This is a genomic window from Streptomyces sp. NPDC101194 (genome assembly GCF_044767885.1).
Classification (GTDB): Bacteria; Actinomycetota; Actinomycetes; order Streptomycetales; family Streptomycetaceae; genus Streptomyces.
Genome location: NZ_JBIWOS010000001.1, coordinates 1,155,613 through 1,211,679 on the forward strand (window position 1 = coordinate 1,155,613; position 56,067 = coordinate 1,211,679).

General features: G+C 71.8%; 56 protein-coding genes and 1 pseudogene (2 of these 57 cut by a window edge). 38 read left to right on the forward strand and 19 right to left on the reverse strand.

The annotated features are described in order from the left end of the window. The 4 genes from ACIRP2_RS05045 to ACIRP2_RS05060 form a co-directional block, all read left to right on the forward strand. On the forward strand, positions 1-518 hold the final stretch of the coding sequence (locus ACIRP2_RS05045; RefSeq protein ID WP_404246623.1) for an NYN domain-containing protein. The gene continues 766 nt to the left of window position 1, outside the view; only the last 518 of its 1,284 coding nucleotides appear in the window; the start codon falls outside the window, past its left edge; the stop codon is at positions 516-518. 156 nt (positions 519-674) lie between these two features. Beyond that, the gene (locus ACIRP2_RS05050) at positions 675-1,649 is read left to right on the forward strand and encodes an ABC transporter ATP-binding protein (protein WP_404247181.1); all 975 of its coding nucleotides are present in this window, start codon (positions 675-677) and stop codon (positions 1,647-1,649) included. Positions 1,650-1,725: 76 nt separating this feature from the next. Next, complete coding sequence (locus tag ACIRP2_RS05055) at positions 1,726-2,580, forward strand: ABC transporter permease (RefSeq protein WP_404246625.1); 855 nt, start codon at positions 1,726-1,728, stop codon at positions 2,578-2,580. A gap of 34 nt (positions 2,581-2,614) precedes the next feature. Beyond that, positions 2,615-3,349 carry an ABC transporter permease gene (locus ACIRP2_RS05060; protein WP_404246627.1) on the forward strand — a complete coding sequence of 245 codons (735 nt, stop codon included), beginning with the start codon at positions 2,615-2,617 and terminating at the stop codon, positions 3,347-3,349. A gap of 15 nt (positions 3,350-3,364) precedes the next feature. On the opposite strand, the gene ACIRP2_RS05065 is transcribed toward ACIRP2_RS05060, so the two are convergent. After that, positions 3,365-4,299, reverse strand: a protein-coding gene (locus tag ACIRP2_RS05065; RefSeq protein ID WP_404246629.1) for an IS5 family transposase whose coding sequence is annotated in 2 segments (ribosomal slippage) — positions 3,365-3,961 and positions 3,964-4,299 — 933 coding nt in all. Because the reading frame shifts where the segments join, the coding sequence is not laid out codon by codon here. Between the two features lie 70 nt (positions 4,300-4,369). Between ACIRP2_RS05065 and ACIRP2_RS05070 the strand changes: the two genes are divergently transcribed. Further along, positions 4,370-5,110, forward strand: coding sequence for a hypothetical protein (locus ACIRP2_RS05070; protein ID WP_404246631.1), 741 nt, complete (start codon positions 4,370-4,372; stop codon positions 5,108-5,110). A gap of 202 nt (positions 5,111-5,312) precedes the next feature. Here the strand turns inward: ACIRP2_RS05070 and ACIRP2_RS05075 are convergent, their stop codons facing one another. From ACIRP2_RS05075 to ACIRP2_RS05095, 5 genes are all read right to left on the reverse strand, one after another. Next, positions 5,313-5,657, reverse strand: a complete 345-nt coding sequence (locus ACIRP2_RS05075; protein WP_404246633.1) for a hypothetical protein — start codon at positions 5,655-5,657, stop codon at positions 5,313-5,315. A 125-nt stretch (positions 5,658-5,782) separates the two neighbouring features. Then, a complete protein-coding gene (gene ybaK / locus ACIRP2_RS05080; RefSeq protein ID WP_404246635.1) occupies positions 5,783-6,286 on the reverse strand; it encodes a Cys-tRNA(Pro) deacylase in 504 nt (167 codons plus the stop codon). A 28-nt stretch (positions 6,287-6,314) separates the two neighbouring features. Next, a complete protein-coding gene (locus tag ACIRP2_RS05085; protein ID WP_404246637.1) occupies positions 6,315-7,058 on the reverse strand; it encodes an LON peptidase substrate-binding domain-containing protein in 744 nt (247 codons plus the stop codon). A gap of 5 nt (positions 7,059-7,063) precedes the next feature. Beyond that, positions 7,064-8,101 (reverse strand): hypothetical protein, encoded by a 1,038-nt coding sequence (locus ACIRP2_RS05090; RefSeq protein WP_404246639.1) that lies wholly within the window; start codon positions 8,099-8,101, stop codon positions 7,064-7,066. A 277-nt stretch (positions 8,102-8,378) separates the two neighbouring features. Continuing rightward, positions 8,379-9,980 carry an oxidoreductase gene (locus ACIRP2_RS05095; protein ID WP_404246641.1) on the reverse strand — a complete coding sequence of 534 codons (1,602 nt, stop codon included), beginning with the start codon at positions 9,978-9,980 and terminating at the stop codon, positions 8,379-8,381. Between the two features lie 150 nt (positions 9,981-10,130). On the opposite strand from ACIRP2_RS05095, the gene hisD reads away from it, so the two are divergent. From hisD to ACIRP2_RS05145, 10 genes are all read left to right on the forward strand, one after another. Further along, positions 10,131-11,453 carry a histidinol dehydrogenase gene (gene hisD, locus ACIRP2_RS05100; RefSeq protein ID WP_404246643.1) on the forward strand — a complete coding sequence of 441 codons (1,323 nt, stop codon included), beginning with the start codon at positions 10,131-10,133 and terminating at the stop codon, positions 11,451-11,453. Continuing rightward, positions 11,450-12,583 carry a histidinol-phosphate transaminase gene (locus tag ACIRP2_RS05105; RefSeq protein ID WP_404246645.1) on the forward strand — a complete coding sequence of 378 codons (1,134 nt, stop codon included), beginning with the start codon at positions 11,450-11,452 and terminating at the stop codon, positions 12,581-12,583. The genes hisD and ACIRP2_RS05105 overlap by 4 nt, the downstream gene beginning before the upstream one ends. Beyond that, positions 12,580-13,182, forward strand: a complete 603-nt coding sequence (gene hisB / locus ACIRP2_RS05110; protein WP_404246647.1) for an imidazoleglycerol-phosphate dehydratase HisB — start codon at positions 12,580-12,582, stop codon at positions 13,180-13,182. The genes ACIRP2_RS05105 and hisB overlap by 4 nt, the downstream gene beginning before the upstream one ends. Beyond that, entirely contained in the window at positions 13,179-13,346 is a 168-nt protein-coding gene (locus ACIRP2_RS05115) for a hypothetical protein (protein ID WP_404246649.1), read from the forward strand. Before hisB ends, ACIRP2_RS05115 begins: the two co-directional genes overlap by 4 nt. A 10-nt stretch (positions 13,347-13,356) precedes the next feature. Then, positions 13,357-13,998, forward strand: a complete 642-nt coding sequence (hisH, locus tag ACIRP2_RS05120; RefSeq protein ID WP_404246651.1) for an imidazole glycerol phosphate synthase subunit HisH — start codon at positions 13,357-13,359, stop codon at positions 13,996-13,998. Then, the gene (gene priA, locus ACIRP2_RS05125; RefSeq protein WP_404246653.1) at positions 13,998-14,723 is read left to right on the forward strand and encodes a bifunctional 1-(5-phosphoribosyl)-5-((5-phosphoribosylamino)methylideneamino)imidazole-4-carboxamide isomerase/phosphoribosylanthranilate isomerase PriA; all 726 of its coding nucleotides are present in this window, start codon (positions 13,998-14,000) and stop codon (positions 14,721-14,723) included. Before hisH ends, priA begins: the two co-directional genes overlap by 1 nt. Continuing rightward, complete coding sequence (locus tag ACIRP2_RS05130; RefSeq protein ID WP_376218532.1) at positions 14,720-15,118, forward strand: RidA family protein; 399 nt, start codon at positions 14,720-14,722, stop codon at positions 15,116-15,118. Before priA ends, ACIRP2_RS05130 begins: the two co-directional genes overlap by 4 nt. Then, positions 15,115-15,870, forward strand: a complete 756-nt coding sequence (gene hisF, locus ACIRP2_RS05135; protein WP_404246656.1) for an imidazole glycerol phosphate synthase subunit HisF — start codon at positions 15,115-15,117, stop codon at positions 15,868-15,870. Before ACIRP2_RS05130 ends, hisF begins: the two co-directional genes overlap by 4 nt. 174 nt (positions 15,871-16,044) lie before the next feature. Continuing rightward, positions 16,045-16,632: an ArsR/SmtB family transcription factor gene (locus ACIRP2_RS05140; RefSeq protein ID WP_404246658.1), complete on the forward strand. Its 588-nt coding sequence runs from the start codon at positions 16,045-16,047 to the stop codon at positions 16,630-16,632. Between the two features lie 26 nt (positions 16,633-16,658). Beyond that, positions 16,659-17,903: an MFS transporter gene (locus ACIRP2_RS05145; RefSeq protein ID WP_404246660.1), complete on the forward strand. Its 1,245-nt coding sequence runs from the start codon at positions 16,659-16,661 to the stop codon at positions 17,901-17,903. A 16-nt stretch (positions 17,904-17,919) separates the two neighbouring features. On the opposite strand, the gene ACIRP2_RS05150 is transcribed toward ACIRP2_RS05145, so the two are convergent. Beyond that, positions 17,920-18,552: a TIGR03085 family metal-binding protein gene (locus ACIRP2_RS05150; RefSeq protein ID WP_351086859.1), complete on the reverse strand. Its 633-nt coding sequence runs from the start codon at positions 18,550-18,552 to the stop codon at positions 17,920-17,922. An 84-nt stretch (positions 18,553-18,636) separates the two neighbouring features. On the opposite strand from ACIRP2_RS05150, the gene hisI reads away from it, so the two are divergent. From hisI to lgt, 11 genes are all read left to right on the forward strand, one after another. After that, positions 18,637-19,020 carry a phosphoribosyl-AMP cyclohydrolase gene (hisI, locus tag ACIRP2_RS05155; protein WP_342286399.1) on the forward strand — a complete coding sequence of 128 codons (384 nt, stop codon included), beginning with the start codon at positions 18,637-18,639 and terminating at the stop codon, positions 19,018-19,020. An 11-nt stretch (positions 19,021-19,031) separates the two neighbouring features. Continuing rightward, complete coding sequence (locus ACIRP2_RS05160) at positions 19,032-20,531, forward strand: anthranilate synthase component I (protein WP_404246661.1); 1,500 nt, start codon at positions 19,032-19,034, stop codon at positions 20,529-20,531. Between the two features lie 17 nt (positions 20,532-20,548). Continuing rightward, on the forward strand, positions 20,549-21,205 hold the full coding sequence (locus ACIRP2_RS05165) for a TIGR02234 family membrane protein (protein WP_404246663.1): 657 nt from the start codon (positions 20,549-20,551) through the stop codon (positions 21,203-21,205). Positions 21,206-21,333: 128 nt separating this feature from the next. Beyond that, the gene (locus ACIRP2_RS05170) at positions 21,334-21,582 is read left to right on the forward strand and encodes an HGxxPAAW family protein (RefSeq protein ID WP_361442140.1); all 249 of its coding nucleotides are present in this window, start codon (positions 21,334-21,336) and stop codon (positions 21,580-21,582) included. Positions 21,583-21,669: 87 nt separating this feature from the next. Further along, positions 21,670-22,206 carry a DUF2752 domain-containing protein gene (locus ACIRP2_RS05175; protein ID WP_404246665.1) on the forward strand — a complete coding sequence of 179 codons (537 nt, stop codon included), beginning with the start codon at positions 21,670-21,672 and terminating at the stop codon, positions 22,204-22,206. Positions 22,207-22,321: 115 nt separating this feature from the next. Further along, complete coding sequence (trpC, locus tag ACIRP2_RS05180; protein ID WP_376286126.1) at positions 22,322-23,131, forward strand: indole-3-glycerol phosphate synthase TrpC; 810 nt, start codon at positions 22,322-22,324, stop codon at positions 23,129-23,131. Between the two features lie 8 nt (positions 23,132-23,139). Beyond that, positions 23,140-23,358, forward strand: a complete 219-nt coding sequence (gene trpM / locus ACIRP2_RS05185) for a tryptophan biosynthesis modulator TrpM (protein WP_391739966.1) — start codon at positions 23,140-23,142, stop codon at positions 23,356-23,358. Positions 23,359-23,494: 136 nt separating this feature from the next. Continuing rightward, a complete protein-coding gene (gene trpB, locus ACIRP2_RS05190; RefSeq protein ID WP_404246668.1) occupies positions 23,495-24,775 on the forward strand; it encodes a tryptophan synthase subunit beta in 1,281 nt (426 codons plus the stop codon). Beyond that, positions 24,772-25,584 (forward strand): tryptophan synthase subunit alpha, encoded by an 813-nt coding sequence (gene trpA / locus ACIRP2_RS05195; protein ID WP_351086873.1) that lies wholly within the window; start codon positions 24,772-24,774, stop codon positions 25,582-25,584. Before trpB ends, trpA begins: the two co-directional genes overlap by 4 nt. A gap of 74 nt (positions 25,585-25,658) precedes the next feature. Beyond that, on the forward strand, positions 25,659-26,480 hold the full coding sequence (locus tag ACIRP2_RS05200) for a DsbA family protein (RefSeq protein ID WP_404246670.1): 822 nt from the start codon (positions 25,659-25,661) through the stop codon (positions 26,478-26,480). Positions 26,481-26,580: 100 nt separating this feature from the next. Further along, complete coding sequence (gene lgt / locus ACIRP2_RS05205) at positions 26,581-27,633, forward strand: prolipoprotein diacylglyceryl transferase (RefSeq protein WP_404246672.1); 1,053 nt, start codon at positions 26,581-26,583, stop codon at positions 27,631-27,633. A gap of 101 nt (positions 27,634-27,734) precedes the next feature. Here the strand turns inward: lgt and ACIRP2_RS05210 are convergent, their stop codons facing one another. The 7 genes and pseudogenes from ACIRP2_RS05210 to ACIRP2_RS05240 form a co-directional block, all read right to left on the reverse strand. Continuing rightward, positions 27,735-28,547, reverse strand: a complete 813-nt coding sequence (locus ACIRP2_RS05210; RefSeq protein ID WP_404246674.1) for an HpcH/HpaI aldolase/citrate lyase family protein — start codon at positions 28,545-28,547, stop codon at positions 27,735-27,737. Then, entirely contained in the window at positions 28,544-29,743 is a 1,200-nt protein-coding gene (locus tag ACIRP2_RS05215) for a CaiB/BaiF CoA transferase family protein (RefSeq protein WP_404246676.1), read from the reverse strand. The genes ACIRP2_RS05210 and ACIRP2_RS05215 overlap by 4 nt, the downstream gene beginning before the upstream one ends. Further along, positions 29,740-30,624 carry a ribokinase gene (rbsK, locus tag ACIRP2_RS05220; RefSeq protein ID WP_404246678.1) on the reverse strand — a complete coding sequence of 295 codons (885 nt, stop codon included), beginning with the start codon at positions 30,622-30,624 and terminating at the stop codon, positions 29,740-29,742. Before rbsK ends, ACIRP2_RS05215 begins: the two co-directional genes overlap by 4 nt. Further along, positions 30,621-31,994 carry an ADP-ribosylglycohydrolase family protein gene (locus tag ACIRP2_RS05225; RefSeq protein WP_404246680.1) on the reverse strand — a complete coding sequence of 458 codons (1,374 nt, stop codon included), beginning with the start codon at positions 31,992-31,994 and terminating at the stop codon, positions 30,621-30,623. The genes rbsK and ACIRP2_RS05225 overlap by 4 nt, the downstream gene beginning before the upstream one ends. Further along, positions 31,991-33,178: an ADP-ribosylglycohydrolase family protein gene (locus tag ACIRP2_RS05230; protein WP_404246682.1), complete on the reverse strand. Its 1,188-nt coding sequence runs from the start codon at positions 33,176-33,178 to the stop codon at positions 31,991-31,993. The genes ACIRP2_RS05225 and ACIRP2_RS05230 overlap by 4 nt, the downstream gene beginning before the upstream one ends. Next, positions 33,120-34,298 (reverse strand): ADP-ribosylglycohydrolase family protein, encoded by a 1,179-nt coding sequence (locus ACIRP2_RS05235; protein WP_404247183.1) that lies wholly within the window; start codon positions 34,296-34,298, stop codon positions 33,120-33,122. The genes ACIRP2_RS05230 and ACIRP2_RS05235 overlap by 59 nt, the downstream gene beginning before the upstream one ends. Before the next feature lie 275 nt (positions 34,299-34,573). Next, a pseudogene (locus tag ACIRP2_RS05240) lies at positions 34,574-35,660 on the reverse strand (ADP-ribosylglycohydrolase family protein); the annotation flags it as partial. A 262-nt stretch (positions 35,661-35,922) separates the two neighbouring features. On the opposite strand from ACIRP2_RS05240, the gene ACIRP2_RS05245 reads away from it, so the two are divergent. The 3 genes from ACIRP2_RS05245 to ACIRP2_RS05255 all read left to right on the forward strand — a co-directional run bounded on the left by ACIRP2_RS05245 (position 35,923) and on the right by ACIRP2_RS05255 (position 43,148). Beyond that, the gene (locus ACIRP2_RS05245) at positions 35,923-36,657 is read left to right on the forward strand and encodes a VIT1/CCC1 transporter family protein (RefSeq protein WP_404246684.1); all 735 of its coding nucleotides are present in this window, start codon (positions 35,923-35,925) and stop codon (positions 36,655-36,657) included. Between the two features lie 442 nt (positions 36,658-37,099). Then, on the forward strand, positions 37,100-41,695 hold the full coding sequence (gltB, locus tag ACIRP2_RS05250) for a glutamate synthase large subunit (protein ID WP_404246686.1): 4,596 nt from the start codon (positions 37,100-37,102) through the stop codon (positions 41,693-41,695). Continuing rightward, complete coding sequence (locus ACIRP2_RS05255) at positions 41,688-43,148, forward strand: glutamate synthase subunit beta (protein WP_404246688.1); 1,461 nt, start codon at positions 41,688-41,690, stop codon at positions 43,146-43,148. Before gltB ends, ACIRP2_RS05255 begins: the two co-directional genes overlap by 8 nt. A 118-nt stretch (positions 43,149-43,266) precedes the next feature. Here the strand turns inward: ACIRP2_RS05255 and ACIRP2_RS05260 are convergent, their stop codons facing one another. Next, on the reverse strand, positions 43,267-44,190 hold the full coding sequence (locus tag ACIRP2_RS05260; RefSeq protein ID WP_404246690.1) for a rhomboid family intramembrane serine protease: 924 nt from the start codon (positions 44,188-44,190) through the stop codon (positions 43,267-43,269). Between the two features lie 137 nt (positions 44,191-44,327). Between ACIRP2_RS05260 and ACIRP2_RS05265 the strand changes: the two genes are divergently transcribed. From ACIRP2_RS05265 to ACIRP2_RS05275, 3 genes are read left to right on the forward strand one after another with little or no spacing between them, the layout of a single operon-like run. After that, positions 44,328-45,071: a vWA domain-containing protein gene (locus tag ACIRP2_RS05265; protein WP_404246692.1), complete on the forward strand. Its 744-nt coding sequence runs from the start codon at positions 44,328-44,330 to the stop codon at positions 45,069-45,071. After that, the gene (locus ACIRP2_RS05270) at positions 45,068-45,631 is read left to right on the forward strand and encodes a HutD family protein (RefSeq protein WP_404246694.1); all 564 of its coding nucleotides are present in this window, start codon (positions 45,068-45,070) and stop codon (positions 45,629-45,631) included. Before ACIRP2_RS05265 ends, ACIRP2_RS05270 begins: the two co-directional genes overlap by 4 nt. A 60-nt stretch (positions 45,632-45,691) precedes the next feature. Beyond that, on the forward strand, positions 45,692-46,192 hold the full coding sequence (locus tag ACIRP2_RS05275; protein ID WP_404246696.1) for a pyridoxamine 5'-phosphate oxidase family protein: 501 nt from the start codon (positions 45,692-45,694) through the stop codon (positions 46,190-46,192). A 12-nt stretch (positions 46,193-46,204) separates the two neighbouring features. Here ACIRP2_RS05275 and ACIRP2_RS05280 read toward each other — a convergent pair whose 3' ends face one another. From ACIRP2_RS05280 to ACIRP2_RS05290, 3 genes are read right to left on the reverse strand one after another with little or no spacing between them, the layout of a single operon-like run. After that, positions 46,205-47,209 carry an acyl-CoA dehydrogenase family protein gene (locus tag ACIRP2_RS05280; protein ID WP_404246698.1) on the reverse strand — a complete coding sequence of 335 codons (1,005 nt, stop codon included), beginning with the start codon at positions 47,207-47,209 and terminating at the stop codon, positions 46,205-46,207. Further along, complete coding sequence (locus ACIRP2_RS05285; protein ID WP_404247185.1) at positions 47,209-48,354, reverse strand: acyl-CoA dehydrogenase family protein; 1,146 nt, start codon at positions 48,352-48,354, stop codon at positions 47,209-47,211. Before ACIRP2_RS05285 ends, ACIRP2_RS05280 begins: the two co-directional genes overlap by 1 nt. After that, positions 48,354-49,226 (reverse strand): enoyl-CoA hydratase, encoded by an 873-nt coding sequence (locus tag ACIRP2_RS05290; RefSeq protein WP_404246700.1) that lies wholly within the window; start codon positions 49,224-49,226, stop codon positions 48,354-48,356. The genes ACIRP2_RS05285 and ACIRP2_RS05290 overlap by 1 nt, the downstream gene beginning before the upstream one ends. Positions 49,227-49,320: 94 nt before the next feature. Between ACIRP2_RS05290 and ACIRP2_RS05295 the strand changes: the two genes are divergently transcribed. From ACIRP2_RS05295 to ACIRP2_RS05320, 6 genes are all read left to right on the forward strand, one after another. After that, positions 49,321-50,103, forward strand: coding sequence for an SDR family oxidoreductase (locus ACIRP2_RS05295; RefSeq protein WP_404246702.1), 783 nt, complete (start codon positions 49,321-49,323; stop codon positions 50,101-50,103). Positions 50,104-50,157: 54 nt separating this feature from the next. Beyond that, on the forward strand, positions 50,158-50,769 hold the full coding sequence (locus ACIRP2_RS05300; RefSeq protein ID WP_376221964.1) for a TetR/AcrR family transcriptional regulator: 612 nt from the start codon (positions 50,158-50,160) through the stop codon (positions 50,767-50,769). A 22-nt stretch (positions 50,770-50,791) separates the two neighbouring features. Next, positions 50,792-51,949 carry an acetyl-CoA C-acetyltransferase gene (locus tag ACIRP2_RS05305; protein WP_404246704.1) on the forward strand — a complete coding sequence of 386 codons (1,158 nt, stop codon included), beginning with the start codon at positions 50,792-50,794 and terminating at the stop codon, positions 51,947-51,949. Positions 51,950-52,294: 345 nt separating this feature from the next. Continuing rightward, positions 52,295-52,498: a cold-shock protein gene (locus ACIRP2_RS05310; RefSeq protein WP_003969786.1), complete on the forward strand. Its 204-nt coding sequence runs from the start codon at positions 52,295-52,297 to the stop codon at positions 52,496-52,498. 188 nt (positions 52,499-52,686) lie between these two features. Beyond that, positions 52,687-54,363, forward strand: coding sequence for a DEAD/DEAH box helicase (locus tag ACIRP2_RS05315; protein ID WP_404246706.1), 1,677 nt, complete (start codon positions 52,687-52,689; stop codon positions 54,361-54,363). 248 nt (positions 54,364-54,611) lie between these two features. Beyond that, positions 54,612-55,865 (forward strand): NADH:flavin oxidoreductase, encoded by a 1,254-nt coding sequence (locus ACIRP2_RS05320; protein WP_404246708.1) that lies wholly within the window; start codon positions 54,612-54,614, stop codon positions 55,863-55,865. 52 nt (positions 55,866-55,917) lie between these two features. Here ACIRP2_RS05320 and ACIRP2_RS05325 read toward each other — a convergent pair whose 3' ends face one another. Further along, positions 55,918-56,067 carry the end of a hypothetical protein gene (locus ACIRP2_RS05325; protein ID WP_404246710.1) on the reverse strand. It continues 765 nt past the right edge of the window, so the window shows 150 of its 915 coding nt (coding positions 766-915); the start codon falls outside the window, past its right edge; it ends in the stop codon at positions 55,918-55,920.

Consider the following 56,067-nt stretch of genomic DNA (forward strand, 5'->3'; position numbering starts at 1 on the left):
CCAAGGACCTGGCAGGCACCCTGCGCGGCCCCGGTACCCAGCCGGCCCACCAGTCCCCGCAGCCCTCGCCCGCCAACGCGACCCTGCGCTGGTCCTCCGACAAGGGCTGGATGGAGCGCGGCGGACCTCTGGGCGAACCCGCCGAAACCGCGTCCCTCCCGACGCTGGCCCAGCTCACCAGCGCCGAGCAGCGCTGGGCTGACCGTGAGGAGGACATCACCACCGTCGGCGGCGACCCCTTCGAGGTGGGTCAGGTCTTCGCCCGCCGCTGGATGGAGCGGCTGCCGGAGAACACCCATCTGCAGAAGCTGTCGACCATGTATCCGCGCATCCCGCACCGCATCGACGGCGAACTGCTGCGGTACGCGGCACGGTTCGGCCTGCTCGCCCACAAGGACGACCAGATCGACGAGCACGACCGCTATGCGATCCGCGCCGGGTTCTGGCGGGAGATCGATGTACGGGCCGCGGCGGAGCACGCCCCGCCGGCGGAGCGGACGAGCCTGTCCGGCGACTGACGGGGCGGCGGGCCCGCCGACCTGGCATCCCCGTCCGGTGAATGCGGCGCCGATGCCCGACCGGCACGGCCCCGAGCGCGATCCGGGGCGTCCGACCCCGTACTCTCATACCTCGTGAGTACGGGCACAGCACAGGCGCAGACGGCGACCGGGACCGTGTGCGTGGTGCGTGATCTGGTCAAGACCTATCCCGCCGCCCGCAGCCGGCGCGGGGCACCCGCCACACCCGAGGTGCGCGCCACCGACGGGATCAGCCTGGAAGTGCGGCGCGGCGAGATCTTCGGACTCCTCGGACCCAACGGCGCGGGGAAATCCACCCTGGTACGACAGCTCACCGGGCTGATGCGGCCCGACTCCGGCAGCGTCGACGTGCTGGGCCACGATCTCGTCCGCCACCCCGAGCGGGCCTCCCGGCTGATCGGGTACCTCGGGCAGGAGTCCACCGCACTCGACGAACTGACCGTGGCGCTCGCCGCCGAGACCACCGGGCGACTGCGCGGCCTCGCGGTACGGGAGGCCCGCGCCGAACGCGACGCCGTGCTCGACGAACTCGGCCTCACCGAGATCGCGGGGCGCCCCCTGAAGAAGCTCTCCGGCGGGCAGCGGCGGCTGGCCTGCTTCGCCGCCGTGCTGGTCGGCGAGCGGCCGGTGCTGGTGCTGGACGAGCCGACGACCGGGATGGACCCCGTCGCGCGGCGCGCCGTGTGGGCCGCCGTGGACCGCCGCCGGGCCGAGTGCGGCACCACGGTGCTGCTCGTCACCCACAACGTCATCGAGGCCGAGACGGTTCTCGACCGGGTCGCCGTGATCGAACGCGGCAAGGTCATCGCCTGCGACACGCCGACCGGACTCAAGGAACGGGTCGCCGGCGAGGTCCGGGTCGAGCTGGTGTGGCGCGAACGCGCGCCCCTGGAGGTGCCGGAGGTGGCCGCGCTGCGCGGTTCGGCCCAGGAGTCCGGGCGGCGCTGGGTGCTGCGGCTCGGCCCCGACGAGGCACGGGCCGCGGTCGCCGCGGTGACCGGTGGCGCGGCCTTCGCCGCACTCGACGACTTCACGCTGGCGACACCCAGTCTGGAGGACGTCTATCTCGCCCTCGGCGGGGACATGACCATGGGGCTGGTGAAGTCATGAGCGGGATGTGCGGGACCCGCGGGGCGGCCGGGTGCGGGTGCGTGGCCGGGCAGGGAACGAAGAGGAGCAGCGCCAGGTGACGAGCATCGTTCCCGCGCAGGCGGTGACCGGATCCGTCCGGACCGCCGAGGACGGCCGTGCCGTCGGTGACGGTCCCGGACACGACCGGGCGGCCCCCGCGCCGCTCGCGCCGCAGGCCCGGCTGTTCCCCTCGCTCGCGGCCGTCTACCGCGCCCAGCTGTCCAGGGCCAGGGTCGCCCGCATCCCACTGCTCTTCGTGGCGACCTTCCAGTCCGTGGGGATCATGGTGCTGATGCGCGGGGTCGTCGACGGCGGCTCCGAGGCGCGGGCCGTCGTCGCCGGATCCAGCGTCCTCGTGGTGGCCTTCGTCGCGCTCAACCTGCTCGCCCAGTACTTCGGGCAGCTCCGGGCGGGCGGCGGGCTCGACCACTACGCCACGCTGCCCGTGCCGCCCGCCGCGGTGGTGCTCGGTGCGGCCGGGGCGTACGCCTCCTTCACCGTGCCCGGAACGATCGTCACGGCGGTGGCGGGGAGCATGCTGTTCGGACTGCCGCTGACGCATCTGTGGGTGCTCGTCGCCGTCATTCCGCTCTCCGGGGCGGCGCTCTCCGGGCTCGGTGCGGCGTTGGGGCTGCTCGCGCCCCGGCAGGAGCTGGCGACGCTGCTCGGGCAGCTGGGCATGTCGGCGGCGCTGCTGCTCGGTGTCCTGCCGGCCGACCGGCTGCCCGCGCCGATCGACTGGGCCCGTGATCTGCTGCCCTCGACCTACGGTGTCGAGGCGCTCTCCCGTTCCTTCGACGTCCACCCGGACTGGGCGGTCGTCGTACTGGACCTCGCCGTCTGCGCCGCCGTCGGTGTCCTGTCGCTGGCCGCGGCCACCTGGGCGTACCGCAGGGCAGCGGTCCGGTGAGGCGCGGCACGGGTACGCCTGGCACGATGGCACGGTGACCGCACCTCTTACGCCGCCTCACCAGCCCTCGTCCAACGACCCCTGGCAGACCCCGCCGAAATGGGGTGGGGCCGGTGGTCCCGGTGGCCCCGGCTCCGGCGTCCCGGCCGAGTCCGAGGGGGAGAACGACCGCCGGTCGGATCTGCGGCGGGCCGCTGCCGTCACCCTGCTCGTGACCGTCTCGGGTGTCGTGCTCGGCCTCCTCTGGGCGTGGCTGGCTCCGCGGGTCCCGCTGATCTCCGACGGCACGGCCGTCTTCCTGAGCGACAGCGAGGGCGAGGAGGCGATCGGAGCCGACGGCACGTTCGTGCTCCTCGCGTTGGCATGCGGTGCGGTCTCCGCTGCGCTGGTCTTCTGGTTCCAGCGGCGTGGCGGGATCGCCCTGGTGGTGGGGCTGGCGCTGGGCGGCCTGCTCGGTTCACTGGTCGCCTGGCGGCTGGGCGTATGGCTCGGGCCTAACCAGGACGTGGTCGCGCACGCGCGGGCGGTCGGCAAGGGCGTGGTCTTCGACGCACCGCTTCGGCTGCGGGCGAAGGGGGCGGCGTTGCTCATGTGGTCGCTGGGGGCGATGGCGGTTCATCTCGGGTTGACGGCGCTGTTCGGTCCGCGGGATCCGGAACCGGAGTGGGGCGCGTTTCCGGGGTGGGCCGCACGTGGTCCCGTGCCGGGTGCGGGGCCTGCTGCGGGGCCCACCGCTCCGGGCGCGGGTGTGCCGCCGGAAGGGTCCTAGAGCCTGTCCGGTCGATCATGTGCGGAGCCAGATGATGAGGGCTGCGGCGGTGACGGTGCCGAGGTAGACGTAGCCGCGCTTGTCGTATCGCGTGGCCACGGCCCGGAACTGTTTCAGCTTGTTGATGGCCCGCTCGACGGTGTTGCGTTTCTTGTAGCGCTGCTTGTCGAAGCCGGGTGGCCGTCCGCCGCGTGAGCCTTTGCGCCGGCGGGCGCCCTGGCTGTCGGTTTTCTCCGGGATGGTGTGCCGGATGCCCCGGCGGCGCAGGCTGTCCCGGCATGGCCCGTTGCTGTACGCCTTGTCCGCAGCGAGGCTGTCGGGCTTCTTGCGCGGTCTGCCCGGACCGGTGCGCGGAACGCGGATCTTGTCGAGTACGGGGTCCAGTTGGGTGCAGTCGGCCCGTTGGCCGGGTGTGACGACCAGGGACAGCGGCCGGCACCGGCCTTCGGCGCTCAGGTGGAGCTTGGTGGTGAAGCCGCCCCTTGAGCGGCCCAGTCCCTCACCTGCTTCACCACCTCCACCAGGCGGGCGTGAAGGCTCTGCCACGGCGGTTCGTCCTGGTGTTCCCCGCCCGCGTCCCCTTTTGACGTGCGGGGCGCGGGCGGCGGGCTGGTACGGGCACCCGCCGCGTGCTGATGAGCGCGCACCACCGTGGAATCCACCCCGATGTCCCAGTCGATCTCACCAGCGGCATCCGCTTCGGCTTGGACCTGCTGGAGCAGCCGCTCCCAGGTTCCGTCGGCCGACCACAGCCGGTGCCGCTCATAGACCGTCTTCCACGGCCCGAACCGTTCCGGCAGGTCACGCCAGTGAATGCCGGTCCGCACCCGGTGCAAGATCCCGTCGATCACCTGCCGATGATCCCGCCACCTACCGCATCGGCCATTGCCCACCGGCAGGAACGGCCGCAGCCGCTCCCACTCCGCATCTGTCAGATCACCCCGCCCCATGGCCGAGACAACGATCCGCCGACGTGACAGTCACATGGGCGGACAAATCCCAGGGCTTACGCTCCCGGGCATGACCAAGTTCTTCGCCACTGTGTGCCTGCCGCCGACCTCGCCTCGGAAGGTTCCCCAGGCCATAGCTGCCATCATGGCGCCCTACAACGCCAACCTCACCGAGGAATGGAATCCGGTCGGCCATTGGGACTGGTGGGCCATTCACTCCAGCGCGGGCAACGCCTACCTCGTGTTGCCTCCGCACGACGGCGACCGCAGGCTCGTCACGGCCTCAACTGTGCCTCGCAGGAAGGCCAAGCTCGATGCCCTCGGGCCGCTGGAATGTTACGGCGGGCCTCGGGGTCTGCTCGACTTCGACGGTATGCGGAAACGAGCGGCGCGCACGCATGACGCCCTGCTCGCTGCTTGGACCGAGCTGACCGCGATACACCCGCCGGCCCGCCCGCTCGCCGACTTCCTCGCTCGCCACGAGGCCGACCCTGAAAGGTACTCCCAGGCAGACGCCAGGAAGGAGCATCTGGCCCAGCCGCTGGTGCAGGACGTGGCCCAGCGGGCCGTCGCAGGAGACCCGCACTTTGACATGTCGTTCCTACTCAACGACCCGGTCGCGTACTTCGCGCAGGAACACGAGGAAGCACGGCTGTGGTCGGTCCGGTGCGCCGTGCCCGGCTTCGCCCTGGTCACCCTCGATGGCGCGTGGATGGACGCGGACACAGACGGCCACTGGGAACAAGCCAACCGCTATCTCGACGACCTCGACGCCGAGGCCGTCGTCCTCGACCTACTCTGTCACTCCTGAGTCGTCAGACCGGGCAGCCCCATAGGGGTCAGCCCGGCGGCTGCGCGGCGTGAGCCCATGATCGCCCGGACAGGCCCTAGGCGCCACCGGGTAGGGGCCAAAGGGCTGTCCTGCGAGGTCGTGGACGGGTGATGCCCGCGCCGCACCCCGCGCTGTCGCCGACCCGTCAGCCGCCGGGTCCTCCACCGCCGAAAGCACCGTTCTAGGGCTTGTGGTCCGGCACCGGCTCGGGCAGTCCTGCGTACCAGCCCTGGACGGCCGGCCAGAATCCGGCCAGCACCATGGCGACGAGCGCGACGCGGCCCGCGTACCCGGCGACGGACGCCCCGATCGTCCATCGCCGGGGCAGTGACCACGCCGACAAAGCGGCTGCCACTCCGATGAGAACGGTCAGCGGAAGCTCCGCGTACAGCACGCTCCAGTCCGGCCCTGCTCCGAATCCGGCGCGCGCCCGGGGTTCGGCATCCGCGGCCCACCCCAGCAGCCCGACGAATCCACCGGCCAGGGCCACCCCGGTACCACTCAGCGCTTCAACGCGTCCCCTCATGATCATGGGAGACACCGGCTCCATCGTGGTGGTTCCCGGAGAACCGCACGATTCTCCGTCGCGAGGCAGGAAGGCATCCGGTCCGGTCAGCCCCGAACATTTTCACCGGGCCGGGACGAGAGGCCCTACGCCCGGCCGATCTCCGCGAACACCGCTCCCGTGAGCGAGGCCAGATCCGTGGGGGCCAGCTCGACCTCCAGGCCGCGGCGGCCCGCCGAGACGCAGATGGTCGGGTGGGACCGCGCCGATGCGTCCAGCACCGTACGCAGCCGCTTGCGCTGGCCCAGGGGGGAGATGCCGCCCCGCACGTAGCCGGTGGTGCGTTCCGCGGCTGCCGGGTCGGCCATCGTGGCCCGCTTGCCGTCGACCGCCGAGGCCAGTGCCTTGAGGTCCAGGGAACCGGCCACCGGGACGACCGCGACGGTGAGGGTGCCGTCGACGTCCGCGACCAGCGTCTTGAAGACCCGGTCGGGGGAGACGCCCAGGGCCTCGGCGGCCTCCTCGCCGTAGGAGGCCGAGGACGGGTCGTGCTCGTAGGCGTGGACGGTGAACGCCGTGCCGGCCGCGGTCAGTGCGACTGTCGCCGGGGTGCCGCCGGACTGTTGCTGCTTCTTCGGCTTCTTGGCCACGGGGAAGGGTCCTCGGGTCGGTCGTCGGTCAGTTGGGGTGGGTCGGGGCACGGGTCAGGTCCACCGCCGGCAGGGACGGCAGATGCCGGATGACGGCGGTCTCGGAGCGCAGCAGCGTCAGTTCCTCGCGCAGCCGGGTCGCGGTGTCGGGTGCCTGGAGGAGCCGCTGCTTCGACGGAATGTCGAGCACGGCCGCCGCCGCGACCAGGTAGGAGACGACGGAGGGGTCGTCGGGAAGGTCCGCGCCCGTCGTCAGCGACCGCTCGCTCGCCCCGGCCAGCCGCTTCTGGTAGGCGCGGAAGGCCCGCAGGACACCCTCCGCGAGCGCGCCGGCCTCCTCGCCGGGATCCTCGTCCAGCTCTTCGAGTTCGGCCGTCAGATACGGGCCGCCGGCCTCGACGGAGAGCAGCTTGACCCGGGTGGTGCCGGTCGCGAGGACCTCGAAGCTGCCGTCCGGCCGTTCCCGGATCTTCGCCGCGTCGGCGATGCAGCCGACCCGGTGGAAGGTCTGGACCGGATCCGGGCCGAAGCCGTCGGCGGGACCGCGCTCGGCGCGGGTGTGCGTAGCGGCCGGCATTCCGGTGGCCGTCGGGGCGGTCTCACGGCCGTCGCGGATCGCGACCACGGCGAAGCGGCGGGGCTCGTCGTCGGCGGTCTTCAGCAGCTCGCGCATCATGGCGCGATAACGCTCCTCGAAGACGTTCAGCGGCAGCACGAGGCCGGGGAACAGCACCGCGTTCAGCGGGAACAGAGGCAGGCGAGCGGTGGTCACAACGGTCAAGCGTAATGGCCGAGTGGCCCGCTGTGGTCGGCCCGGCCCGACGAGGGCGTCACACGGGCCGCCCGGCGCCGCGCGTCGTCCCTCGCGTCGAGGAACCGGCCGAGCGGGTCGTCGGAGACCGACGACCACGGGAACGAGGCCGCATGCGGTCCGATCTGCCGGAACTGTTCCAGCGCCTCTTCCCAGCGGCCCCGGGCGACCAGCACGAACGCCAGCAGGTTGCGGGCCTCGGCCGGCCAGGGGTCGCCCGGTGCGAACGAGGCGGACAGGGAGATCGCCAGATCCGCCGCGGCGTCGATCCGTTCCTCCTGCACCGAGCTGGTCCGTACGGCCGGTCCCTCGACCAGCACGGCGAATGCGGCCCGCAGCGGCAGCGCCTGGACCAGGGAGCCGGGCAGCGAGTCCTCGGCGGCCCGCTCGGCGAAGTCGAAGCACTCGCGGTGCGAGCCGTACCAGGCGGCGGAGAGGTACCGCAGGGCCGCGACATGGCAGCCGTAGTGGTGCGAGGAGCGCTGGATCGCCTGCTCCCACAGCGCCTCGAAGACGGTGTGCGTGGCGTGGGTGCCGCGCGCGTGGTCGAGCGCGAGCCGCCAGGGCACCGGGTCGCGCGGATCGGCGTCGGCCGCCGCGCTGATCAGCGGTCCCAGCTCGCGCAGCTGCTCGGCCCGGACCGGCGACTCCCAGGCCCGGCGGATCGCCAGTTCGGCCTTGACGAGCAGCGCGTCCGGGTCGTGCGGCGCGGCGGCGAGCCAGTCGGTCAGCCAGCCGTCGCGGCTGCGGGCGAAGGTGACGAGCCGGCCGAGGTAGCGGTCCCGGTTCTCCCACTCGGCGCCGTCCCGGGTGGTGGCGAGGAGTTTCGCGGCCGGTTCGTACTCCCCGAGGGCGGCGGCGACGAGCGCCGGGGAGAGCCGCTCGTCGGGGGCGTCGAGCAGCACCGCGTCGTCCGGCGGCAGCCCGGCGAGCCCCTGGGGGGAGCGCCGGATCGTGCGCGCGGTACGGAGCAGAGCGCGAAGGAAATGCATGGTGCAGACCATTGAAAAGCGCTGGTCGGGACGGCGCCAGAGGGGCACTGTGAAGAGTTGGTGCCGAGTGAATGGGTTGTACCGGGCTTGGTCAATAAAAAGTAAAGGAAAGCGCGGAATCTGGCTTGTTCTTGACGCTCCGGCGTGGGCTGCCCACGCACGGGTCCGGCATGATCCGAACGAGAGACCCCGGGTACCCGGGCATCGCGACAGCACCCGCGGAAGGGCGACGGTCGCCCGGACGGCCGCCCTGTCCACGTCGCTCCGGCCCGTCGTGGCCGGATACCGCTCAGCCGCGGCGCAGCAGCCGTGAAGCGCCGGCCGCGACCGTCGTGGCCAGTATCCAGCCCAGCACGACGAGCACCGCCGCCGCCCACTGCCAGCCGCCCTCCATCCGCCAGTAGCCGTCCTGGCCGAGGTTGATCACCGGCACCAGCAGATCGAGGGCGTACAGCGCCGGGTTCCACTCCGGATGCTCATCCTGTTTGATCGCCGCCGGCACGTGCCGGGAGAAGGCCAGCGTGCCCGCCGCCCACAGCACCGCCATCCACACCGCGGCCCGCCCCGGCCGGTAGCCGTACGCCACCGTCCAGTCCTGCAGGAAACCCCAGAGCTTCGCGGCGGGCGGCAGGGTCTCGCGGCGCCGTCGCTGCTTGGCCAGCAGCACCTCGCGGGCGTCCGCGTCCTCCCCGCAGCTGCGCAGCACGGTCGCGAGGCGTTCGTACGGCTCCGGCACGTACTCCGGGGTCGCCGCCGCCACCCACTCCAGGCGCCGGGAGAGCGGGAAGTGCCCGTACGGGACGAGGCTCTCGTACACGAAACCGCCCATCGCCAGCCCGCCGGGCCCCGGCCAGCTCGTCGACACGTCGATCAGCGTGACGACCCTCGCGCCGTTCAGAACGACCCGGCCCTCCTCCGGCCGCTCCGCGTTGAAGCGCAGCTCCGGGGTGACGATCCGGCGCAGCGACAGCTCCTCGTGCCGGGCCAGGACGAACCGCGCCTTGTGCAGATCGACCGCGTCGCCGAACCGGCCGTCGTCCAGACGCACCCCGCCGCGGCACTCGAAGAACTGCGAACGCGTGCCGCGCGCCGGGGTCGGGGCCATGACGATGCCGTACGGGGGAGTGGTGCCCTGGTTCCCGGTGTCGATGCTCACCCACGCCTCGCTCATGTACAGCGTGCGCTCCACCGTCAGCTGCGGGGCGTTCAGCGCGCGCCGCCCCTCCCTGCCGCGCAGCCGACTGCCGCGCAGACTCAGCGAACCGCCGACCTTCGCCCCGCGCAGACTCAGCTCGCCGCGCGCCTCGACCAGCTCCGCCTGCAGGTCCTGCGCGACCGCCAGTCCGTCGGCGGCCAGGGCGCGCCCGTTGCGGTCGGGGCCGATCTCGATCTGGTTGATCAGCAGATCGGTGCCGATCTGGGCGTCGGTGAGCCGGATGCCGTGAGCGACACGGCAGCGCGGCAGATGCAGATCGCCCTCGGTGCGCAGCCGCGCCGCCTCCAGCCGCGGCATCGCGCAGCCGACGATCCGCAACGTCGTGAAGTGGCATTCGGGCAGCACCACCTCGCTCTCGAAGCGGCAGCCGGTCAGCTCGACGTACGGCGCGACGCGCCCGCCCGCCAGATCCAGTGTTCCCGTGATCCGCACGCCCCGGAGCTTCAGCGCGGCGACCCGGCCGGGCCGGGGCGGGGGACCGGACAGCAGCAGCCGGGCGACGACGCGCCCGTCCACACTGCGTTCCGGTCCCCAGACACGCGGGGCGAACGGATCGTCCCGCGCCGGGTCGCGGGTGCGCAGATCGTAGGTGCTGCCGTTCCTGAAGGCCTGCCACATGCCCAGCTCGGCCGCGCTGAGCCCGTCCGGAAAATCGCCGTCGTGCGGTTCGGTCACGGGTGCCCCTTCCGCTCGGAGCCGTTCTTCCCTCTGGTGTTCCCTCTGGGTGACGAAGTGAACGCTATTGGTCAGGAGTGACCGCCGGGGCATGTATCAGCCAGTGATACGGGCGACCGGACGCCGGAGGCGGTCTGCGAGAATTGCGGTGTGATCTCTCGAATCGATCTGCGCGGCAACGCCCTCCCCGAGGGTGGAGCCCTGCGCGACCTGCTGCCCCGTGCCGAGTTCGACGTGGAAGCCGCCCTGGAGACGGTGCGGCCCATCTGCGAGGACGTACGCCATCGTGGCTCAGCGGCAGTGATCGAGTGGGGGGAGAGGCTGGACGGCGTACGGATCGAATCGATCCGCGTTCCGGCCGCGGCGATCACCGAGGCGCTGGAGCGGCTCGATCCCGCCGTACGGGCCGCGCTGGAGGAGTCCATCCGCCGCGCCCGCCTCGTGCACGCAGAGCAGCGCCGCACCACGCAGACCACCCAGGTCGTCCCCGGCGGCACCGTCACCGAGAAGTGGGTGCCGGTCGAGCGCGTCGGGCTGTACGTGCCGGGCGGGCGCTCCGTCTACCCGTCGTCCGTCGTCATGAACGTCGTGCCGGCCCAGGAGGCGGGCGTCGAGGGCATCGCCGTGTCCTCGCCGCCGCAGAAGGACTTCGGCGGTCTGCCCCACCCCACCATCCTCGCCGCGTGCGCCCTGCTCGGCGTCGACGAGGTGTATGCGGCCGGTGGCGCCCAGGCCGTCGCAATGTTCGCGTACGGAACGGCCGAATGTCTTCCGGTGAACCTCGTCACCGGCCCCGGCAACATCTATGTCGCCGCCGCCAAGCGCCTCCTCAAGGGCCGGGTCGGCATCGACGCCGAGGCGGGCCCCACCGAGATCGCGATCCTCGCCGACTCCACCGCCGACCCGGTGCACGTCGCCGCCGACCTGATCAGCCAGGCCGAGCACGACCCGATGGCCGCCGCCGTCCTGGTCACCGACTCCGAGGATCTGGCCGCCGCCACCGAGGCCGAACTGAAGCCCCAGGTCGCCGCGACCAAGCACGTCACCGACCGGATCGAGCCCGCACTGGCCGGCCGCCAGTCCGCGATCGTCCTGGTCGACGACCTGGAGGACGGCCTCAAGGTCGTCGACGCGTATGCCGCCGAGCACCTGGAGATCCAGACCGCCGACGCCGCCGCGCTTGCCGACCGGGTCCGCAACGCCGGGGCGGTCTTCGTCGGCCCCTGGTCCCCCGTCTCGCTCGGCGACTACTGCGCCGGCTCCAACCACGTCCTGCCCACCGGCGGCTGTGCCTGCCACTCCTCGGGCCTGTCGGTGCAGTCCTTCCTGCGCGGCATCCACATCGTCGACTACACGCGTGACGCGCTCGCCGAGGTCACCCACCATGTCGTGACCCTCGCCGAGGCGGAGGACCTCCCCGCCCACGGCGCCGCGCTCAAGGCCAGGTTCGGCGGAGAGGTTCCACAGCAGTGACGCACAGCAACACCCCTCGCACGACCACACGCATCGACGATCTCCCGATCCGCGACGAGCTGCGCGGCAAGTCCCCGTACGGGGCGCCGCAGCTCGACGTACCCGTGCGTCTGAACACCAACGAGAACCCGTACCCGCTGCCCGAGGCGCTCGTCGAGCGGATCGCCGAGCGCGTCCGCGAGGCCGCCCGCGACCTCAACCGCTACCCCGACCGGGACGCCGTCGAGCTCCGCACGGAACTGGCCCGCTACCTCAGCCGCACCGCCGGGTACGAGGTCGCCCTCGCCAATGTCTGGGCGGCCAACGGCTCCAACGAGGTGCTCCAGCAGCTGCTGCAGACCTTCGGCGGCCCCGGCCGCACCGCGATCGGCTTCGAGCCCTCGTACTCCATGCACGCCCTCATCGCCCGGGGCACCGGCACCGGCTGGATCTCCGGACCGCGCAACGAGGACTTCACCATCGACGTCGACGCGGCCCGGAAGGTCATCGCCGAGCACCGGCCCGATGTCGTCTTCATCACCTCGCCCAACAACCCCACCGGCACCGCCGTGGACGCCGAGACCGTTCTCGCGCTGTACGACGCGGCCCAGGCGGCCGGGCCGTCGATGGTCGTCGTCGACGAGGCGTACGGCGAGTTCAGCCACCACGCCTCGCTGCTCCCGCTGATCGAGGGCCGGCCGACCCTGGTGCTCTCGCGGACCATGTCGAAGGCGTTCGGCGCCGCCGGACTGCGCCTCGGCTACCTCGCCGCCGACCCGGCCGTCGTCGACGCGGTCCAGCTGGTGCGGCTGCCGTACCACCTGTCCTCGGTCACCCAGGCCACCGCGCTCGCCGCCCTGGAGCACACCGATACGCTGCTCGGATACGTCGCCCAGCTGAAGAGCGAGCGCGACCGGATCGTCGCGGAGCTGCGCGCGCTCGGCTACGACGTCACCGACTCGGACGCCAACTTCGTCCAGTTCGGCCGCTTCGCCGACAGCCACGTCGCCTGGCGGCGGATCCTCGACCGGGGCGTTCTGGTCCGGGACAACGGCGTACCGGGATGGCTGCGGGTCTCCGCGGGCACCCCGGCAGAGAACGACGCGTTCCTCGATGCGGTACGCGAACTCAAGAAGGAGCACGACGCATGACTCGCGCGGCCCGCGTAGGAAGAGTCGAACGCACCACCAAGGAAACCTCGGTGCTCGTCGAGATCGATCTCGACGGCACCGGCAAGGTGGATGTGTCGACCGGGGTCGGTTTTTACGACCACATGCTCGACCAGCTCGGCCGGCACGGCCTCTTCGACCTCACGGTCAAGACCGACGGCGACCTGCACATCGACTCGCACCACACCATCGAGGACTCCGCCCTCGCGCTCGGAGCCGCGTTCAAGCAGGCCCTCGGCGACAAGGTCGGCATCTACCGCTTCGGCAACTGCACCGTCCCGCTGGACGAGTCGCTCGCCCAGGTCACCGTCGACCTCTCCGGCCGCCCGTACCTGGTGCACACCGAGCCCGAGAACATGGCGCCCATGATCGGCGCGTACGACACGACGATGACCCGGCACATCCTGGAGTCCTTCGTCGCCCAGGCCCAGATCGCCCTGCACGTCCACGTGCCGTACGGGCGCAACGCCCACCACATCGTGGAGTGCCAGTTCAAGGCGCTCGCCCGCGCCCTGCGTTACGCCAGCGAGCACGATCCGCGCGCCGCCGGGATACTCCCCTCCACGAAGGGCGCGCTGTGACCGGCCTCAACACCATCCTGATCGTCCTCGGCCTCTTCCTGGCCGGCGGCGTCTACTCCTTCGCGAAGCAGGGCATGCCCAAGGGCGTCGTCGTCCTGCTCTCCATCGCCTCCGTGATGTGCCTGGTGGCAGGCATTCTGCGGATCCAGGGACTCTGGGACTGAGGAACGAGCTGTGAGCGACAACAAGAAGGTCGTCGTCTTCGACTACGGCTTCGGCAACGTCCGCTCCGCCGAGCGGGCCCTCGCCCACGTCGGCGCGGACGTCGAGATCACCCGCGACTACGAGAAGGCGATGAACGCCGACGGGCTGCTGGTGCCCGGCGTCGGCGCGTTCTCCGCCTGCATGGACGGGCTGAAGAAGGCCCGCGGCGAATGGATCATCGGCCGCAGGCTCTCCGGCGGCCGCCCCGTCATGGGCATCTGCGTCGGTATGCAGATCCTCTTCGAGCGCGGCATCGAGCACGGCGTGGAGACGGAGGGGCTGGACGAATGGCCCGGCACCGTCGCCCCGCTGAAGGCCCCGATCGTCCCGCACATGGGCTGGAACACCGTGCGGTCCCCCGAGGACTCCCAGCTCTTCGCGGGTCTCGACCCCGAGGCCCGGTTCTACTTCGTGCACTCCTACGCCGTGCACGAATGGAGCCTGGAGGTCACCAACGCCAAGATCCGCGCGCCCCGGGTCACCTGGGCCACCCACGGCGAGCCGTTCGTCGCCGCCGTGGAGAACGGCGCCCTGTGGGCCACCCAGTTCCACCCCGAGAAGTCCGGCGATGCCGGCGCCCAGCTGCTGACCAACTGGATCGAGACGCTGTAATGCCGAAGCTTGAACTGCTCCCCGCCGTCGACGTCCGCGACGGGCAGGCCGTCCGCCTCGTCCATGGCGAGTCCGGCTCCGAGACCTCCTACGGTTCCCCGCTGGAGGCCGCCCTCGCCTGGCAGAGCGCCGGGGCCGAGTGGCTGCACCTCGTCGACCTGGACGCCGCCTTCGGCACCGGGGACAACCGGGCGCTGATCGCCGAGGTGGCCGGCGCCATGGACATCAAGGTCGAGCTCTCCGGCGGCATCCGCGACGACGCCTCGCTCGCCGCCGCCCTCGCCACCGGCTGCCGCCGGGTCAACCTCGGCACCGCCGCCCTGGAGACGCCGGAGTGGGTCGCCAAGGTCATCGCCGAGCACGGTGACAAGATCGCCGTCGGCCTCGACGTCCGCGGCACGACGCTGCGCGGCCGCGGCTGGACCCGCGACGGCGGCGACCTCTACGAGACACTCGCCCGCCTCGACTCCGAGGGCTGCGCCCGCTACGTCGTCACCGACATCGCCAAGGACGGCACGCTCCAGGGACCCAACCTGGAACTCCTGAAGAACGTCTGCGCCGCCACCGACAAGCCCGTCGTCGCCTCCGGCGGCGTCTCCTCGCTGGACGACCTGCGGGCCATCTCCTCGCTCGTCCCGGACGGCGTCGAGGGCGCGATCGTCGGCAAGGCGCTGTACGCCAAGGCGTTCACCCTCGAAGAGGCGCTGCAGGTGGTCTCCGGATGAGCGACTCCGTCAACCGCATCTCCTCCGGTGCCCCCTGGGAGGAGAGGTTCGGCTACTCCCGCGCGGTCGAGCTGCCGAACGGCCTCGTCCTGGTGGCCGGCTGCACGTCGGTGGAGAACGGGCAGATCTCCGCGGGCGGCCCGTACGAGCAGACCGTCACCTCCTTCAAGGTCGCCTTCGACGCGCTGAAGCAGCTCGGTCTGGGCCGTGAGGACGTCGTCCGCACCCGGATGTACGTCACGCACGCCCGGGACGTGGACGAGGTCGGCCGCGCCCACAAGGAGCTCTTCGACGACGTCCGCCCCGCCGCGTCGATGATCATCGTGTCCGGTCTGGTGGACCCGAGCCTGGTCGTCGAGGTCGAGGTCGAGGCGTACCGGGGAGGTGCGCGGTGAGCCTCGCGGTGCGCGTCATTCCGTGCCTGGACGTCGACAACGGCCGGGTCGTCAAGGGCGTCAACTTCCAGAACCTGCGCGACGCGGGCGATCCCGTCGAGATGGCGAAGCTGTACGACGCCGAGGGCGCCGACGAGCTGACCTTCCTCGACATCACCGCGTCCAGCGGTGACCGGGAGACCACCTACGACGTGGTGCGCCGCACCGCCGAGCAGGTCTTCATCCCGCTCACCGTCGGCGGCGGCGTCCGGACCGCCGACGACGTCGACACGTTGCTGCGGGCCGGTGCGGACAAGGTCGGTGTCAACACCGCGGCCATCGCCCGCCCGGACCTGATCCGGGAGATCGCCGAGCGCTTCGGCCGCCAGGTCCTGGTGCTCTCCGTGGACGCCCGGCGCACGCCGTCGGGCACCTTCGAGGTCACCACGCACGGCGGCCGCCGGGGCACCGGCATCGACGCCGTCGAATGGGCGCACCGGGCCGCCGAGCTGGGCGCGGGCGAGATCCTGCTCAACTCCATGGACGCCGACGGCACCAAGGACGGCTACGACACCGAGATGATCGCGGCGGTCCGGGAGCACGTGACCGTCCCCGTCATCGCCTCCGGCGGCGCGGGTCGGCTCGCGGACTTCGCGCCGGCCATCGCGGCGGGCGCCGACGCGGTACTCGCCGCGTCCGTCTTCCACTTCGGTGATCTGCGGATCTCCGAGGTCAAGGGCGCTCTCAGGGAGGCCGGACACCCGGTCCGCTGACCCGCGCGTACGCATCGATCGCCGGACGGAGCCGATTTTTCGGCCCCGTCCGGCGTTCGACGTTCTGAGGGCTGCCGTCTCTCTCCGATCGTGGCCGCACCGCCACCCGAATCCCGCAGCTTTTATTTCGCAATAAAGATTGCGCAAGTTTTCTTTTCTATCTACGGTGAGGGCATGACAAGCAATGAATCGCGCCGGATCTCGGATCTGGAGACCCTCAAGGCGTTCGGACACCCCCTGCGGATGAAGCTGTACCGGCTGCTCTACATCTCCCGCACGGCCACCGCCTCCCAGCTCGCGGAGCAGGTCGACGAGGCGGTCTCGCTGGTCAGCTACCACCTGCGCAAGCTCGCCGACCACGGTCTGATCGTGGAGGCCGAGCGGCAGGGCAAGGACGGCCGGGAGCGCTGGTGGCAGCCCGCCTCGAAGGGGCTGAGCTTCCACGAGGAGGACTTCAGCGACGCGCCCGAGAAGGCCGCCGCACACGCCGCGTTCGGCCGGCTCTCCTTCGACCAGCGCAGCGAGCTGTACCGCCGCTACCTCGACTCGGCCCAGAGCTGGCCGGAGGAGTGGCGCGGCGCCGCCTCCAGCTCCGAGTACCTCGCCCGGCTCACCGCCGAGGAGCTCACCGCGCTCAGCCGCGAGGTGCACGAACTGATCGACCGGTACGAGGCGCTCGGCCGTGCCCGCGACGAGGCGGGGGACACGGAAGGCCGCGAGAACGTCGCCATGCACGTGTACGCATTCCCGTTCCGCAACTGACCCGCCGTCCCGGGAGGACGAACCTCATGACCGTCACCGGCACGACCGCGCAAGCCCCCGAACGCCCCGCCCACCGCGACGGCAACGTCCTTCGCTGGCTCGGTGCCTACACCGCTTCGATGATCGGCGACAGCGTCTACTACATGGCGCTGGCCTGGGCCGCCGCCCGCTCCGGCAGCCCCACCCAGACCGGACTCGTCCTAGCCGTGGGCTCCATACCCAGGGCCGTCCTGATGCTCGGCGGGGGAGTGCTCGCCGACCGGATCGGGCCGCGCCGCGTCGTCATCGGCAGCGACGCCGCCCGCTGCCTGGTCGTCCTCGGCCTGGCCGGTGCACTGCTGCTCACCTCGCCCGCGCTGTGGATGCTGATCGCCGTCGCGCTCGTCTTCGGCGTCGTCGACGCCCTCTTCCTGCCCGCCGTCGGCGCACTGCCGCCCCGGATCACCGAGGCCGGAGAGCTGGCCCGGGTCCAGGGAATGCGCGGACTGGCCACCCGTACCGCCAATGTCGTCGGCGCCCCGCTCGGCGGCCTCGCGGTGGCCCTCGGCGGGCCTGCGCTCGCCTTCGCCGCGGCCGGGGTGCTCTTCGCCGTGTCGCTGCCGCTGCTGCTGTCGCTGCGGATCCGCCCGCTGCCCGACCAGGAGAGCGCCGAACGCTCCGGCACCGCCTGGCACGACCTGGCCGACGGGCTGCGCCACATCCGCCGCCACCCGCTGCTCGGACCGCTGATGCTGGTCGTCGCCGTCACCGAGCTGGGCTACGCCGGACCGCTCAACCTCGGCCTGATCCTGCTCGCCAAGGAACGCGCCTGGGGCGCCTCCGGCATGGGCTGGATCATCGCCGCGTTCGGGATCGGCGCGGGCGCGTCGGCGCTGCTGCTCGCCGTACGCGGCCGGGTGCCGCGCGCCGGTCTGGTGATGTGCCTGATGATTCTGACCGGTGCGGCGGCCGTCGGTGCCCTGGCATACCTGCCCTCGGTGGCGCTCGCCGTCGCCGCGGCCCTGTGCATCGGGCTCTTCGCCGGGCTCGGCGGCTCCCTGTGCGGCGCACTGATCCAGACCGTCACCGAACCCGCCTACCTCGGCCGGGTCACCTCGGTCTCGACGCTCTTCACCCACGCGATCGCCCCGCTCAGCTACCCGGTCACCGGAGCGGCCGTCGCGCTCTGGGGCACCGGCCCGGTCTTCGTCGCCAGCGCCGCGGTGTGCGCGGCGGGGGCGGTGTCCGCGCTGACCTCCACCCGGTTGCGCCGCGCGGAACTCCCGGGCTGAACCGTCCCCGTACGCGTCACATGCCCAGCTCGGCCGTGTGCAGTCGGGCCACCGCCTCCGTGTCGCCCTCCAGCCCCACCGTCGCCGCGTCCTGCCGGCCGAACACGAAGAGCAGCAGCTCGCCCGGCTCGCCGGTGACCGTCACGACCGGGGTGCCCTTGTGCGCCACCGCCGTCTGGCCGTCCGGGCGGCGCAGCACCAGCCCCACCGGGGACTTGCGGCCCAGCAGCCGGGCCGTCCTCTCCGCGCGGGACCACAGCACATCGGCGAAGACCGGGTCCAGTTCCCGCCGCGACCAGTCCGGCTGGGCCCGGCGCACATCCTCCGCGTGGACGTAGAACTCGACGGTGTTGGCGGCCTCGTCGATCTGCTTCAGACCGAACGGGGACATCCGCGGCGGACCGGTACGGATCAGCTGGATCAGCTCCTCGTACGGCTTCGCCGTGTACTCCGCCTGCACCCGTTCGAGGCGGTTCTTCAGCACGCCCAGCAGCGCGCCTCCCGCCGCGTCCGGCCGGCGCTCGCGGACCACCACATGGGCGGCGAGGTCCCTGGTCGTCCAGCCCCGGCACAGAGTCGGGGCCTCCGGTCCCGCCGCCTCCAACAGGTCGGCGAGCAGAAGTCGTTCGCGCTTCGCATGGGTCGACATGCTCGCCAGCGTACGACCGTCGCACGCGGTCCGCCCAGTGGACGCCGTACGGAACCGCTCCCGCGACCACGGCACAATGGGCGCATGACCAGCGCGCCCACGCCCAGCACCCCGCCGCCGTCCGGCAACCTCGATCCGGCCATCGCCGCCCGCCTCAAGCGCGGCGCCGACGGGCTCGTTCCGGCCATCGCCCAGCAGTACGACACCGGCGAGGTGCTGATGCTCGGCTGGATGGACGACGAGGCGCTGCACCGCACGCTCACCACCGGCCGCTGCACCTACTGGTCCCGCAGCCGTCAGGAGTACTGGGTCAAGGGCGACACCTCGGGCCACGTCCAGCAGGTCAAGTCCGTCGCCCTCGACTGCGACGCCGACACCGTCCTCGTCAGGGTCGACCAGACGGGTGCCGCCTGCCACACCGGCGACCGCACCTGCTTCGACGCCGACGTCCTCCCGCTCGCTCAGTAGGGTCGCCCGCCATGGATCTCGATACCTTCCGCAAGCTGGCCGTCGAACGGCGCGTCATCCCCGTCACCCGCCGGCTCCTCGCGGACGGCGACACCCCGGTCGGCCTCTACCGCAAACTCGCGGGCGAGCGCACCGGCACCTTCCTCCTGGAATCCGCGGAGAACGGCCGCAGCTGGTCGCGCTACTCCTTCATCGGGGTACGCAGCGCCGCGACCCTCACCGCGCGCGACGGGCAGGCCCACTGGCTGGGCACCCCGCCCGTCGGGGTCCCCGTCGACGGTGACCCGCTGCAGGCCCTGCGCGCCACCATCGAGACCCTGCACACCCCGCACGACCTGGTCGTGGACGGGGACCCCGACGGGTTGCCCCCGTTCACCGGCGGCATGGTCGGCTATCTGGGCTACGACATCGTGCGCCGCCTGGAGAGGATCGGCGACAGCGCGGAGGACGACCTGCACCTCCCCGAGCTGACGATGCTCCTCACCTCGGACCTCGCCGTGCTCGACCACTGGGACGGCAGCGTCCTCCTGATCGCCAACGCGATCAACCACAACGACCTCGCGACCGGCGTCGACGAGGCGTACGCGGACGCCGTCGCCCGTCTCGACGCCATGGAGCGGGACCTCGCGCGCCCGGTCGAGAACGCCCCCGCCGCCCTGCCGCCGTCCGAGCTGCCCCCGTACACCGCGCTGTGGGGCGGCACGGCGTACCAGGGCGCCGTCGAGGACGTGAAGGAGCGCATCAGGGCCGGCGAGGCCTTCCAGGTCGTTCCCTCCCAGCGCTTCGAAACCCCCTGCACGGCAAGCGCGTTGGACGTCTACCGGGTGCTGCGCGCCACCAACCCGTCGCCGTACATGTACCTCTTCCGCTTCGACGGCTTCGACGTCGCGGGCTCCAGCCCGGAAGCCCTCGTCAAGGTCGAGGACGGACGTGCGATGGTCCACCCGATCGCCGGGACCAGGCACCGCGGCGCCACCCCGCAGGAGGACCAGGCCCTCGCCGACGAACTCCTCGCCGACCCGAAGGAACGCGCCGAGCACCTGATGCTCGTCGACCTCGGCCGCAACGACCTCGGGCGGGTCTGCGAACCCGGCACCGTCGAGGTGGTCGACTTCATGTCGATCGAGCGGTACTCGCACGTGATGCACATCGTCTCCACCGTCACCGGCAGGGTCGCCGAGGGCCGCACCGCCTTCGACGTCCTCACCGCCTGCTTCCCCGCGGGCACCCTCTCCGGCGCCCCCAAGCCCCGTGCGATGCAGATCATCGAGGAGCTCGAACCGACCCGCCGCGGACTGTACGGCGGCTGCGTCGGCTACCTCGACTTCGCCGGGGACTCCGACACCGCCATCGCGATCCGGACCGCCCTGCTCCGTGACGGCACGGCGTACGTCCAGGCCGGAGCGGGGGTCGTCGCCGACTCCGACCCGGTCGCCGAGGACACCGAGTGCCGCAACAAGGCCGCCGCGGTGCTCCGCGCGGTGCATACGGCCAACCGGCTCCACGGCTGACGAGTCCGTAGGGGATAGTGGGGTATGTGAGTGCTGTTCCCGTACCCCAGCCCCGTGCCCGAGCGGCCACCGCCGACGCCACGGGAAGCCGCCGCAGCCTGGCCGCCGGACTGCTCCTCGGCGCGGCCGGTGCCACCGTCGTCCTGCTCGCCTCCGGCCAGACCTGGGCCGAGGGCCGGGCGGCCGTCGGCGGCGGCTCCCTGCCGCTGACCGCCGACGGTCAGGACGTCACCGGTCTCCCGGCGGCCCTGGCCATCGTCGGCCTGGCCGCCCTCGTCGCCGTCTTCGCCGTCCGCAGCCGCGGGCGGCTGATCGTCGCCGGGCTCCTCGCCCTCAGCGGCCTCGGTGCCGGACTGAGCGCCTGTCTCGGCGCCTCCGACAGCTCGGCGCTCGACGAGAAGGCCGCCCAGACCACCGGCGACGCCGCGGCGACCATCGGTGCCCTCAGCCACACCGCGTGGCCCTACGTCACAGCGGCCGGCGGCCTGCTGATCCTCCTCGCCGGGCTGCTCGCCCTGCGGTACGGGAAGCTCTGGCCCACCATGTCGGGACGGTACGAACGGGACGGCACCCCCCGCCCCCGCAAGGCCGCCCGCACCGCCCCGGACCCGGACCGGCCCGAGGACCTGTGGAAGGCCCTGGACCGCGGTGAGGACCCGACGCGCGAGGCATGACCCCCCAGCTCACGTCGTACCCGCGCGTACGGGACAATGAAGCCGAGCTTTCTGCACAGCGGCACCAACAGCGGCACCAGCTTTGCGTACAGCGATACCAACAGCGCATCACCAACAAGGAGCAACTCATGGCGGGCAGCAGCCACGGACACACCCCGGCCGCCTGGACCGGTGTCATCATCTCCTTCATCGGCTTCTGCGTCGCGGGCGTCTTCACGGTCGCGGCCAACCTGGTCGGCTTCTGGGCCGGTATCGCCGTCATCCTCCTCGGCGGTGTGGTCGGCCTCGCGATGAAGGCCGCGGGCCTCGGCATGCCGAAGGAGTCCGAGGAGATGGCCCGTGCCAGGGCACGTGCCGCGCAGGCCCAGATCTCCTGACGTCTGCGGCAACGCGGCACCCGCCGCGTGTGCGAGGCGCAGCCCGGCCGGGCTGCGCCTTTCCGCGTCAGCGGGGACAATCACCGGGTGGACGCATCGCCTACCCCAGCCGCAGCGCCGTCGGCGCCGGGCCCCGGGCCCGCCTCCGGTCCCCCGCCCATGTCCGGGCAGCCGCCGACGTCCGGCCGGCCGTCCCCGCCCGTCTTCCCTCCGGCCCCGGTGCCCGCCTCACGGATCCGGCGGCTCGCCGTCCCGGCGGGGGTCATGGCCGCGGTCGTCGGCGCCTTCGGGTACGTCGGCGCCGTCGACCCCAATCAGCCCGGCCACTACCCGGTCTGCCCGCTGCTGCGGTTCACCGGCCTGTACTGCCCCGGATGCGGCGGGCTGCGCAGTGCCCACGCCGTCGCTCACGGCGACATCGCCGCCGCCCTCGGCTCCAACGCTCTTGCCGTCGTCGGCTACGGGGTCTTCGCCGTCCTCTGGGTGGTCTGGACGGCGCGCGCCGCCCGGGGAAGGCCCATGGGCATCGCCACGAAACCCGTTGTCTGGTGGGGGATCGGGGCCGTGCTGCTGATCTTCTCGGTCGTCCGGAATCTGCCGTTCGGATCGGCGCTGGCGCCTTGAATGCCCAGGTAGTGGGACATTCGCCGACTGGATTCGGGCCCTTCGCCCTCCTGCGGATAGCATTGACATGGCTGATCCTGTTCCCTCATCACCGTCCCGGAAGGGGGCCGCTCGCGTGAGTGTGCTCGACGAGATCATCGACGGCGTACGCGCCGACCTCGCAGAGCGGCAGGCGCGTGTCAGCCTCGACGAGCTGAAGGAGCGCGCGGCGCGCGCTCCCGCGGCCAAGGACGGAGCCGCCGCCCTGCGTGGCGAGGGCGTGACCGTCATCTGCGAGGTCAAGCGCTCCAGCCCCTCCAAGGGGGCTCTCGCCGCCATCGCCGACCCGGCCGCGCTCGCCGCGGACTACGAGGCGGGCGGCGCGTCCGTCATCTCGGTCCTCACGGAGGAGCGCCGCTTCGGCGGTTCGCTCGCCGACCTGGAGGCCGTCCGCGCCAAGGTCGACATCCCGGTCCTGCGCAAGGACTTCATCGTCACCTCCTACCAGCTCTGGGAGGCCCGGGCCCACGGTGCCGACCTCGCCCTGCTGATCGTCGCGGCCCTCGACCAGGAGGCCCTGGTCTCCCTGATCGAGCGCGCCGAGTCCATCGGTCTGACGCCGCTGGTCGAGGTGCACGACGAGGAGGAGGCGGAGCGCGCCGTGGACGCCGGGGCGAAGGTCATCGGCGTCAATGCCCGCAATCTGAAGGACCTCAAGGTCGACCGCTCCACCTTCGAGCGCGTCGCCCCCGAGATCCCCGACCACATCGTCAAGGTCGCCGAGTCCGGCGTCCGCGGTCCGCACGACCTGATCGCGTACGCCAACGCGGGCGCCGACGCGGTGCTCGTGGGCGAGTCCCTGGTCACCGGCCGCGACCCGAGGGCCGCCGTCGCCGACCTGGTCGCCGCGGGCGCCCACCCGGCGCTCCGCCACGGACGGGGCTGACCCGCACCATGTCCGCCGATCGTCCCGTGCTCCGCACCCGGCCGCGCCCGCGCCTGGCCGTGGTGACGGCTGCCCGGGACCCGCACGCGCCGCTGGCGCGCGGCTGCCGCCCACGCGGCTGCCGCGCCCCCGCGCGCCGGGTGCACGGCCGACGCGTGCGGTACGTGATCGGCGACGAGCCCGGCCAGGTCAACGGCATGCGATGGCGCACGGGGTCCGCGCTGTAGCGAGCCCCGGCCGACGTACCCGCACCACTCCTGTCGTACGTACGACCGCACCGCCCGACCGTTTCCGGTCGCGGTGGCGCTCCGCTCACGGCGCATACGGTGAACCCACCCATTGCGATGTCGAGGAGCACGTCGGATGTCATCTGACTTCTTCATCCCGGACCCGGAGGGTCTGATCCCCAGCGCCGAAGGCTACTTCGGCGCGTTCGGCGGCAAGTTCATCCCGGAGGCGCTCGTCGCCGCCGTGGACGAGGTCGCCGTCGAGTACGACAAGGCGAAGGCCGACCCGGCCTTCGCCGCCGAGCTCAACGAGCTCATGATCAACTACACCGGCCGCCCCAGCGCGCTGACCGAGGTCCCGCGCTTCGCCGAGCACGCGGGCGGCGCCCGGATCTTCCTCAAGCGCGAGGACCTGAACCACACCGGCTCGCACAAGATCAACAACGTGCTGGGTCAGGCGCTGCTCACCAGGCGCATGGGCAAGACCCGGGTCATCGCCGAGACCGGTGCCGGGCAGCACGGTGTCGCCACCGCGACCGCCTGTGCGCTCTTCGGCCTCGAATGCACCATCTACATGGGTGAGATCGACACCGAGCGCCAGGCGCTGAACGTGGCGCGGATGCGGATGCTCGGTGCCGAGGTCATCGCCGTGAAGTCCGGCTCCAGGACCCTGAAGGACGCCATCAACGAGGCGTTCCGCGACTGGGTCGCCAATGTGGACCGCACGCACTACCTCTTCGGCACCGTCGCGGGACCGCACCCCTTCCCCGCCATGGTCCGCGACTTCCACCGCGTCATCGGCGTCGAGGCCCGCCGCCAGATCCTGGAGCGGACCGGCCGGCTGCCCGACGCCGCCATCGCCTGTGTCGGCGGGGGCTCCAACGCCATCGGGCTCTTCCACGCCTTCATCCCGGACGCCCATGTCCGGCTGATCGGCTGCGAGCCCGCCGGGCACGGGGTGGAGACCGGCGAGCACGCGGCCACCCTGACGGCGGGCGAGCCCGGCATCCTGCACGGCTCGCGCAGCTACGTCCTCCAGGACGACGAGGGCCAGATCACCGAGCCGTACTCCATCTCGGCCGGTCTCGACTACCCGGGCATCGGCCCGGAGCACGCGTACCTCAAGGACATCGGCCGCGGGGAGTACCGGGCGGTCACCGACGACGCCGCGATGCAGTCGCTGCGCCTCCTCTCCCGTACCGAGGGGATCATCCCGGCCATCGAGAGCGCCCACGCGCTGGCCGGGGCCCTGGAGGTCGGGAAGGAGCTCGGCAAGGACGGACTGCTCGTGGTCAATCTGTCCGGCCGCGGCGACAAGGACATGGACACGGCGGCCCGCTACTTCGGGCTGTACGACGGGGCCGACGGGGCCGTCGAGGCCGATGTGGCCGACGGGGAAGAGGAGGTCACCAAGTGAGCGGCAATGTGGAGCTGTTGAGTTCCTCCCTCGCGCGGGCCAAGGCGGAGAACAGGGCCGCGCTCATCGCGTACCTGCCGGCCGGCTTCCCGACCGTCGACGGCGCGATCGCCGCCGTGAAGGCGGTCGTGGCGGGAGGTGCGGACGTCGTCGAGGTGGGGCTGCCGCACAGCGACCCGGTGCTCGACGGACCGGTCATCCAGACCGCCGACGACATCGCCCTGCGGGGCGGCGTGAAGATCGCCGACGTGATGCGCACGGTCCGCGAGGCGTACGAGGCGACCGGCGTCCCGATCCTCGTCATGACGTACTGGAACCCGATCGACCGGTACGGCGTCGAGCGTTTCACCGCCGAGCTCGCCGAGGCGGGTGGCGCCGGATGCATCCTGCCCGACCTGCCGGTCCAGGAGTCCGAGCTGTGGCGCGAGCACGCCGACAAGCACGGTCTCGCGACCGTCTTCGTCGTCGCGCCGAGCAGCAGGGACGAGCGCCTCGCCACCATCACCGCGGCCGGCTCCGGCTTCGTCTACGCGGCCTCGTTGATGGGGGTCACCGGCACCCGTGAGTCGGTCGGCGAGCAGGCACAGGAGCTGGTCGGGCGCACCCGGGCCACCACGTCCCTGCCGGTCTGCGTCGGCCTCGGCGTCTCCAATGCCCGGCAGGCCGCCGAGGTCGCCGGTTTCGCCGACGGGGTGATCGTCGGCTCCGCCTTCGTCAAGAGCATGCTGGACGCTCCCGACGAGGAGAGCGGCCTGGCCGCCGTCCGCTCCCTGGCGGGCGAACTCGCCGAAGGCGTTCGAAAGCGCTGAATCGGGTGTAATCCAAACGGGTGGACCTGGACCGGGGAGGCACGCGCGTGCCTCCCCGGTTCGTTGCTGCGGGTGTGAGCGAGAAGAACGAACAGGGAAAAAGGGCCGCGCGAGACCGGCTCGTCCAGCAGCGTGAGCGCGAGAAGGCGCACGAGCGCCGCAGGCGTGGGCTGATCGTCGGCGGCGCCGTGGTGGGTGTGCTGGCGCTGGCCGCCGTCGTCGGCGTGATCGCCGCGAACACGGGCGGCAAAAAGAGCAGCACGGCGGGCCCCGTCGTCGCGCCGTCCGGTGCGACCGGCAAGGACAGTCTGGCCATCCAGGTCGGCTCGGACAGCGCCCCGTCCACGCTCACCATCTGGGAGGACTTCCGCTGCCCGGTCTGCGCCCAGTTCGAGAACGCGTTCCGGGACACCGCCCGTGAGCTGGAGAGCAGTGGACAGGTCAAGGTCGAGTACCACCTCGCCACGCTCATCGACGGCAATCTCGGCGGCAGCGGCTCGCTCCGGGCGGCCAACGCGGCGGCCTGCGCACAGAGCGCCGGCAAGTTCACCGCCTACCACGACGTCCTCTACCGCAACCAGCCGCCGGAGACCGAGGACGCCTTCGGCGACAACGCCAAGCTGATCGAGCTCTCCGGGAAGGTCCCGGGGCTCGACACCCCCGCCTTCCGCAGCTGTGTGAACGACGGCAAGCACGACAGCTGGGTCCAGAAGTCCAACACGGCGTTCCAGAAAGGCGGATTCCAGGGCACCCCGGCCGCGCTGCTCAACGGAGAGTCGATCTTCCCGAAGAAGGGTGACGAACCGATCACCACGGCGAACCTGAAGAAGTGGGTCGCCGAGGCCAACAAGGGCAAGAAGCCGGGCGCGGTCACACCGGCGCCGTCGCACTCCTGAGCGGTGGGCCGGCAGGGGGAATCCATGACCGGCCTGTTACCCATACGTTGTCGGGTGGGTTGCCGTAGGCCCCACCCGGCAAGGTAGCGTCGACTCTGCCATGGACCTTGCCTACATTCCCAGTCCGTCGACCGGCGTGATCGATCTCGGCCCGATCCCGCTCCGCGGCTACGCGTTCTGCATCATCATCGGCGTCTTCGTCGCCGTCTGGTTCGGCAACAAGCGCTGGATCGCCCGGGGCGGCAGAGCCGGCACCGTTGCCGACATCGCCGTCTGGGCGGTGCCCTTCGGCCTCGTCGGCGGGCGGCTCTACCACGTCATCACCGACTACCAGCTGTACTTCAGCGACGGTGAGAACTGGGTCGACGCCTTCAAGATCTGGCAGGGCGGCCTCGGCATCTGGGGTGCGATCGCGCTCGGCGCCGTCGGTGCCTGGATCGGCTGCCGCCGCCGCGGGATCCCGCTGCCGGCCTGGGCCGACGCGCTCGCCCCCGGTATCGCCCTGGCCCAGGCCTGCGGCCGCTGGGGCAACTGGTTCAACCAGGAGCTCTACGGCAAGCCGACCGACGTGCCGTGGGCGCTGAAGATCAGCGAGGGCCCCAACCGGGTCGCGGGCACGTACCACCCGACGTTCCTGTACGAGTCGCTGTGGTGCATCGGTGTCGCCCTGCTGGTGATCTGGGCGGACCGCCGCTTCAAGCTCGGTCACGGCCGGGCGTTCGCGCTCTACGTCGCCGCGTACTGCGCGGGACGGGGCTGGATCGAGTACATGCGGGTCGACGAGGCCCACCACATCCTGGGCGTACGCCTCAATGTGTGGACCGCGGGGATCGTGTTCCTGCTGGCGGTGGTGTACATGGTGGTCTCGGCGAAGGTGCGTCCGGGGCGCGAGGAGGTCGTGGAGCCGGGCGCGGTGGATGCCGAGGACGGCGAAGGCGCGAAGGACGGCGAAGGAGCCGATGCCGTGAGGGACGGCGAAGGAACCGATGCCGTGAAGGACGGCGACACCTCGGGCGACGCGGACGGAGCGGTCGCGTCCGACGCGGACACGGGTCCTGAGGTCGGCGCCGCCGAGCGCGCCGACGACTCCGATGACAGTGCCGCGAAGACGCCGCAGAAGAACGACGCCGCGGAGGCGGCGAAGAACGGCTGAGCCCTGCGTTCGTCACGTGTGGGGCCCCGAACCGCCTGGTTCGGGGCCCCACACGTGTCCTCGTCGCCGGTCGGGCGGGCCCGCAGCGGATCCCCCGGCTGTCACCCCGCCCGCACGGCCAGCGCCAGCGTGCGGCGGGCCGAGGCCACCACCGCCGCGTCGACGAACCGGCCGTCCGGCAGGGCCAGCGCGCCCTCGTCCGTCACGGCCGCCTCCACGATCTCGGCCGCCGCCTCGACCTCCCGCGCCGTCGGGCGGAACGCGCGCTCGATGACCGGGAGCTGGCGGGGATGGATCGCCGCCCGGCCCAGGAAACCCAGCGCCCGGCCGTGCGTGCAGGACGCCCACAGGCCGTCCAGGTCCCGCACGTCCGTGAACACCGACTGGGCGGGTGGCGCGAGTCCGGCCGCGCGGGCGGCGACCACGACCCGGCTGCGCGACCAGTCGAGCCCGGTGTCGTCCCGTACCCCCAGATCGGCCCGGAGGTCCGCCTCGCCCAGGGAGATGGAGCGCACCTGGGGATGGGCGGCGGCGACCGTGTAGGCGTGCTCGACGCCGAGCGCCGATTCCAGCAGCGGACAGAGCGCGACCCCCGGCGCCACGGCCGCGATGTGGTGGACGGTGGCCGCGTGCGTGATCTTCGGCAGCCGGAACTCCGCGAGACCCGGCAGCCCGGCCAGGGCGAGGACATCCGCCTCGGTGTGGACCCGGACATGGATCGGCACGGCGGTGTCCGCCACCGCTTCGGACAGCAGCTCGGCGGTGGCCGACCGCGCGTACTCCTTGCGGTCCGGTGCGACCGCGTCCTCCAGATCGACGATCACCACGTCCGCGCCCGCGTCGCGTGCCTTGCGCACCACTTCGGGCCGGTCCCCGGGCACGTACAGGAAGGTGAGGGGCACGATCGCCGTCACAGGACGCGCTCCGCCCGCAGCGCGGCGATCTCCCGGCCCGACAGACCCAGGGCGGTGAGGATCTCGTCGGTGTCCGCACCGTGCGGCCGACCCGCCCAGCGGATCGCGCCCGGTGTCGCCGAGAGGCGGAACAGGACGTTCTGCATCCGCAGGGGCCCCAGCTCCGGGTCGTCCACCTCGGTGACGGAGTCCAGGGCCCGGTACTGCGGGTCCTCCATCACGTCCTGGATGCCGTGGACGGGTGCGATGGCCGCCTCCGCCTTCTCGAACGCGCGAACGGCCTCCTCGCGGGTGTGCCGGGCGACCCAGTCGCCGACCGCCTCGTCGAGTTCGTCGGAGTGCTCCGCGCGGGTGGTGCCGGAGCCGAACCAGGGCTCTTCGATCAGTTCGGGCCGGCCGACCAGGCGCATGACCCGTTCGGCGATCGACTGCGCGGAGGTGGAGACGGCGACCCAGTGCCCGTCCGAGGTGCGGTAGGTGTTGCGCGGGGCATTGTTCCGGGAGCGGTTGCCGGTGCGCGGCTGTACGTAACCGAGCTGGTCGTACCAGACCGGCTGCGGGCCGAGCACGGTCAGGATCGGCTCGATGATCGCCATGTCGACGACCTGTCCCTCCCCGGTCCTGTCGCGTCCGGCGAGCGCGGCCATCACGGCGTACGCGGTGGCCAGCGCCGCGATCGAGTCGGCGAGCCCGAACGGCGGGAGCGTGGGCGGTCCGTCCGGTTCCCCGGTGATCGCGGCGAACCCGCTCATCGCCTCGGCCAGAGTGCCGAAGCCGGGACGGTGCGCGTACGGACCGAACTGGCCGAAGCCGGTGACCCTGGCCAGCACCAGCCGCGGATTGACGGCGTGCAGTTCCGCCCAGCCGAGCCCCCAGCGCTCCAGGGTGCCGGGCCGGAAGTTCTCGATGATCACATCCGTCCCGGCGGCCAGCCGGAGCAGGATGTCGCGCCCGCCGGGACTGGACAGGTCGAGGGTCAGATTGCGCTTGTTGCGGCCGAGAAGTTTCCACCACAGGCCGACGCCGTCCTTCGCGGGCCCGTGCCCGCGCGACGGATCGGGCTTGCGCGGATGCTCGACCTTGATCACCTCGGCGCCGAAGTCACCCAGCATGGTGGCGGAGAGAGGGCCCGCGAAGAGCGTGGCGAGGTCGATGACCCGCAGCCCGGTCAGCGGCGCCTGCGCGGTCGTGTTCATGCGGCGTCGATCTCACTGCGGTACGGCATGGAGGTCGAGGCGCCCGGCCGTTGAACGCACAGCGCGGCGGCGGAGGACGCCCAGGCCAGTGACTCGGGTACGGGCCGCCGCTCGCCGAGCGCCACGGCGAGCGTCCCGACGAAGGTGTCCCCGGCCCCGGTGGAGTCCACCGCGGTGACCTCGGGGGCGGGGAAGAGGACGGGCTCGCCGCCCCGGGCCGCGTACAGGCAGCCCTTCGAGCCGAGCGTGACCACGACCGCGGGGACCTGGCCGAGCAGCAGCTGCGCCGCCGCACGGGGGTCCGTGGCGCCGGTGAGCGCGGCCGCCTCGTGCTCGTTGGGGATCAGCAGGTCGACACAGTCGAGGAGTTCGGCGGGCAGCGGCTGTACGGGGGACGGGGTGAGGATGGTCCGTACTCCCTGCGCGTGCGCCACGCGCGCACCCTCCAGCACGGCGGACAGCGGCAGCTCCAACTGGAGCAGCAGCAGATCGGCCCCGGCGACGGCGGCCATCTCGCCGGGGCCGAGGGCGGTGACGGTGCCGTTGGCGCCGGGGATCACCACGATGGAGTGGGAACCCAGGTCGTCGACGACGATGTGCGCGGTGCCGGAGGGGCCCTCGGCCGTGTGCAGCAGATCGGTGTCGACGCCCGCGTGCTCCAGGTTGGAGCGCAGCACGGCGCCGTACTCGTCGTCGCCGACCGCGCCGATCATCGTCACGTCACCGCCCGCGCGGGCGGCGGCGACGGCCTGGTTGGCGCCCTTGCCGCCGGGAACGGTACGGAACTCCCGTCCGGTGACGGTCTCTCCTCGCTCCGGAGCCCGTGCGACGTACGCGACAAGATCCATGTTGGTGCTGCCGAGCACCGCGATGCCGGTCATGGGCGGAGTGCCTCCTTGAGGGTGAGCCGGTGGGTCTGTTCGGCGAGGGCGTCGAAGCCGATGGAGTCGAATCCGGCGACCGACGTGGCCAGACGGTTCTTCAGCGGGACGGTCCAGCGGTCGGGCAGCGCGCCGGGGCTCCCGGCCAGCAGTCCGGCGAGTGAACCGGCGGCCGCGCCGTTGGAGTCGGTGTCCCAGCCGCCCGACACCGCACGGCAGATGGAGTCGGAGTAGTCGCCGTCGGCATGGGTGAGGGCCGCCGCCAGCAGGGCGGCGTTGGGCAGCACATGGACCCAGTGGTACGCGCCGTACTCGGCGTGCAGCCGGTCGGCCACCGCGTCGAAGCCCTTCGCGCCGCGGGCCGCAGCGATGCCGAATCGCACCGCCTGCGCGAACCGCGAACGCGGCGGCACGACGCGCAGCCCGGCGGCCAGACAGCCGTGCACGTCGTGCCCGCCGCCGGCCGCTTCGGCGAGTGCGGCGGCGGCGAACATCGCCCCGTACACCCCGTTGGCGGTGTGGGTGAGGACCGCGTCCCGGTGGGCCTGCTCCGCCGCGGCCGACGGGTCGCCCGGATGCGTCCAGCCGTGCACATCGGCCCGGATCTGCGCACCGATCCACTCCCGGAACGGATTGCGGTACCGGGCGGTGCGCGGGGGCTCGATCCCGTCCAGCAGATTGCGGTACGCGACCCGCTCGGCGGTGAACGTGCGGCCGGCCGGGAGTTCGTCGAGCCAGAGCCGGGCGAGATCGCAGGTGGTGAAGGACGGTCCGTACCGTTGGAGCAGCAGCAGGGTGAGCAGGGGGTGGTCGAGGTCGTCGTCCTCCGGCATGCCGTCGATGTTCTCGGCCAGGGAGGTGGACGCGGAGCGACGGTTCCAGGGGTAGGTGGCGGCCAGCTCGGAGGGCAGCCCCTTGGCGGTGAACCACGTGGTCAGCGGCCAGTTGCCGGTGGCACGGGCCAGTGCGCGGATACCGGCGAGCGGCAGTTTCTCGACGGGTTTGCCGAGCAGACAACCGGCGGCCCGGCCCAGCCAGGCGGCGTGCAGCCGCTCGTGGCTCACCGGCGTCCGGTCCTCGCGGGGGGCCGGCCAGTTCGGACAGGCGGCCCGGACCGCGGCCAGGTCCGTCGGTTCGTCTGCCTCCAACGGCGATTCCAGCAGGGCGAGTTCGTCGAGCAGTCGTTCGGCGAGCGCGCGCAGCTCCGGCGCCGGAGGGGTCGACGCGCCGCCCCGTTCCGGCGCGGGGGCGCCGCCCGCCTCGTACCACCGGCGGGCGACGGTCCTTGCGTCCCGCCCGTCCTCGGCGGCCTGGCGCAGCTCGTGTCCGACCAGGTCCTCGGGCTGCACCCACGTCACCCGGAGGGTCATGGCGTACCCGCCAGCGCGGCGAACGCCGACTCGTGGGCGCGGCGCCGGGCCGTGTCCCGTGCGAACACCTCGCGGGCGACGCCCGCCAGGGCCCGCGCGGGGGCGTGCAGATCGAGCCGGCTGGCCTCGGCGACCGTTCTCACCCAGTCGGCGGGGACCGCCGGTTCGCCGTGGAGCGCGCCCGCGACGGCACCGCTCATGGTGGCGATCGAGTCGCAGTCCCGGCCGTAGTTCACCGAGCCGAGGACCGCGTGCCGGTAGTCGCCGTCCGCGACGAGCAGCATGCCCAGCGCGATCGGGAGTTCCTCGATGGCGTGCAGCCGGGACGGCCGGCGGGCGCCGAGGGAGGGGGCTCGGTAGTCGGGGCCCACGGTGTCGAAGGGTGCGACGGCGGCGCGCAGCGGAGCGAGCGCGGTCTCGAAGTCGTGGTGACGGGCGGCCACTTCGCACACCGCCTCGATGGCGGACCGGGTGCCGTCCTTGGCGAGCGAGAGACAGGTCTCGACGACGCCGGCGGGCGTCGCGTCCGGGGCGCACGCGGCGGCGACCGCCGCGGCGAAGACTCCGGCCGCTTCCCTGCCGTAGGAGGACTGATGGGCGCCGGCGACATCCAGCGCCTCGGCGTACGCGGCCTCCGGGTGGGCGGCGTTGACCAGGCCCACCGGTGCCATGTACATCGCCGCACCGCAGTTGACGATGTTTCCGGAACCCGCCTCGCGCGGATCGACATGACCGTAGTGCAGCCGCGCGACGATCCACTTCTCGGCGAGGAAGATCCGCTGCAGCGGCAGTGCGTCGGCCTCCAGCTCCGGAATCCAGCGGGGGGTGGAGATCAGCTCCGGCACGAGGTGGTCGGCGACCGCGTACGCGTCGAGGTGGTCGCGCACGGCGTCGTACACCCGTACCAGCGCATGGGTCATCAAGGTGTCGTCGGTGACGTGCCCGTCGCCCTTGTGGTACGGGGCGATGGGGCGGGCCGTTCGCCAGTCGTCGCCGTCCCACGGGCCGACGATGCCGCTGATCCGCCCACCGTGGCGGGCCATGATCTGCTCGGGGGGCCGGCCCTCGACCGGACCGCCGAGCGCGTCGCCGACCGCGGCGCCGACGAGTGCTCCCGTGATCCGCTCATCGAGTGTGAGTACCGTGGTTCTCGCCCCGGACCGTACGGGCGTCATGGATGTCATGTCCGAATTGTCCACCCATGGGCTTCGGTTCCGTGGCTGCCAGCAGTCCGGCGAGTTCGATCAGATCGGTCCCCGCGAGACGGGGCAGCGCACACCCCGCCAAGGTGCGGCAGGCGTCGCGCCAGCCGTCCGGGACGGCGCCGATGCCGCAGAGCGCGCCGGTCAGCGCGCCGGCCAGCGCGGGCGCGGAGTCGGCCACCCGTGACAGGCACGCCGCCGCGGGAACGGCCTGGGCGATCCGGCCGCGGGCCGCGGTGGCCAGGGCGAGCGCGACCGGGACGGTCTCGGCGGCGGCGATCCCGTAGCTGTAGACGTGGTCGACGATCTGATGCTCCAGCACCGGCACCAGGGCGAACGCGCCCGCCGCCTCGCCGACGAAGTCACGGGCGATCCGGACGGCATGGGCGGCGTTGCGGGCGATCTCGGTGCCGTCGGGGAGCTGCGCGAGCGCGGCGTTCACCGCCGTGTCCACATCCGCGCCGCCCAGTGCCTCGGCGATCGCCGCCGCCATCGCGCGGGCGCCGTGCACCCCGTCGCCGTCCTGGGTGTAGCGGGCGTCGAACTCGGCGAGGTCGGCTGCGGCCGCCGGGTCGGCGGGGTGGGCGACGGCGAGCACGGCGGCCCGCACGCAGGCCGCGTCGTCGAAGTAGTGCGGGTTGTCGTGGCCGGTGGCGGGCGGGCGCAACCCGGCGGCGAGATTGCCGAGTCCGGCCCGTACCGAGATCCGGGCACGCAGCGGGAGCACCGCGGACTCGACCTCGGGGGCGCGGGCGGCAGCCGCGGCGACCTCGGCCGCCAGCGCGTTCCAGGCGACGTCGATGGCGGCCCGCATCCGGTGGTCGGGGGACAGCCCGTGCAGCGGACCGGCTGTCGAGGCGAGCACGGTCCCGGCGGCGAACGCCGCCCATTCGGCGTCGTCGGACGGCCCGAGCCGCAGGGGCTCGGGCGGCTGGTTGAGGGCGATGGGGACGGGCAGGGTGGTCGTGGCGTTCTGCTCGGCGAAGGTGTCGAGCTCCCGGGTGAGGCGCCGGGTCCACTCGGGCATCCGGGCGGCCCGGTGCCGCGCGGCGGGCCACCCGGCGGCGTCCCCGGCGGCGAGCCCGAGCAACAGCCCCTCGATCCGGGCCCGATGACCGGGGGAGGGGTGGGTGCGGAACCGGGCGGGCGCGGAGGCAGGGGTGCGGGGGGCGGGGCGGTGGGTGTCGTGCGGGGCGTCCCGGTGCGCTTCGCGCGCGGTGGCGGGTGCGACGGGGGCGTTGTGCGACGGTCCGGCCGTGGACGTGTGAGGCGTGCCGCCCGCGTCCGCACGCGGGTCGTCCCGTGCCGGGCCCTCCTGGCCGGTGGCGGACGGGGCGTGCTCGGTGCCTGCGGCGTGCGCCCGTCCGCGCTCGGGCGTACGAGCCCCACCCCGCCCGTGCTCGTCCGCCTCGTCCGCGTCGTCCGGGGTGAGCAACTCCGCGATGTCCAGGACGTGGTAGCCCCGCATCGACGGCAGGCAACTGCCCCGTACCGGGCCGATCGCCTCCCCCCAGTGCCGCGGAATCGCCGACGCCCCGTGCAGGGCGCCGGCCAGGGCCCCCGCCACCGCGGCCGTCGTGTCCGCGTCGCGGCCCATGTTGACCGCGGTCAGCACCGCCGTGCGGAAGTCGCCGCGCGCCGCCGCGAACGCTCCGAAGGCCAGGCCGACCGCCTCGGGGGCCAGGTCCGTCCACGGATAGCCGCCGACGACCACCGCGGAGCGCACCGCGCGTTCCCCGGTGAGCCGGTCGGGGTACGTGCGCTGCGCGGCGGCCACGGCGCGCCGCAGCGAACGTGCCGTCCAGGAGTCCATGGGGACGACGGACAGCGCGGCGGCGATCACCGACGCGACCCCGGCGCCCGCCATCGCGGCGGCCACCCCGGCCGCCACCGCCTGGCCGCCGTAGATGCCCTCCCCGTCGTGGCTGACCCGCCCGTCGACCGCGACCAGGCGCGCCGCCTCGTCCGGCCGGCCCGCCGCGAAGACACCGAACGGCGCCGCCCGCATCGCCAGGCCGTCGCTCCAGGCGTGCCGGTGCTGGGCGGAGATCGGGGCGGCCAGGCCCCGGCGCAGATTCTCCAGCGTCCCCCGCTCGCTGAACCCGGCACCGCGGAACGGCCCTTCGTCCAGGTCGGCGATCCACAGGTGCCACGCCCGCTCCACATGGGTGACCGTCAGCGCCGAACCGTGTCGCGCGAGGAGCAGCCCGGAGAAGATCGCGTACTCCGTGTCGTCCGTGCCCGCGGGGTCGTCGCTCACGAAGCCCTCGATCCGGCCCCAGCGACGGCGGATCTCGGACGGCCGCAGGTTCTCCGCCGGTGCGCCCAGCGCATCACCGACCGCGAGACCGAGCAGTGCGCCCCGGGCCCGGTCGCCCGGGTCCCCGCCGGGCGCGCCGTCCCGTACCGCCGCCCGGCCGCCATGCGTCCGAGACTCCGCCGGATTTCCTGCAACCGACTCCATCGCGTCGACCCTTCGCTCGCACCGGGCCCGTTCTCGTGCCTCCTCGATATGTGCCACGCGGAACCTCGGCAGAGGCCGAAATCGCAACAAAAGGGCCAGTCGGATGATGGCCCGGAAGTGGCAAGGCAGGCCGTACTTACCTGGTCAGAGGGCAGGTAAGTACGGCCTGCCTTGCTGGCGGGGGCTCATTTTCGTGCGTACTTTCGATGGTGCTGAGCGGGGGCGGAGCGCGTGGAACCCGCTGCCGGAGAAGGGGAGAGCTGTGTCCATCATCGAGACCGACGCCGTACTGCACGAGGCGCACCGCGACAACCACACCCACCGTGATGTGAACGGTGGCTGGCTGCGCCCGGCGGTGTTCGGCGCCATGGACGGGCTCGTCTCCAACCTCGCGCTGATGACCGGCGTCGCGGGTGGCGCCGTGTCCCACCAGACGATCGTGATCACCGGCCTGGCGGGCCTGGCTGCCGGTGCCTTCTCCATGGCGGCCGGCGAATACACCTCCGTCGCCTCGCAGCGTGAGCTCGTCGAGGCCGAACTCGACGTCGAGCGACGCGAGTTGCGCAAGCATCCCAAGGACGAGGAGCGGGAGCTCGCCGCGCTCTACGAGTCCCGCGGCGTCGAGCCCCGTCTCGCCCGCGAGGTCGCGCGCCAGCTGTCGCGCGATCCGGAGCAGGCCCTGGAGATCCACGCCCGCGAGGAGCTCGGCATCGATCCCGGCGATCTGCCCTCGCCGCTCGTCGCCGCGGTGTCGTCGTTCGGCGCGTTCGCGCTCGGGGCCCTGTTGCCCGTACTGCCGTATCTGCTCGGGGCGAGCGCGCTGTGGCCGGCCGTGCTGCTGGCCCTGGTCGGGCTCTTCGCCTGCGGTGCGGTGGTGGCCAGGGTGACGGCGCGCAGCTGGCTGTACAGCGGACTGCGGCAGCTGGCGCTCGGCGGGGCCGCCGCGGCGATCACCTACGGTCTGGGCACGCTGTTCGGCGTGGCCGTCGGAGGCTGACCACGCAGACGGGGGCATGACATGGAGCCCGTCCGGCCGGAGGCGTCGTCCTCGCGTGCCGGGCGGGCTTCGTTCCGTGGCGTGTCCGCCATCGGTGTGACGTACGTCTTGGGGGCCGCCTCTGGGCGGACCGGTTCCGCCCGACGTAAAATGAGTCTCTATGCAGGGCTGCACATAAGTAGCCATTACCCGGCGGTTTCATTTCCCTCGTCGCCGGGCAAGAGCCGTAGACACCGCGGGCAACGACGCCTGCTCTCTGCGGTCCCCCCGGGCGCCGATCCTCCGACTGCGACCCACCCCACCGCCTCGGACGGTGTCCGGATGTTGGAACGGGCTATCCGCTTTTTGAGAAGCGCCCCATTATGTAACCTGCACGAAATTTCGCAGAGGGCCAACGTCGTCCCTCGGCACTGCACATGCCACGACGACGACGGGAGAGCCCATGCGTACCGACGCCTGGTCGCCCATGGACGGTCGCCCCGCCCAGCAGGGGCTGTACGACCCCCGTAACGAGCACGACGCCTGTGGTGTCGGGTTCGTGGCCACCCTGACCGGTGTGGCCAGCCATGAGCTGGTCGAGCAGGCGCTGACCGTACTGCGCAACCTCGAACACCGCGGTGCCACCGGATCCGAGCCCGACTCCGGCGACGGAGCCGGAATCCTCCTCCAGGTACCGGACGCCTTCCTCCGCGACGAGGTCGCCTTCGACCTCCCCGAGGCCGGTGCCTACGGCGTCGGAATCGCCTTCCTGCCCGCGGACGACTCCACCGAGGCCGTCCGGAAGCTGGAGAAGATCTCCGCCGAGGAGGGCCTCAGGGTCCTCGGCTGGCGTCAGGTCCCCGTCACCCCGGACATCCTCGGCAAGGGCGCCCGCGCCACCATGCCGGAATTCCGTCAGCTCTTCGTCACGGACGGCGAGAACACCGGCATCGCGCTCGACCGCAAGGCCTTCGTGCTGCGCAAGCGCGCCGAGCGGGAGGCCGGGGTGTACTTCCCCTCGCTCTCCGCCCGCACGATCGTCTACAAGGGCATGCTCACCACGGGGCAGCTGGAGCCGTTCTTCCCGGACCTCTCCGACCGCCGCTTCGCCACCGCCGTGGCGCTGGTGCACTCGCGGTTCTCCACGAACACCTTCCCGAGCTGGCCGCTCGCCCACCCGTACCGCTTCGTCGCGCACAACGGTGAGATCAACACGGTCAAGGGCAACCGCAACTGGATGAAGGCCCGCGAGTCCCAGCTCGCCACCAGCCTCTTCGGGGCCGCGCAGCTGGACCGGATCTTCCCCGTCTGCACCCCGGACGCCTCCGACTCCGCCTCCTTCGACGAGGTCCTGGAGCTGCTCCACCTCGGCGGACGGTCGCTGCCGCACTCGGTGCTGATGATGGTCCCCGAGGCGTGGGAGAGCCCCGAATCCCAGAAGGCCATGGACCCGGCCCGCCGCGCCTTCTACCAGTACCACTCCACGATGATGGAGCCCTGGGACGGCCCGGCCTGCGTCACCTTCACGGACGGCACCCAGGTCGGTGCGGTGCTGGACCGCAACGGGCTGCGCCCCGGCCGCTACTGGGTCACCGACGACGGCCTCGTCGTGCTCTCCTCCGAGGTCGGTGTCCTGGACATCGACCCCGCCAAGGTGGTCCGCAAGGGCCGCCTCCAGCCCGGCAGGATGTTCCTCGTGGACACGGCCGAGGGCCGCATCATCGAGGACGACGAGATCAAGGCGGCCCTCGCAGCCGAGCAGCCGTACCAGGACTGGCTGGAGGCCGGCGAGATCGAGCTGGAGGACCTCCCCGAGCGGGAGCACATCGTGCACACGCACGCCTCCGTCACCCGCCGCCAGCAGACCTTCGGCTACACCGAGGAAGAGCTGCGCGTCATCCTCGCGCCGATGGCCCGCACCGCAGGCGAACCGCTCGGCTCCATGGGCACGGACTCGCCGATCGCCGCCCTGTCCGAGCGCCCCCGGCTGCTCTTCGACTACTTCACCCAGTTGTTCGCGCAGGTCACCAACCCTCCGCTGGACGCCATCCGCGAGGAGCTCGTCACCTCGCTGCGCTCCACGCTCGGCCCGCAGGGCAACCTGCTGGAGCCGACCGCCGCGTCCTGCCGCAGCGTCACGCTGCCGTTCCCGGTGATCGACAACGACGAGCTGGCCAAGCTGATACACATCAACGCCGACGGCGACATGCCGGGGATGAAGGCCGCCACGCTCTCCGGTCTCTACCGGGTCGGCGGCGGCGGAGAGGCCCTCGCCGCGCGGATCGAGCAGATCTGCGCCGAGGTCGACGCCGCGATAGAGGACGGCGCCCGCCTGATCGTCCTGTCCGACCGGCACTCCGACGCCGAGCACGCGCCGATCCCCTCGCTGCTGCTCACCTCCGCCGTCCACCACCACCTCATCCGCACCAAGCAGCGCACCCAGGTCGGTCTGCTGGTCGAGGCCGGGGACGTCCGCGAGGTCCACCACGTCGCGCTGCTCATCGGCTACGGCGCCGCCGCGGTCAACCCGTACCTGGCGATGGAGTCCGTCGAGGACCTGGTCCGCGCCGGAACGTTCATCGAGGGCATCGAGCCCGAGACGGCCATCCGGAACCTGATCCACGCGCTCGGCAAGGGCGTCCTGAAGGTCATGTCCAAGATGGGCATCTCGACGGTCGCCTCCTACCGCGGCGCCCAGGTCTTCGAGGCCGTCGGCCTGAACGAGGACTTCGTCGTGAAGTACTTCAACGGCACCGCCAGCAAGATCGGCGGCGCCGGTCTCGACGTCGTCGCCCAGGAGGTCGCCGCCCGCCACGCCAAGGCGTACCCGGCCTCCGGCATCTCCGCCTCGCACCGCGCGCTGGAGATCGGCGGCGAGTACCAGTGGCGCCGCGAGGGCGAGCCGCACCTGTTCGACCCGGAGACGGTCTTCCGCCTCCAGCACGCCACGCGCACCAAGCGGTACGACATCTTCAAGAAGTACACGGACCGGGTGAACGAGCAGTCCGAGCGCCTGATGACGCTCCGGGGTCTGTTCGCCCTCAAGACACATGAGAACGGCAGGAGCGACCGGGAGCCGGTCTCCATCGACGAGGTCGAGTCCGTCTCCGACATCGTCAAGCGCTTCTCCACCGGCGCGATGTCGTACGGCTCGATCTCCCGCGAGGCGCACGAGACCCTCGCCATCGCCATGAACCGGCTGGGCGGCAAGTCCAACACCGGTGAGGGCGGCGAGGACGCGGACCGGCTCCACGACCCGGCGCGCCGCTCGTCCATCAAGCAGGTCGCCTCCGGCCGCTTCGGTGTGACCAGCGAGTACCTGGTCAACGCGGACGACATCCAGATCAAGATGGCGCAGGGTGCCAAGCCCGGCGAGGGCGGCCAGCTGCCCGGCCACAAGGTCTACCCCTGGGTCGCCAGGACCCGGCACTCCACCCCGGGCGTCGGCCTGATCTCGCCGCCGCCGCACCACGACATCTACTCCATCGAGGACCTGGCCCAGCTGATCCACGACCTCAAGAACGCCAACCCGGCGGCCCGCATCCACGTGAAGCTGGTCTCCGAGGTCGGCGTCGGCACGGTCGCCGCGGGCGTCTCCAAGGCGCACGCGGATGTCGTCCTGATCTCCGGCCACGACGGCGGAACGGGCGCCTCCCCGCTCACCTCGCTGAAGCACGCGGGCGGTCCCTGGGAGCTGGGCCTCGCCGAGACCCAGCAGACCCTGCTGCTCAACGGCCTGCGCGACCGCATCGTCGTGCAGACCGACGGCCAGCTGAAGACCGGCCGCGACGTCGTGATCGCCGCGCTGCTGGGCGCCGAGGAGTTCGGTTTCGCGACCGCGCCGCTCGTCGTCTCCGGCTGCGTGATGATGCGCGTCTGTCACCTGGACACCTGCCCGGTCGGCATCGCCACGCAGAACCCGGTCCTGCGGAGCCGGTTCTCGGGCAAGGCCGAGTACGTCGTCAACTTCTTCGAGTTCATCGCCCAGGAGGTCCGTGAACTCCTCGCCGAGCTGGGCTTCCGTACGATCGAGGAGGCCGTCGGCCACGCCGAGCTGCTCGACACCGACCGTGCGATCACCCACTGGAAGGCGCAGGGCCTGGAGCTGGAGCCCCTGTTCCACGTCCCGGAGCTGCCCGAGGACGCGGTCCGTCACCAGCGGATCGAGCAGGACCACGGTCTCGCCAAGGCGCTCGACAACGAGCTGATCAAGCTCGCCGCCGACGCCCTGAACGCGGAGAGCGCCGAGGCCGCCCAGCCGGTCCGGGCCCAGATCGCGATCCGCAACATCAACCGGACCGTCGGCACCATGCTCGGCCACGAGGTGACGAAGAAGTTCGGCGGCGCCGGTCTGCCGCAGGACACCATCGACATCACGTTCACCGGCTCCGCGGGCCAGTCCTTCGGCGCGTTCGTGCCGAGCGGAGTGACCCTGCGCCTGGAGGGCGACGCCAACGACTACGTCGGCAAGGGCCTCTCCGGCGGTCGCGTCGTCGTCCGCCCGGACCGCGGCGCCGACCACCTCGCCGAGTACTCCACCATCGCGGGCAACACGATCGCCTACGGTGCCACCGGCGGCGAGCTGTTCCTGCGCGGCCGGACCGGGGAGCGCTTCTGCGTCCGCAACTCCGGCGCGACGGTCGTCTCGGAAGGTGTGGGCGACCACGGCTGCGAGTACATGACCGGCGGCCACGCCGTCGTGCTCGGGGAGACCGGACGCAACTTCGCCGCAGGCATGTCGGGCGGCGTCGCGTACGTCATCGACCTGGACCGCGACAACGTCAACTCCGGCAACCTCGGCGCGATCGAGGCCCTCTCCGACACCGATGAGCAGTGGCTGCACGACGTGGTGCGCCGCCACCAGGAGGAGACCGGGTCCACGGTCGCCGAGAAGCTGCTCGCCGAGTGGGACAGCGCCGACGGCGGCGTCTCCCGCTTCAGCAAGATCATTCCGTCCACGTACAAGGCAGTGCTCGCCGCCAAGGACGCCGCTGAGCTCGCCGGTCTCTCCGAACAGGAGACCACCGAGAAGATGATGGAGGCGGCGACCAATGGCTGACCCCAAGGGCTTCCTGACCACCGGGCGCGCGGTCGCCGAGACCCGCCCCGTGGGCGAGCGGGTCAAGGACTGGAACGAGGTCTACGTTCCGGGCTCGCTGCTCCCGATCATCAGCAAGCAGGCCGGCCGCTGCATGGACTGCGGCATCCCGTTCTGCCACAACGGCTGCCCGCTCGGAAACCTCATCCCCGAGTGGAACGACTACGCCTACCGCGAGGACTGGACGGCCGCGTCCGAGCGCCTGCACGCCACGAACAATTTCCCGGAGTTCACCGGGCGGCTCTGCCCGGCCCCGTGCGAGGCGGCGTGCGTGCTCGGCATCAACCAGCCGGCCGTCACCATCAAGAACGTCGAAGTCTCCATCATCGACAAGGCGTGGGACAGCGGCGACGTCACCCCGCAGCCGCCCGAGCGGCTCTCCGGCAAGACCGTCGCCGTCATCGGCTCCGGCCCGGCGGGCCTCGCCGCGGCCCAGCAGCTGACCCGGGCCGGCCACACGGTCGCCGTCTACGAGCGCGCGGACCGCATCGGAGGCCTTCTCCGTTACGGCATCCCCGAGTTCAAGATGGAGAAGTCGCACATCAACCGCCGTATCGAGCAGATGCGCGCGGAAGGCACCAAGTTCCGCACGGAGACGGAGATCGGCAGGGACATCGACGCCGCCAAGCTCCGCCGCCGGTACGACGCGGTCGTCGTCGCCGCCGGTGCCACCGTCTCCCGCGACCTGGCCGTCCCGGGCCGTGAGCTGAACGGTGTGCACTTCGCCATGGAGTACCTGCCGCTCGCCAACAAGGTGCAGGAGGGCGACCTGACGGTCTCCCCGATCACCGCCGAGGGCAAGCACGTCGTCGTCATCGGCGGCGGCGACACCGGCGCCGACTGCGTCGGCACCGCCCACCGCCAGGGCGCGCTCTCCGTCACCCAGCTGGAGATCATGCCCCGGCCGGGCGAGGACCGTAACGCCAACCAGCCCTGGCCGACCTTCCCGATGCTCTACAAGGTCACCTCCGCGCACGAGGAGGGCGGCGAGCGCGTGTACTCCGTCTCCACCACCCACTTCGAGGGCGACGAGGACGGCAACGTCCAGGCGCTGCACCTGGTCGAGGTGGAGTTCAAGGACGGCAGGCTGGAACAGAAGCCCGGCACCGAGCGGAGGATCCCCGCACAGCTGGTCACCCTGGCCATGGGCTTCACCGGCACCGACCAGTCCAACGGCCTGGTCCAGCAGTTCGGCCTGGAGCTCGACGAGCGCGGCAATGTCGCGCGCGACGCGGACTACGCCACCAACGTCGGCGGCGTGTTCGTCGCCGGCGACGCGGGCCGCGGCCAGTCCCTCATCGTGTGGGCCATCGCCGAGGGCCGCTCCGCGGCACGCGGAGTGGACCGCTTCCTGACCGGAGCCAGCACCCTGCCGGCCCCGATCCGCCCGACGGACCGTGCCCTGACGGTCTGAACCACGGCACACAAGGACGTCCCGTACAAAGGCGTACGGAACTGAACGCGGCGCCTGCCCGTCCCCGACCGGACGATCTCGGCAGGCGCCGTGGTGCGTTCCGGGACGGGCGGACCGCTCAGCCCGTCAGCGCGGACGTCTTCAGCACCACCAGCAGCACCAGCACGGCGAGGAGCACCACACCCGCGGCCGCCTGAATCGTCGTCCGCCGCCTCGCCGGGGCGTACGCGTACGCGAGCGTGACGATGCCGCCCGTCAGGAGCCCGCCCAAGTGGCCCTGCCACGAGGTGAATCCGGCCGAGATCAGCATCCAGATGAGGAAGCCGGCCATGAACCGGTTCACCGCCTGCATGTCGCGGCCCAGGCGCCGGTTGATGACGTAGAACGCCGCACCGAGACCGAAGATCGCCCCCGAGGCACCCACGGTGACGTCGAACGGGGCGACGAGATACACCAGGACCGAACCGCCCAGCGCGGACAGCAGATACAGCGTGAGGTAACGGGCCCGGCCCAACTGCTCCTCGACGACCCGGCCCAGATTCCACAGCGCGTACATGTTGAAGAGGATGTGCAGCACGCCGAACGGCAACGCGCCGAAGGACGACCCTCCGGGCGGGAGGTGGAGAAAGGCCCCGGTCAGCAGCCGGTACCACTCGCCGTCCACCACCCCGACCACATCGAAGCCGGGGAAGTCCCCCGCCCGGTAGACGTACTGGCTTCCGTCGGGGCCGTTCAGGCCCGCGCCGAGCATCGCGAACCGGTCGACGATTCCGGGCCGGACCAGCTCGCCCAGATACACCAGGATGTTGAGGCCCATCAGTACGTACGTGACGAGCGGCATCGCGGTCCGGGACACCGCGCCGCCGAACACCGTGCGTGCCTGGCGGATCGAACGCTGCCCCTCCTTCACGCACTCCACACAGTGGTGGCCGACGGCGGCCTCCCGCATGCAGTCGGGGCAGATGAAGCGTTCACAGCGGGTGCAGCTCACATACGTCTCGTACGACGGATGGCGATAACAGGTGGTGACCGCGGCCTCCACGGCGGGCTCCTTCACGGTGGGCGGACACGAGCGGCCGGTGGGGACGGCGGCGATCAAGATAGCGAATGCCGCGGCCCGGGGCATATCCGGGTGCCTTACGCTCGGGGTCCCGAGACGTCGAGGAACGGAGCATCCGCATGGTCGGCTCGTCCGCCGCAACAGGTCCGGCCATCAGCCTCCGCAAGATCGAGGAGACCGCTCCCGCGCTGGTCGACCTCTACAGGAGCGCTGCGGTGTCGCTGACGAAGAGCGGCATGAGCGGCGTGCGGGCCGCGGTCTATCTGGTGCTCGACCACTCCGGCTCCATGAGGGAGTACTACAAGGACGGCAGCGTCCAGGCCCTGGCGGACCGCGTGCTGGGCCTCTCGGCCCATCTGGACGACGACGGCCGCGTACCCGTCGTCATCTTCTCCACGGACGTCGACGCCGTCACCGACGTGGCCCTGGACAACCACCAGGGCCGGATCGACGCGATCGTGGCGGGCCTCGGACACATGGGGAAGACCAGCTACCACCTGGCCATGGACGCCGTCATCGACCACTACCTCGACAGCGGGTCGACCGCCCCCGCACTCGTCGTCTTCCAGACGGACGGCGGCCCGATCAGCAAGCTCGCGGCGGAACGCTATCTGTGCAAGGCGGCGAAACTTCCGCTGTTCTGGCAGTTCATCGGCTTCGGCAACAAGCGGAGTTCGCAGTTCGACTTCCTGCACAGGCTCGACGATCTGGCCGTGCCCGCCAAGCGCCCCGTCGACAACACCGGCTTCTTCCATGCCGGCTCCGACCCGCGCCGGGTCCCGGACGCCGAACTGTACGACCGGCTGGTCGCCGAATTCCCGCAGTGGCTGGCCGCGGCGCGCGCCCAGGGGATCGTCGGATGACGGCCCGAGTGCTGCGGGCGGCCGACCGTACGGCCAGGCCCTGGAAGAACGGTGGGGGAGTCACCCGGGAGATCGCGGCGTTCCCCGAGGGCGCGCCGCTGGACGCCTTCGACTGGCGGGTCAGCCTCGCCGACGTGTCCCTGGACGGGCCGTTCTCCTCCTTCCCCGGCATCGACCGCACGCTGACCGTGGTCGAGGGCGCCGGGATGGACCTCATGGTGGGCGGCGAGCACCACATCGTCGACGAGCCGTACTGGCCGCACGACTTCCCGGGTGATCCCGAGACGGACGGCCGACTGCTCGGCGGCCCGGTCGTGAACGTCAATGTCATGTACCGCCGGGGGCGTACGGCGGCGGAGGTCGCGGTGGTACGCGGCACCGTGAGGCTGTCGGCGCCGGCGGGCGGGGCGGTCCTGGCCCTCGCGCTGGAGGACGGTGCGGTGCTCGACGGCCAGGGCATCGAGCTCGGCCGTTACGACGCGTTGTTGGTACAGGGCGAATCGTCGGGAGTGCTCCGGACCCAGGGGTGGGCACTGCTGGTGACCCTTTCGCACGGATGAGCCGGTGCGGGCCCGGGAATCAGGACAGAAGATGTCGGGTTTCCAGGTTTTCATGGCCGCATGACATCGAGTTCCTGGCAAGCGTTCCACTCGGCCGAACCGGCCTTCGCCGACACCGTCCGGGCCCGTTTCGGGCAGTACAGGCACCACGTCCTGGCGACCCTGCGGAAGGACGGGTCGCCGCGGGTGACCGGCCTGGAGGTGGATTTCCGTCTCGGTGAGCTGTGGCTCGGCATGATGCCCAACTCGCGCAAGGCGCTCGATCTGCTGCGCGACCCGCGCTTCGCGGTGCAGGCCAATCCCGGACCGGACGCCGAGATGACGGACGGCGATGTCCGGGTCTCGGGACGGGCCGTGGAAGTGACCGACGCCGCGCTCCTGGCCCGTTTCGTCGAGGAGGCGAAGCCGCCGGAGCCGTTCCACCTCTTCCGTGCGGAACTCCGGGAAGTGGTCCGTACATCCCTGGACTCCGAGGAGTTGGTGGTGCAGGTGTGGCGGCCCGGCAAGCCGTTGCGCACGATCCGCCGCGCTGCGGACCACAGCGCCCCGTACGAGACCTGACCGCTCTCGCCCTCACCTCGCGGACGGGCCTGTCCGCGCCAGCACCCGCGCGCGGCAGGCCCCCGGCGTTCCCCACGCGTCCCGCAGCGGTCGCGCCTTGCGCAGCCACAGCGACAGATCCAGCTCCTGGGTGTACCCCACCGCACCGTGCAACTGCAGCGCCGTCCGCGCCGCCGCGTATCCCGCCTCGCCCGCCGTCACCTTGGCCGCCGCCACCTCCGCACCGGCGTCCGGCGCCCCCTCGGCGAGCGCGAGCGCCGCCCCGTACAGCAGCGGACGGGCGAACTCCAGCCCGATCAGTGTGTCGGCGAGCCGGTGCTTGACCGCCTGGAAGGACCCGATGGCCGTGCCGAACTGGGCGCGCTGCTTCACGTATCCGACCGTGGCCCGCAGCAGCGCCTCGCCGGTGCCGAGCGCCTGGGCGGCCGTCGCGAACGCCGCCCATCGGGCGGCCCGCGCCGCCGCCTCGGCCACCCGGGGGCCGGATGCCAGCAACTCCCCACCCGGCTCGGGGCGCCACAGCCGACGGGCCGGGTCGGAGGACACGCACAGTGTCCCGGCCCCGGGTGCGAGCCGCAACGCGTCGCCGGTCACCGTGAATACCCCGTCCACGGCATCCGCGTCCAGTGCGTAGGGCCCGTACCCGTCCATCCGGAGCGTCACCGACGCCGCGCCGGACGCCAGCCGCGGCAGCCACTCCTTGGCGACCGCGCCGCCCACACCGTCCAGCAGCACCGCGGCCGCGACGGTCTCCACGACCGGCCCCGGTACCGCATGCCGCCCCAACTCGGTGAAGGCGACAGCGAGTTCGACCGGCAACGGCCCGACCCCCTCGTACTCCTCCGGAATCGCCAGGGCGAACACCCCCGCCTGCGCCAGCCGCTCCCACAGGGCCCGGCCCGGCCCGTGCTCCCCGGTGGTCCAGGCGCGTATCGCCGCGGGGGTGTCCGAGGCCGTCAGCATCGCGTCCAGCGAACGGGCGAACTCCCGCTGCTCGTCGTCCAGGAGGAAACGCATCAGCGCCGTCCCTTCGGCAGGCCGAGCAGCCGCTCGGCGATGATGTCGCGCTGGATCTCGTTCGTACCGGCGTAGATGGGGCCGGCGAGGGAGAAGACGTACCCCTCGGCCCACTCCCCGTCGGCGAGCTCGCCGTCCGCGCCCAGCAGGTCGAGCGCGGTCTCGTGCAACGCGATGTCGTACTCGGACCAGAACACCTTGTTCAGGCTGGACTCCGCGCCGATGGTCGCACCGGCCGCGAAGCGCGACGCGTTCGCGCCGGTGAAGAGCTGATACGCGCGGGCCCCGATCACCGCGTCCGCCACCCGGTCCCGCAGCGCCGTGTCCGACGGGTCGCCGTGGCTGCGCCACAAATCGGCCAGCCGGTCGGCGGAGGCCAGGAAGCGGCCGGGGGAGCGGAGCGTCAGCCCGCGCTCGTTGCCCGTTGTCGACATGGCGATGCGCCAGCCCTGCCCGGGTTCCCCGATGACGTCCTCGTCCGGTACGAACACCTCGTCCAGGAACAGCTCGGCGAAGGCGGGCTTGCCGTCGAGCCGCCCGATCGGCCGGACGGACACCCCCGGCGCCGACAGGTCGAACATCAGATACGTCAGCCCGTGATGCGGCTTCGCCGCCTTTGGATCCGTACGGAAGATGCCGAACGCCCGGTCCGCGAACGCGGCCCGCGAGGACCAGGTCTTCTGTCCCGAGAGCAGCCAGCCGCCCTCCGTGCGCACCGCCCGCGAGCGCAGCGACGCCAGGTCCGAGCCCGACTCGGGCTCGGACCAGGCCTGGGCCCAGATCACCTCGCCGCTCGCCATCGACGGCAGGACCCGGTCCCGCTGCTCGTCCGTGGCGTGGTCGAAGAGCGTCGGGGCGAGGAGGTTGATGCCGTTCTGCGAGACCCGGCCGGGTCCGCCCGCCGCGTAGTACTCCTCCTCGAAGATCAGCCACCGGAAGATGTCGGCACCCCGTCCGCCGTACTCGGGCGGCCAGGAGACGACCGACCAGCGGTCCGCATGGAGCCGTGCCTCCCACTCCCGGTGCGCGGCGAAGCCCTTGGCGGTCTCCAGGGACGGCAGGGGCTCCACGGGAACGTTGGCCCGCAGCCACTGACGCGCCTCGGCCCGGAAGGCCTCCTCCTCGGCCGTGCACGACAGGTCCATCACGTGTCCGCCTTCTTCATCGAGGCGATGTCCATGCCGCCCAGCGGGTCCGCCGCCGTCTCCGCGTTGTGCGCGTGGGCGAGGTGGTGCAGTCCGAAGACCGAGTCCAGGCCGGTGTGCAGTCCCTGAAGGTCCTCGGCCTGGTTGACCGCGCGCTTGGTCAGGGCCAGTCCCAGCCGCGGCATCTGCGCTATCCGCAGCGCCAGTTCATCGGTGCGGTCGGCCAGTTCGCCGCGCTCCACCACCTTGTTCACCATGCCGACCTCGTACGCCCTGCGGGCGCTCATCCGGTCGCCGGTGTACAGGAACTCCTTCGCGATCCGGGGCGGCATCACCCATGGGTGTGCGAAGTACTCGACACCGGGGATGCCCATCCGGACCACCGGATCGGCGAAGAAGGCGTCCTCGCTCGCCACGATCAGGTCGCAGATCCAGGCGAGCATCAGCCCGCCGGCCACACACGCCCCCTGTACCGAGGCGACGACCGGCTTCGGCAGCTCGCGCCAGCGCCTGCACATGCCGAGATAGACCTCCGACTCACGGGCGAAACGGCTCTCCGCGCCGGTCTTGTCGGAGTGGTCCCACCACAGACCGGCCCTGCGCTCGAAGGGCAGATGCGCGTCGCGGCCGGGCGAGCCGATGTCGTGGCCGGCCGAGAAGTGCTCCCCGGCGCCGGCCAGCACGACCACCTTGACCTCGGAGTCCTCGGCAGCCCGGTAGAACGCGGCGTCCAGGGCGTAGGTCATCGCCGAGTTCTGCGCGTTGCGGTAGCGGGGGCGGTTCAGCGTGATGTACGCGACCGGACCCCGGCGCTCGTACAGCACGGGATCGGTCCGGGACCGGTCGGCGGATGTGTCGTGGGCAGTGGGCATCGGCTCCATCCTTCCCTAACAAGTGTTTGGTAGGTTAACGTACCGGCACGACCACCGTCGAGGATCCGCGGGCCGGGATCGAGGAGGCACAGGCATGAGCGCACCGCAGTACGTCCCCGGGCACGGGCTGCTGGCCGGCCGCGGCGCCGTCGTCACCGCGGCCGCGGGCGCCGGAATCGGCGGCGCCACCGCCCGCAAGTTCCTCGAGGAGGGCGCCCGCGTCGTGATCGGCGACGCGCATGCCCGGCGGCTGAAGGAGACCGAGCAGGCGTTCGCCGAGGAGTTCGGCGCCGACCGCGTCGCCGCACTGCCCTGTGACGTCACCGACGAGACCCAGGTCCAGGCGCTCTTCGCGCTCGCCGAAGAGGCCCACGGCGGCCTCGACATCGTCGTCAACAACGCGGGCCTGGGCGGCACCGCCGAGCTGACCGAGATGACCGACGAACAGTGGACCAAGGTCCTCGACGTCACCCTGAACGGCACCTTCCGCTGCACCCGGGCCGCCCTGCGCTCGCTCAAGGCGGCCGGCCGCGGCGGCATCGTCGTCAACAACGCCTCCGTCGTCGGCTGGCGCGCCCAGAGCGGCCAGGCCCACTACGCCGCCGCCAAGGCGGGTGTCATGGCCCTCACCCGGTGCGCCGCCGTCGAGGCCGCCGAGTACGGGGTGCGCGTCAACGCCGTCGCCCCCAGCCTCGCCATGCACCCGCACCTGGTGAAGGTCACCTCCGCGGAACTCCTCGACGAACTGACCGCGAAGGAGGCCTTCGGCCGCTACGCCGAGCCGTGGGAGATCGCCAACGTCATCGTCTTCCTCGCCAGCGGCTACTCCTCGTACATGACGGGCGAGGTCGTCTCCGTCAGCAGCCGGCATGCCTGAGCGGGCGCTCCCCGCGGCGTCCGCGGGGCCGTCCGACAGGCGGAGAATGGGCGGGTGCCTACCAAGAAGAAGCCCCAGGTGACCCCCTCGCCCGAGCGCCGCCGCGAACTGCTCGACACCGCAGCCGAAGTGTTTGCCGCGCAGGGATACAACGCCACCACCGTCCGCAGGATCGCGGACGCGGCCGGGATGCTCGCGGGCAGTCTCTACTACCACTTCGACTCCAAGGAGTCGATGATCGACGAGATCCTCTCGACCTTCCTCACCGAACTCTGGGAGGGGTACGACGCGGTGCTCGCCGCCGGACTCGGACCCCGGGAGACCATCGAGGCCCTCGTCACCGAGTCCTTCCGGGAGATCGACCGGCACCGCGCCGCCGTCGCCATCTACCAGAAGGAGTCCAAGCACCTGGCCGCCCAGCCGCGCTTCCAGTACCTCGTCGACTCCCAGCAGAAGTTCGAGGAGGCCTGGCTCGGCACGCTGGAACGCGGCGTCACCGACAAGACCTTCCGCGCCGACCTCGACATCCGCCTCACCTACCGCTTCGTCCGCGACACCGTCTGGGTCGCGGCGTCCTGGTACCGGCCCGGCGGACAGCACAGCCCCGAGGAGATCGCCCGCCAGTACCTCTCGATGGTCCTGGACGGCATCGCCCTGGACACCTGAACCCACTCAAGGAGCAGCAGTCATGGCCGAGGCATACATAGTCGAAGCGGTACGCACCCCGGTCGGCCGGCGCAAGGGGGGACTCGGCGCGGTCCACCCCGCCGACCTCGGCGCCCACGTCATCAAGGCCCTCGTCGAACGGACGGGGATCGACCCGGCGGCCGTCGAGGACGTGGTCTTCGGCTGCCTCGACACCGTCGGACCACAGGCCGGTGACATCGCCCGCACCTGCTGGCTGGCGGCCGGACTGCCCGAGGAGGTCCCCGGCGTCACCGTCGACCGCCAGTGCGGCTCCTCCCAGCAGGCCGTGCACTTCGCCGCCCAGGGCGTCCTCTCCGGCACCCAGGACCTGGTCGTCGCGGGCGGGACCCAGAACATGACGCAGATCCCGATCGCCTTCGCCTCCCGTCAGGCCGCTGAGCCCCTCGGCCTGACGGACGGCCCGTACGCCGGCAGCGAGGGCTGGCGCGCCCGGTACGGCGACGCGCCGGTCAACCAGTTCCACGGCGCCCAGCTGATCGCCGAGAAGTGGGGCATCAGCCGTCGGGACATGGAGGAGTTCGCCCTGCGCTCCCATCGGCGTGCCGTCCGCGCCATCGACGAGGGCCGCTTCGCGCGCGAGACCGTCGCCTACGGTGACGTCACCACCGACGAGGGGCCGCGCCGCGACACCACCCTGGAGAAGATGGCGGGGCTGAAGCCGGTCCTGGAGGGCGGCACGATCACCGCCGCCTGTTCCTCGCAGGTCTCCGACGGGGCCGCTGCCATGCTCATCGCCTCCGAGCGCGCCGTGGCCGAACACGGCCTCACCCCACGCGCCCGGATCCATCACCTCTCGGTGCGCGGCGAGGACCCGATCCGCATGCTGTCGGCGCCGATCCCGGCCACCGCGTACGCGCTCAAAAAGACCGGAATGACCATCGACGACATCGACCTGGTCGAGATCAACGAGGCATTCGCGCCGGTCGTCCTGGCCTGGCTGAAAGAAACCGGAGCCGACCCGGACAAGGTCAATGTCAACGGCGGCGCCATCGCCCTGGGTCACCCGCTCGGTGCAACCGGTACAAAATTGATGACGACGTTGCTGCACGAACTTGAGCGCACCGGAGGCCGCTACGGCCTGCAGACCATGTGCGAGGGCGGCGGTCAGGCGAACGTGACGATCATCGAACGGCTCTGAACTCCTGGGCGGCCACGACGCGGCCCGGCACGGGCGCCGAGCGGCGACGACACGGCTCGCGGAAGGATTTCGACGGCGTTTCGAGTGCGCCCCGGGCCGGTTGCGCCAAGGGCTCGGCCGGGAATCCGCCGACCGGCGCGCGGCGTGTTCCCACTGACGGTCCGCAGGACGTGCTACGGTTGCCGTGTTGCAGTTTTGGTACCCATGAACTTTATGTGCGCCTGACGGGAATGCTTCCTCAGGCGCATTATTGTTTTCCGGCTTTCTCCGGATGGGGCTCAATGCGGCGACTTGAAATTCGTAAAGTGCGGATTTCCGGCACTGCACCTCTTTTAGGAGAATGACATGGCTACTGGAACCGTGAAGTGGTTCAACTCGGAAAAGGGCTTCGGCTTCATCGAGCAGGACGGCGGCGGCGCCGACGTCTTCGCCCACTACTCCAACATCGCCACCTCGGGCTTCCGTGAGCTCCAGGAGGGCCAGAAGGTCTCCTTCGACGTCACGCAGGGCCAGAAGGGCCCGCAGGCGGAGAACATCGTCCCGGCCTGATCGCCAGGACGCGCACCTCGCAGCCGGGGCCCGCACCGTGAAGGTGCGGGTCCCGGCTTGTGCTGTCCCCGGGACATGGCGCAGAAGAGCGCCGTCCCGCAGAGGTCCCCAAGCAGTCCCAAGCAGTCCCAAGCAGTTCCCAGGAATCCCCAGGACTCCTCAGGAATCCCCCAGGAGGGCAATTCCGTATGACCCGCTCCGAACGCCAGGACCGACCCGCCCGCAACCGCCCGTCGAGGGGGCGCGGCACGGCCCAGGCAAAGGCAAACGCCAAGGGTTCCGGCAAGGGATCCGGCAAGGCGTCGCCCCGTCGCAGGGCCACGCCGCCGCAGGGTGAGTTCGCCCTGCCGGAAACCATGACCCCCGCACTGCCCGCCGTCGAGGCGTTCGCCGAGCTGGACATGCCCGCAGCCCTGCTGAAGACCCTTGCCGCGCAGGGCGTCACCGACCCGTTCCCGATCCAGGGCGCCACCCTGCCGAACTCGCTCGCCGGCCGGGACATCCTCGGCCGCGGCCGTACCGGCTCCGGCAAGACCCTCGCCTTCGGTCTCGCGCTGCTGGCCCGAACCGGCGGACGGCGCGCCGAGCCGCGCGCCCCGCTCGCACTGGTCCTCGTCCCGACCCGCGAGCTCGCCCAGCAGGTCACCGACGCGCTGACGCCGTACGCGACGGCGGTGAACCTGCGCCTGGCCACCGTCGTCGGCGGCATGTCGATCAGCAGGCAGTCCGGCACGCTGCGCCGGGGCGCCGAGGTGCTCGTCGCCACGCCGGGCCGGCTGAAGGACCTCATCGAGCGCGGCGACTGCCGCCTCGACCAGGTCGCCATCACCGTCCTCGACGAGGCCGACCAGATGGCGGACATGGGCTTCATGCCGCAGGTCGTCGCCCTGCTCAAGCAGGTCGAACCGGACGGCCAGCGGATGCTGTTCTCCGCGACGCTCGACAAGAACATCGACCGGCTGGTCAAGATGTTCCTGACCGACCCGGTCGTGCACTCGGTCGACCCGTCCGCGGGCGCCGTCACCACCATGGAGCACCATGTGCTGCACGTGGCCGACGAGACCGACAAGAAGGCCGTCGCCACCCGGATCGCCGCACGTGACGGCCGGGTGATCATGTTCGTGGACACCAAGCGTGCCGCCGACCGCTTCGCCAAGCGGCTGCTGGCCAGCGGTGTACGGGCTGCCGCGCTGCACGGCGGGCGCTCGCAGCCGCAGCGCAACCGGACGCTGGACCAGTTCAAGAACGGCCAGGTCACCGCGCTCGTCGCGACGAACGTGGCGGCGCGCGGCATCCATGTGGACGATCTCGACCTGGTCGTGAACGTGGACCCGCCGACCGACCACAAGGACTATCTCCACCGCGGCGGGCGCACGGCGCGTGCCGGGGAGTCCGGCAGCGTGGTCACTCTGGTGCTGCCCGAGGAGAAGCGGGAGATGACCCGGCTGATGGCCGACGCGGGCATCGCCCCGCGGACCACCCGGATCACGTCCGGTGACGAGGAACTCGCCCGGATCACCGGGGCCCGTGAGCCCTCCGGCGTCGCGGTCGTCATCGAGGTCCCGCAGCCGACCCCGCCGAAGCAGCGCACGAGGTCGGGCGGGGCCGCGGCGGGTGGCCCCGGCATCCGCTCGGGCAGCCGCGGCCGTGGTCGCCGCGGTGGTGCCGGTCAGGGCGGTGGCGAGGGCCGCGCGGCGGGTGGTTCCGCGCGCGGCGCGGGTGCCGGTGCGGGCCGCGGCGGTTCCGTGCGCGGTGCCGGAGCGGGCGCTTCGGGTGGTTCGGCGCGGGGCACGGCCGCCGGTGGCGGCCGTGGCAGCGGTGCCGGGCGCGGTGGTGCGGCGGCGCGTGGCCGCAGGGCCGCATAGCGGCAGGGGCGACGCGTGGTGACGTGGTGACCGGATCCGTTCGGTCACCACTGCGCCCACGCGCCCGGCCGTGCGCTTTCCGGAGCCCCTCCGGCGACGACCTCGCGGATCGGGCCCGATCCGAGGGTGTGCGACCGGCGGTGGTGCGCGAGGTGGAGACACTCATGGGTGAATCGGCTACCTTTCCGCCAAACATTTGTTAGGTGGGAGGCTGCGGCCTGCCCCGCATCGCCGACAGGAGATGTGCGATGACCGTCCCCGGCTCCGCCCCCACCCCGCCCGACCCCTTCGCTCCCGCACGGCTCGGCCCCCTCACCCTCCGCAACCGCGTCATCAAGTCCGCCACCTTCGAAGGCGTGACCCCCGAGGGCCTGGTCACCGACGAGCTGATCGCCTACCACCGCCGACCCGCCGCGGGCGGTGTCGGCATGACCACCGTCGCGTACTGCGCCGTCTCGCCCGAGGGCCGCACCGAGCGCCACCAGATCTGGATGCGTCCCGAGGCCGTGCCGGGACTGCGCAGGCTCACCGATGCCGTGCACCGTGAGGGCGCTGCCGTCAGCGCCCAGATCGGTCACGCGGGCCCGGTCGCCGACGCCCGTTCCAACCGGCTCCCGGCCCTGGCCCCCGGCCGGTTCCTGAGCCCGCTCGGCATGCGGATGACCCGGGCGGCCACCGCCGAGGACATCGCCCGCGTCATCCGTGCCCATGCCGCCGCCGCCCGGATCGCCGTCGAGTCCGGATTCGACGCGGTCGAGATGCACTTCGGCCACAACTACCTGGCCAGTTCGTTCCTCAGCCGCCGCCTCAACCACCGCGACGACGCCTACGGGGGCAGCCTCGCCAACCGTGCCGAGGTCGCCCTCGGTATCGCCCGCGCCGTTCGCGACGAGGTCGGCGACACGATCGCCGTCACCGCCAAACTCAACATGGACGACGGAGTGCCCGGCGGATTCTGGCTCGACGAGAGCCTCCAGGTCGCCCGTCGGCTCCAGGAGGAAGGAACGGTCGACGCCCTCGAACTGACCGCCGGCAGTTCCCTGCTCAACCCGATGTATCTGTTCCGCGGCGAGGCACCGCTCTCCGAGTTCGCCGCTGTCTTCCCCCGGCCGATGCGTCTGGGAATACGTCTCGCCGGCCGCCGGTTCCTGCACGCGTACCCCTACGAAGAGGCGTTCCTGCTGCCCTCGGCCCGTCAGTTCAGGGCCGCGCTGAGCCTTCCGCTGATCCTGCTCGGCGGCATCACCCGCCGGGCGACCGTCGAACGGGCCATGGCGGAGGGCTTCGAGTACGTGGCCATGGCCCGCGCGCTCCTGCGCGAACCGGACCTGGTGAACCGGATGGCGGAGGACCGCGACGTGCGATCGCTGTGCATCCACTGCAACAAGTGCATGCCGACCATCTACACCGGCACCCACTGCCCACTCGTCGGGCCCCTTGCCGGACCGCCCGCCCCGCCCCTCACGGGGGACGGAGGGCGGCCTCGTCCGCACGCTTCCTGAGTGCCGTGCCCGCCCCGTGCCGCACCGGTTCCGCCGCCCGCGCGGTGGTGGTTCAGGTGTCGCAGTCCAGGACCGTCCGGCACAACCCGCACCGGGCCCGCACCCGGCCGCGCACCGGAACGCGGATGCGCTGGTGGCAGGTCGGGCAGCCGAACGAGACCCGCAGTCCCTGCGGGCCGTGCTCGAAGGCGTACGGGGCGCC

Excerpts from the sequence above, each read along its gene's own strand:
- ACIRP2_RS05070 (WP_404246631.1), top strand. The coding sequence starts at position 4,370 with ATGACCAAGTTCTTCGCCACTGTGTGCCTGCCGCCGACCTCGCCTCGG.
- ACIRP2_RS05075 (WP_404246633.1), bottom strand. The coding sequence starts at position 5,657 with ATGAGGGGACGCGTTGAAGCGCTGAGTGGTACCGGGGTGGCCCTGGCC.
- ACIRP2_RS05090 (WP_404246639.1), bottom strand. The coding sequence starts at position 8,101 with ATGGTCTGCACCATGCATTTCCTTCGCGCTCTGCTCCGTACCGCGCGC.
- hisB (WP_404246647.1), top strand. The coding sequence starts at position 12,580 with ATGACTCGCGCGGCCCGCGTAGGAAGAGTCGAACGCACCACCAAGGAA.
- priA (WP_404246653.1), top strand. The coding sequence starts at position 13,998 with ATGCCGAAGCTTGAACTGCTCCCCGCCGTCGACGTCCGCGACGGGCAG.
- ACIRP2_RS05130 (WP_376218532.1), top strand. The coding sequence starts at position 14,720 with ATGAGCGACTCCGTCAACCGCATCTCCTCCGGTGCCCCCTGGGAGGAG.
- ACIRP2_RS05140 (WP_404246658.1), top strand. The coding sequence starts at position 16,045 with ATGACAAGCAATGAATCGCGCCGGATCTCGGATCTGGAGACCCTCAAG.
- ACIRP2_RS05145 (WP_404246660.1), top strand. The coding sequence starts at position 16,659 with ATGACCGTCACCGGCACGACCGCGCAAGCCCCCGAACGCCCCGCCCAC.
- ACIRP2_RS05150 (WP_351086859.1), bottom strand. The coding sequence starts at position 18,552 with ATGTCGACCCATGCGAAGCGCGAACGACTTCTGCTCGCCGACCTGTTG.
- hisI (WP_342286399.1), top strand. The coding sequence starts at position 18,637 with ATGACCAGCGCGCCCACGCCCAGCACCCCGCCGCCGTCCGGCAACCTC.
- ACIRP2_RS05160 (WP_404246661.1), top strand. The coding sequence starts at position 19,032 with ATGGATCTCGATACCTTCCGCAAGCTGGCCGTCGAACGGCGCGTCATC.
- ACIRP2_RS05170 (WP_361442140.1), top strand. The coding sequence starts at position 21,334 with ATGGCGGGCAGCAGCCACGGACACACCCCGGCCGCCTGGACCGGTGTC.
- trpM (WP_391739966.1), top strand. The coding sequence starts at position 23,140 with ATGTCCGCCGATCGTCCCGTGCTCCGCACCCGGCCGCGCCCGCGCCTG.
- trpB (WP_404246668.1), top strand. The coding sequence starts at position 23,495 with ATGTCATCTGACTTCTTCATCCCGGACCCGGAGGGTCTGATCCCCAGC.
- lgt (WP_404246672.1), top strand. The coding sequence starts at position 26,581 with ATGGACCTTGCCTACATTCCCAGTCCGTCGACCGGCGTGATCGATCTC.
- ACIRP2_RS05215 (WP_404246676.1), bottom strand. The coding sequence starts at position 29,743 with ATGAACACGACCGCGCAGGCGCCGCTGACCGGGCTGCGGGTCATCGAC.
- rbsK (WP_404246678.1), bottom strand. The coding sequence starts at position 30,624 with ATGACCGGCATCGCGGTGCTCGGCAGCACCAACATGGATCTTGTCGCG.
- ACIRP2_RS05225 (WP_404246680.1), bottom strand. The coding sequence starts at position 31,994 with ATGACCCTCCGGGTGACGTGGGTGCAGCCCGAGGACCTGGTCGGACAC.
- ACIRP2_RS05230 (WP_404246682.1), bottom strand. The coding sequence starts at position 33,178 with ATGACATCCATGACGCCCGTACGGTCCGGGGCGAGAACCACGGTACTC.
- gltB (WP_404246686.1), top strand. The coding sequence starts at position 37,100 with ATGCGTACCGACGCCTGGTCGCCCATGGACGGTCGCCCCGCCCAGCAG.
- ACIRP2_RS05255 (WP_404246688.1), top strand. The coding sequence starts at position 41,688 with ATGGCTGACCCCAAGGGCTTCCTGACCACCGGGCGCGCGGTCGCCGAG.
- ACIRP2_RS05265 (WP_404246692.1), top strand. The coding sequence starts at position 44,328 with ATGGTCGGCTCGTCCGCCGCAACAGGTCCGGCCATCAGCCTCCGCAAG.
- ACIRP2_RS05270 (WP_404246694.1), top strand. The coding sequence starts at position 45,068 with ATGACGGCCCGAGTGCTGCGGGCGGCCGACCGTACGGCCAGGCCCTGG.
- ACIRP2_RS05275 (WP_404246696.1), top strand. The coding sequence starts at position 45,692 with ATGACATCGAGTTCCTGGCAAGCGTTCCACTCGGCCGAACCGGCCTTC.
- ACIRP2_RS05280 (WP_404246698.1), bottom strand. The coding sequence starts at position 47,209 with ATGCGTTTCCTCCTGGACGACGAGCAGCGGGAGTTCGCCCGTTCGCTG.
- ACIRP2_RS05285 (WP_404247185.1), bottom strand. The coding sequence starts at position 48,354 with ATGGACCTGTCGTGCACGGCCGAGGAGGAGGCCTTCCGGGCCGAGGCG.
- ACIRP2_RS05290 (WP_404246700.1), bottom strand. The coding sequence starts at position 49,226 with ATGCCCACTGCCCACGACACATCCGCCGACCGGTCCCGGACCGATCCC.
- ACIRP2_RS05295 (WP_404246702.1), top strand. The coding sequence starts at position 49,321 with ATGAGCGCACCGCAGTACGTCCCCGGGCACGGGCTGCTGGCCGGCCGC.
- ACIRP2_RS05305 (WP_404246704.1), top strand. The coding sequence starts at position 50,792 with ATGGCCGAGGCATACATAGTCGAAGCGGTACGCACCCCGGTCGGCCGG.
- ACIRP2_RS05310 (WP_003969786.1), top strand. The coding sequence starts at position 52,295 with ATGGCTACTGGAACCGTGAAGTGGTTCAACTCGGAAAAGGGCTTCGGC.
- ACIRP2_RS05315 (WP_404246706.1), top strand. The coding sequence starts at position 52,687 with ATGACCCGCTCCGAACGCCAGGACCGACCCGCCCGCAACCGCCCGTCG.
- ACIRP2_RS05320 (WP_404246708.1), top strand. The coding sequence starts at position 54,612 with ATGACCGTCCCCGGCTCCGCCCCCACCCCGCCCGACCCCTTCGCTCCC.